The organism is Cellulomonas sp. CW35, from assembly GCF_052378485.1.
GTDB lineage: Bacteria > Actinomycetota > Actinomycetes > Actinomycetales > Cellulomonadaceae > Cellulomonas > Cellulomonas uda.
Map to the genome: position 1 here is coordinate 3,201,478 of NZ_CP199000.1, position 57,322 is coordinate 3,258,799.

The 57,322-nt window shown below is 73.8% G+C and carries 48 protein-coding genes and 1 pseudogene (2 of these 49 running past the window's edge); 21 read left to right on the forward strand and 28 right to left on the reverse strand.

Going from position 1 to position 57,322, the window contains the following annotated elements:
* A protein-coding gene (locus ACT17Q_RS14580) for a glycosyl hydrolase (RefSeq protein WP_444663308.1) crosses the window boundary here: on the forward strand, positions 1-3,648 show its 3' portion. It extends 93 nt beyond the left edge of the window; the window shows 3,648 of its 3,741 coding nt (coding positions 94-3,741); the start codon falls outside the window, past its left edge; the stop codon is at positions 3,646-3,648.
* A gap of 101 nt (positions 3,649-3,749) precedes the next feature.
* On the opposite strand, the gene ACT17Q_RS14585 is transcribed toward ACT17Q_RS14580, so the two are convergent.
* From ACT17Q_RS14585 to ACT17Q_RS14600, 4 genes are all read right to left on the reverse strand, one after another.
* A complete protein-coding gene (locus tag ACT17Q_RS14585) occupies positions 3,750-4,379 on the reverse strand; it encodes a hypothetical protein (protein ID WP_444663310.1) in 630 nt (209 codons plus the stop codon).
* The gene (locus ACT17Q_RS14590; protein WP_444663312.1) at positions 4,366-4,929 is read right to left on the reverse strand and encodes a M57 family metalloprotease; all 564 of its coding nucleotides are present in this window, start codon (positions 4,927-4,929) and stop codon (positions 4,366-4,368) included. Before ACT17Q_RS14590 ends, ACT17Q_RS14585 begins: the two co-directional genes overlap by 14 nt.
* 215 nt (positions 4,930-5,144) lie before the next feature.
* The gene (gene topA, locus ACT17Q_RS14595) at positions 5,145-7,847 is read right to left on the reverse strand and encodes a type I DNA topoisomerase (RefSeq protein WP_094181720.1); all 2,703 of its coding nucleotides are present in this window, start codon (positions 7,845-7,847) and stop codon (positions 5,145-5,147) included.
* Between the two features lie 81 nt (positions 7,848-7,928).
* On the reverse strand, positions 7,929-8,843 hold the full coding sequence (locus ACT17Q_RS14600; protein WP_444663315.1) for a phosphatase PAP2 family protein: 915 nt from the start codon (positions 8,841-8,843) through the stop codon (positions 7,929-7,931).
* Between the two features lie 102 nt (positions 8,844-8,945).
* Between ACT17Q_RS14600 and ACT17Q_RS14605 the strand changes: the two genes are divergently transcribed.
* Complete coding sequence (locus ACT17Q_RS14605; RefSeq protein ID WP_444663317.1) at positions 8,946-9,593, forward strand: TetR/AcrR family transcriptional regulator; 648 nt, start codon at positions 8,946-8,948, stop codon at positions 9,591-9,593.
* 213 nt (positions 9,594-9,806) lie between these two features.
* Positions 9,807-10,100: pseudogene (locus ACT17Q_RS14610) on the forward strand (winged helix-turn-helix domain-containing protein); the annotation flags it as partial.
* Positions 10,101-10,148: 48 nt separating this feature from the next.
* On the opposite strand, the gene ACT17Q_RS14615 reads toward ACT17Q_RS14610, so the two are convergent.
* On the reverse strand, positions 10,149-11,201 hold the full coding sequence (locus tag ACT17Q_RS14615) for a hypothetical protein (RefSeq protein WP_444663319.1): 1,053 nt from the start codon (positions 11,199-11,201) through the stop codon (positions 10,149-10,151).
* Between the two features lie 122 nt (positions 11,202-11,323).
* On the opposite strand from ACT17Q_RS14615, the gene radA reads away from it, so the two are divergent.
* Together radA and disA are read left to right on the forward strand one after the other, a co-directional pair.
* Positions 11,324-12,775, forward strand: coding sequence for a DNA repair protein RadA (radA, locus tag ACT17Q_RS14620; RefSeq protein WP_141320246.1), 1,452 nt, complete (start codon positions 11,324-11,326; stop codon positions 12,773-12,775).
* A 32-nt stretch (positions 12,776-12,807) separates the two neighbouring features.
* Complete coding sequence (disA, locus tag ACT17Q_RS14625; RefSeq protein WP_094181714.1) at positions 12,808-13,884, forward strand: DNA integrity scanning diadenylate cyclase DisA; 1,077 nt, start codon at positions 12,808-12,810, stop codon at positions 13,882-13,884.
* Positions 13,885-13,948: 64 nt separating this feature from the next.
* On the opposite strand, the gene ACT17Q_RS14630 is transcribed toward disA, so the two are convergent.
* Positions 13,949-14,293 carry a hypothetical protein gene (locus ACT17Q_RS14630; RefSeq protein ID WP_141320248.1) on the reverse strand — a complete coding sequence of 115 codons (345 nt, stop codon included), beginning with the start codon at positions 14,291-14,293 and terminating at the stop codon, positions 13,949-13,951.
* Between the two features lie 114 nt (positions 14,294-14,407).
* The gene (locus tag ACT17Q_RS14635; protein ID WP_444663322.1) at positions 14,408-15,013 is read right to left on the reverse strand and encodes a hypothetical protein; all 606 of its coding nucleotides are present in this window, start codon (positions 15,011-15,013) and stop codon (positions 14,408-14,410) included.
* A gap of 236 nt (positions 15,014-15,249) precedes the next feature.
* Here ACT17Q_RS14635 and ACT17Q_RS14640 point away from each other — a divergent pair, with 236 nt between their 5' ends.
* Entirely contained in the window at positions 15,250-16,194 is a 945-nt protein-coding gene (locus tag ACT17Q_RS14640; RefSeq protein WP_444663324.1) for an A/G-specific adenine glycosylase, read from the forward strand.
* Between the two features lie 10 nt (positions 16,195-16,204).
* On the opposite strand, the gene ACT17Q_RS14645 is transcribed toward ACT17Q_RS14640, so the two are convergent.
* On the reverse strand, positions 16,205-16,726 hold the full coding sequence (locus tag ACT17Q_RS14645) for an amino-acid N-acetyltransferase (protein WP_094181711.1): 522 nt from the start codon (positions 16,724-16,726) through the stop codon (positions 16,205-16,207).
* Between the two features lie 59 nt (positions 16,727-16,785).
* On the reverse strand, positions 16,786-17,775 hold the full coding sequence (locus tag ACT17Q_RS14650; RefSeq protein ID WP_444663326.1) for a sugar-binding transcriptional regulator: 990 nt from the start codon (positions 17,773-17,775) through the stop codon (positions 16,786-16,788).
* 150 nt (positions 17,776-17,925) lie between these two features.
* On the opposite strand from ACT17Q_RS14650, the gene ACT17Q_RS14655 reads away from it, so the two are divergent.
* The 5 genes from ACT17Q_RS14655 to ACT17Q_RS14675 all read left to right on the forward strand — a co-directional run bounded on the left by ACT17Q_RS14655 (position 17,926) and on the right by ACT17Q_RS14675 (position 22,880).
* Positions 17,926-19,671, forward strand: coding sequence for a glycerol-3-phosphate dehydrogenase/oxidase (locus tag ACT17Q_RS14655; protein WP_444663328.1), 1,746 nt, complete (start codon positions 17,926-17,928; stop codon positions 19,669-19,671).
* 78 nt (positions 19,672-19,749) lie between these two features.
* Complete coding sequence (locus tag ACT17Q_RS14660) at positions 19,750-20,496, forward strand: MIP/aquaporin family protein (RefSeq protein ID WP_141320257.1); 747 nt, start codon at positions 19,750-19,752, stop codon at positions 20,494-20,496.
* 47 nt (positions 20,497-20,543) lie between these two features.
* Positions 20,544-22,067, forward strand: coding sequence for a glycerol kinase GlpK (gene glpK, locus ACT17Q_RS14665; protein WP_444663331.1), 1,524 nt, complete (start codon positions 20,544-20,546; stop codon positions 22,065-22,067).
* Between the two features lie 94 nt (positions 22,068-22,161).
* Positions 22,162-22,356, forward strand: coding sequence for a hypothetical protein (locus tag ACT17Q_RS14670; RefSeq protein ID WP_141320261.1), 195 nt, complete (start codon positions 22,162-22,164; stop codon positions 22,354-22,356).
* A 146-nt stretch (positions 22,357-22,502) separates the two neighbouring features.
* Positions 22,503-22,880 (forward strand): hypothetical protein, encoded by a 378-nt coding sequence (locus ACT17Q_RS14675; protein WP_157732674.1) that lies wholly within the window; start codon positions 22,503-22,505, stop codon positions 22,878-22,880.
* Here ACT17Q_RS14675 and ACT17Q_RS14680 read toward each other — a convergent pair.
* Positions 22,877-23,899: a glycoside hydrolase family 43 protein gene (locus ACT17Q_RS14680; protein ID WP_141322289.1), complete on the reverse strand. Its 1,023-nt coding sequence runs from the start codon at positions 23,897-23,899 to the stop codon at positions 22,877-22,879. The two genes, ACT17Q_RS14675 and ACT17Q_RS14680, sit on opposite strands and share 4 nt — an antisense overlap.
* A 123-nt stretch (positions 23,900-24,022) precedes the next feature.
* On the opposite strand from ACT17Q_RS14680, the gene ACT17Q_RS14685 reads away from it, so the two are divergent.
* From ACT17Q_RS14685 to ACT17Q_RS14695, 3 genes are all read left to right on the forward strand, one after another.
* Positions 24,023-24,820 carry an exodeoxyribonuclease III gene (locus ACT17Q_RS14685; protein WP_141322291.1) on the forward strand — a complete coding sequence of 266 codons (798 nt, stop codon included), beginning with the start codon at positions 24,023-24,025 and terminating at the stop codon, positions 24,818-24,820.
* Positions 24,817-25,476 (forward strand): DUF4190 domain-containing protein, encoded by a 660-nt coding sequence (locus tag ACT17Q_RS14690; protein WP_444663334.1) that lies wholly within the window; start codon positions 24,817-24,819, stop codon positions 25,474-25,476. The genes ACT17Q_RS14685 and ACT17Q_RS14690 overlap by 4 nt, the downstream gene beginning before the upstream one ends.
* 78 nt (positions 25,477-25,554) lie before the next feature.
* The gene (locus ACT17Q_RS14695; RefSeq protein ID WP_444663336.1) at positions 25,555-25,740 is read left to right on the forward strand and encodes a hypothetical protein; all 186 of its coding nucleotides are present in this window, start codon (positions 25,555-25,557) and stop codon (positions 25,738-25,740) included.
* 9 nt (positions 25,741-25,749) lie between these two features.
* On the opposite strand, the gene ACT17Q_RS14700 is transcribed toward ACT17Q_RS14695, so the two are convergent.
* Complete coding sequence (locus ACT17Q_RS14700; protein ID WP_444663338.1) at positions 25,750-26,793, reverse strand: Gfo/Idh/MocA family protein; 1,044 nt, start codon at positions 26,791-26,793, stop codon at positions 25,750-25,752.
* 118 nt (positions 26,794-26,911) lie between these two features.
* Here ACT17Q_RS14700 and ACT17Q_RS14705 point away from each other — a divergent pair, with 118 nt between their 5' ends.
* Positions 26,912-27,538 carry a hypothetical protein gene (locus ACT17Q_RS14705; RefSeq protein ID WP_444663340.1) on the forward strand — a complete coding sequence of 209 codons (627 nt, stop codon included), beginning with the start codon at positions 26,912-26,914 and terminating at the stop codon, positions 27,536-27,538.
* Positions 27,539-27,565: 27 nt separating this feature from the next.
* On the opposite strand, the gene clpB is transcribed toward ACT17Q_RS14705, so the two are convergent.
* Together clpB and ACT17Q_RS14715 are read right to left on the reverse strand one after the other, a co-directional pair.
* Entirely contained in the window at positions 27,566-30,154 is a 2,589-nt protein-coding gene (gene clpB, locus ACT17Q_RS14710; protein ID WP_094181699.1) for an ATP-dependent chaperone ClpB, read from the reverse strand.
* 120 nt (positions 30,155-30,274) lie between these two features.
* Positions 30,275-30,859, reverse strand: a complete 585-nt coding sequence (locus ACT17Q_RS14715; protein ID WP_444663343.1) for a hypothetical protein — start codon at positions 30,857-30,859, stop codon at positions 30,275-30,277.
* 197 nt (positions 30,860-31,056) lie between these two features.
* Here ACT17Q_RS14715 and ACT17Q_RS14720 point away from each other — a divergent pair, with 197 nt between their 5' ends.
* Positions 31,057-31,728 carry a histidine phosphatase family protein gene (locus ACT17Q_RS14720; protein ID WP_094181697.1) on the forward strand — a complete coding sequence of 224 codons (672 nt, stop codon included), beginning with the start codon at positions 31,057-31,059 and terminating at the stop codon, positions 31,726-31,728.
* A 92-nt stretch (positions 31,729-31,820) separates the two neighbouring features.
* Entirely contained in the window at positions 31,821-32,789 is a 969-nt protein-coding gene (locus ACT17Q_RS14725) for an alpha/beta hydrolase (protein ID WP_444663345.1), read from the forward strand.
* A gap of 105 nt (positions 32,790-32,894) precedes the next feature.
* Here the strand turns inward: ACT17Q_RS14725 and ACT17Q_RS14730 are convergent, their stop codons facing one another.
* A complete protein-coding gene (locus ACT17Q_RS14730) occupies positions 32,895-35,150 on the reverse strand; it encodes a hypothetical protein (RefSeq protein WP_444663347.1) in 2,256 nt (751 codons plus the stop codon).
* Between the two features lie 59 nt (positions 35,151-35,209).
* Positions 35,210-37,489: a hypothetical protein gene (locus ACT17Q_RS14735; protein ID WP_444663349.1), complete on the reverse strand. Its 2,280-nt coding sequence runs from the start codon at positions 37,487-37,489 to the stop codon at positions 35,210-35,212.
* Positions 37,490-37,803: 314 nt separating this feature from the next.
* Here ACT17Q_RS14735 and ACT17Q_RS14740 point away from each other — a divergent pair, with 314 nt between their 5' ends.
* On the forward strand, positions 37,804-39,402 hold the full coding sequence (locus ACT17Q_RS14740) for a cellulose binding domain-containing protein (RefSeq protein WP_444663351.1): 1,599 nt from the start codon (positions 37,804-37,806) through the stop codon (positions 39,400-39,402).
* A gap of 45 nt (positions 39,403-39,447) precedes the next feature.
* Here ACT17Q_RS14740 and ACT17Q_RS14745 read toward each other — a convergent pair whose 3' ends face one another.
* Positions 39,448-40,509: a cation diffusion facilitator family transporter gene (locus ACT17Q_RS14745; protein ID WP_444663353.1), complete on the reverse strand. Its 1,062-nt coding sequence runs from the start codon at positions 40,507-40,509 to the stop codon at positions 39,448-39,450.
* Between the two features lie 56 nt (positions 40,510-40,565).
* On the opposite strand from ACT17Q_RS14745, the gene trmB reads away from it, so the two are divergent.
* Both trmB and ACT17Q_RS14755 read left to right on the forward strand, forming a co-directional pair.
* Positions 40,566-41,312, forward strand: coding sequence for a tRNA (guanosine(46)-N7)-methyltransferase TrmB (gene trmB / locus ACT17Q_RS14750; RefSeq protein WP_444663355.1), 747 nt, complete (start codon positions 40,566-40,568; stop codon positions 41,310-41,312).
* Positions 41,309-42,166, forward strand: a complete 858-nt coding sequence (locus ACT17Q_RS14755; RefSeq protein WP_444663357.1) for a LysR substrate-binding domain-containing protein — start codon at positions 41,309-41,311, stop codon at positions 42,164-42,166. The genes trmB and ACT17Q_RS14755 overlap by 4 nt, the downstream gene beginning before the upstream one ends.
* 12 nt (positions 42,167-42,178) lie before the next feature.
* On the opposite strand, the gene ACT17Q_RS14760 is transcribed toward ACT17Q_RS14755, so the two are convergent.
* The 6 genes from ACT17Q_RS14760 to ACT17Q_RS14785 all read right to left on the reverse strand — a co-directional run bounded on the left by ACT17Q_RS14760 (position 42,179) and on the right by ACT17Q_RS14785 (position 48,141).
* Entirely contained in the window at positions 42,179-42,559 is a 381-nt protein-coding gene (locus tag ACT17Q_RS14760; protein WP_094182434.1) for a DUF5997 family protein, read from the reverse strand.
* 147 nt (positions 42,560-42,706) lie between these two features.
* Positions 42,707-43,063 (reverse strand): MerR family transcriptional regulator, encoded by a 357-nt coding sequence (locus ACT17Q_RS14765; RefSeq protein ID WP_444663358.1) that lies wholly within the window; start codon positions 43,061-43,063, stop codon positions 42,707-42,709.
* A 22-nt stretch (positions 43,064-43,085) separates the two neighbouring features.
* On the reverse strand, positions 43,086-44,051 hold the full coding sequence (locus ACT17Q_RS14770) for an aldo/keto reductase (RefSeq protein WP_444663359.1): 966 nt from the start codon (positions 44,049-44,051) through the stop codon (positions 43,086-43,088).
* Between the two features lie 123 nt (positions 44,052-44,174).
* A complete protein-coding gene (locus ACT17Q_RS14775; protein WP_444663361.1) occupies positions 44,175-46,673 on the reverse strand; it encodes a glycogen/starch/alpha-glucan phosphorylase in 2,499 nt (832 codons plus the stop codon).
* 150 nt (positions 46,674-46,823) lie between these two features.
* A complete protein-coding gene (locus tag ACT17Q_RS14780; protein ID WP_094181691.1) occupies positions 46,824-47,825 on the reverse strand; it encodes a helix-turn-helix domain-containing protein in 1,002 nt (333 codons plus the stop codon).
* A 142-nt stretch (positions 47,826-47,967) separates the two neighbouring features.
* Positions 47,968-48,141: a thiazolylpeptide-type bacteriocin gene (locus tag ACT17Q_RS14785; protein WP_094181690.1), complete on the reverse strand. Its 174-nt coding sequence runs from the start codon at positions 48,139-48,141 to the stop codon at positions 47,968-47,970.
* A gap of 142 nt (positions 48,142-48,283) precedes the next feature.
* Here ACT17Q_RS14785 and ACT17Q_RS14790 point away from each other — a divergent pair, with 142 nt between their 5' ends.
* A complete protein-coding gene (locus ACT17Q_RS14790) occupies positions 48,284-49,516 on the forward strand; it encodes an amidohydrolase (RefSeq protein WP_094181689.1) in 1,233 nt (410 codons plus the stop codon).
* 78 nt (positions 49,517-49,594) lie between these two features.
* Here ACT17Q_RS14790 and ACT17Q_RS14795 read toward each other — a convergent pair whose 3' ends face one another.
* The 6 genes in view from ACT17Q_RS14795 to ACT17Q_RS14820 are tightly spaced (each overlapping or abutting the next) and all read right to left on the reverse strand, a layout consistent with a single transcriptional unit that may run on beyond the window.
* A complete protein-coding gene (locus ACT17Q_RS14795) occupies positions 49,595-51,517 on the reverse strand; it encodes a TOMM precursor leader peptide-binding protein (RefSeq protein ID WP_444663364.1) in 1,923 nt (640 codons plus the stop codon).
* The gene (locus ACT17Q_RS14800; RefSeq protein ID WP_094181687.1) at positions 51,514-52,269 is read right to left on the reverse strand and encodes an ABC transporter permease; all 756 of its coding nucleotides are present in this window, start codon (positions 52,267-52,269) and stop codon (positions 51,514-51,516) included. The genes ACT17Q_RS14795 and ACT17Q_RS14800 overlap by 4 nt, the downstream gene beginning before the upstream one ends.
* Entirely contained in the window at positions 52,266-53,165 is a 900-nt protein-coding gene (locus ACT17Q_RS14805; protein ID WP_444663367.1) for an ABC transporter ATP-binding protein, read from the reverse strand. Before ACT17Q_RS14805 ends, ACT17Q_RS14800 begins: the two co-directional genes overlap by 4 nt.
* Positions 53,162-54,298: a hypothetical protein gene (locus ACT17Q_RS14810; RefSeq protein ID WP_444663369.1), complete on the reverse strand. Its 1,137-nt coding sequence runs from the start codon at positions 54,296-54,298 to the stop codon at positions 53,162-53,164. The genes ACT17Q_RS14805 and ACT17Q_RS14810 overlap by 4 nt, the downstream gene beginning before the upstream one ends.
* On the reverse strand, positions 54,295-55,332 hold the full coding sequence (locus tag ACT17Q_RS14815) for a lantibiotic dehydratase C-terminal domain-containing protein (RefSeq protein ID WP_444663371.1): 1,038 nt from the start codon (positions 55,330-55,332) through the stop codon (positions 54,295-54,297). Before ACT17Q_RS14815 ends, ACT17Q_RS14810 begins: the two co-directional genes overlap by 4 nt.
* A protein-coding gene (locus ACT17Q_RS14820) for a lantibiotic dehydratase (protein WP_444663373.1) crosses the window boundary here: on the reverse strand, positions 55,329-57,322 show its 3' portion. The gene runs 721 nt beyond the window's last position; the window shows 1,994 of its 2,715 coding nt (coding positions 722-2,715); its start codon lies beyond the right edge, outside the window; it ends in the stop codon at positions 55,329-55,331. The genes ACT17Q_RS14815 and ACT17Q_RS14820 overlap by 4 nt, the downstream gene beginning before the upstream one ends.

Sequence of the window (57,322 nt, forward strand, 5' to 3'; positions counted from 1 at the left end):
GGCAGCGCGCACGCCGCCGACGACCCCGCGCCCGGCTCGGGCGGCACCGTCGCGATCGCGGACACCGACGCCACCGCGCAGACCCGCTCCCTGATGCGCTACCTGCGCGACCAGGAGTCCGGCGGCATCCTGTTCGGCCAGCAGCACGCGACCGACGAGGCCGTCTCGTCGTCGGTCACGGGTCCCGACGGCAAGCCGCTGAGGTCCGACGTGCACGACGTGACGGGCGACCTGCCGGGCATCTTCGGCTTCGACACGCTCGCGCTCAAGGGCGACGAGAAGCCCGGCTCGCACGACAGGACCGACGAGGAGAACGCGCTCGCGCTCGCCGCGGAGATGGTCCGCGCCGACGACCTGGGCGCACTCGTCACGCTCTCCGCGCACATGCCGAACTTCGTGACGGGCGGCTCGTTCTACGACACCGAGGGCCGCGTCGTCAGCCACATCCTCCCGGGCGGCGACACCAACGCCGAGTACCGCGACTACCTCGACCTGGTCGCGCTCGCGGCGCAGAGCGCGCAGCGGTCCGACGGGTCCCTCGTGCCGATCGTCTTCCGGCCGTTCCACGAGAACACCGGCTCGTGGTTCTGGTGGGGCGCCGCGCACGCGAGCGTCGGCGAGTACAAGGAGATCTTCCGGTACACGGTCGAGTACCTGCGCGACGTCAAGGGCGTGCACAACCTGCTCTACGCGTTCTCCCCCAACGGCACGTTCGACGGCGACGCCGCGCGCTACCTGGAGACGTACCCCGGCGACCAGTGGGTCGACGTGCTCGGGTACGACAACTACGAGAACTCCGACGCCGCCGACGACTCGACCGCGTGGGTCGCGGCCGTCGTCGACGACCTCGAGATGGTGGTCGACCTGGCCGCCGAGCGCGGCAAGGTCCCCGCGTTCACCGAGTTCGGCCGCAACGGCGACCGCACCATCAAGCCCAGCGGCAACAAGTCGCTGCACTACTTCACCGAGCTGCTCGACGGCCTGAGCGCCAGCCCCACCGCGAGCCGGGTCGCGTGGATGCTCACGTGGGCGAACTTCGGCTCGGGCCAGATCTACGTCCCGTACGCGGGCCACGAGATGGCGGCGGACTTCCAGGCGCTGTACGACGACGACGCGTCGGTGTTCGCGAGCCAGACGGGCGACCCGTACGCGCTCACGGCCACCGCGGGGGCGCAGGAGCCCGCGCTGCGGGTCGTCACCCCGGCCGACGGCACGCGCGTCACCACCGCGACGACGACCGTGCGCGCCAAGGTGACCGCCGCGCCCGGCGTCGACACCGTGACGTTCACGGCCGCGGGCTACGAGCCGCTCGAGCTCGCGCCCGACGACGACGGCTACTGGTCGGCCACCTGGGAGGTCGGCGAGGACGCCCTGACGAACCGCACCGTCCCGGCGGGGGTCACCGCGACGGGTGGCGGTCACGACCTGTCGGCCGACGTGTCGCTCATCCTCGGCTCGGCGCCCGTGCTGCCCGTCGGCACGGTCGACGACTTCGAGGGGTACGGCGACGACGTCGCGCTGCGCGCGGCGTACACGACCGCCAACGCGACCTCGTCGGCCATCGCGCTCGCCGACCACGGCGACGGCCAGGCGGTGCGCCTGTCGTACGACTTCCCCGCCTCGCGCACGGGCTACCTGGGCTTCGGGAAGTCGTACGCGCCCACGCAGAACTGGTCCGGCTTCGGGCAGCTCGACCTGTGGGTCGACCCGGACGCGTCCGGTCACAAGCTCGTCGTCCAGGTCCAGGCGGGCGGCGTCACGTTCGAGGCGTACCCGTCGCTCGCGGGCGACGAGCCGTACGTCGCCTCGATCCCGTGGACCGAGTTCACCGTCGCGCCGTGGGACACCGCGAACCTCGGGCAGACCCTCACCTGGGAGCGGCTCGCGAAGGTCTCCCAGTTCTTCGTCTACCTGAACGACGCCGGGGGCGACGCGCCGCTCACGGGCTCGGTCCTGCTCGACGACATCGCGGCGTCCGGCGAGGGCGAGTACGTCGACCCCGAGCCGTCGGCCGAGCCGATCCTCGTGGACGACTTCGAGTCCTACGCCGACGAGGCCGCGTTCGACGCCGCGTGGGGCAACCGCGCCAAGACCGACCTCGTCAGCCTGTCGACGGACGCCGGCGAGGGCGCGCAGGCGCTCGCGTTCACCTACGACCACGCGGACGGCGCGTGGCAGGACGTCGCGCGCTGGCTCGGCGGGCAGGACTGGTCCGGCCGGGACGCGCTGTCGCTGCGGGTCAAGGGCGACGGCACGGGCAACCAGCTCGCCGTCCAGCTCGGCCTGGGCGGCGGGACGTACTACCTCGCGCAGGTCCCGCTGACCGACACGTCGTGGCACGTCGTCGAGATCCCGTTCTCGTCGTTCGCACCGTCCTGGCCGCAGGACCTCACCACACCGATCTCCGACGAGGCGCTGGGCGTGGTGAACGAGCTCGTGCTCGCGTCGAGCTCGCAGAGCGGGTCCGGCGCGTTCGGGGTGGACGAGATCCGCGTCGTGGGCGGTGACGCCGAGCCGGAGGTGCCGGACGGCACGCCCGAGGTACTGGACCGGTTCGACCAGTACGGCGCCACCGCGGACCTGCGCGCCGCGTGGAACAACATCGCCGAGCAGGAGTGGGGCGACGGCTGGCAGCTCGCGCTGGCACCCGGCAAGGGCGCGGGCGGCTCGGCGGCCGCCGCGTTCGCCTACGACTTCTCGACGACCACGTACCTGCAGGAGTCGCGCTGGCTGGGCGGACACTCGTGGGCCGGGCTCGACGGCATCTCCGCGTGGGTCGACCCGAACGGCTCGGGCCAGTCGCTCTCGCTGCGGTTCCGCACGGTGTCCGCGTCGGGCACGGGCGACGACTGGTACTGGGACCTCCCGGTGCCGCTCACGGGCTCCGCGCGCACCGTGCGTGCGGCGTTCGCCGACGCGGTCGCGACGTGGCCGGCGGGGATCGACCCGGCGACGCGGCCGACGCGCGCACAGCTCGCGAAGGTCAACGAGGTCATCCTCATGGCCACGCAGGCCGACCCCGCGCTGCCCGCCACCGGCACGTTCTACCTCGACGACCTCGAGGTCGGCGACTTCCCCGCCCAGCCCACCGAGGTCGCACCCGCCGTGACGACGCAGCCCACGGCCGTGACGGGGAAGATCGGCACGACCGTCACGCTCACGGCCCAGGCGTCGGGCCTCCCGGCGCCGACCGTCCAGTGGCAGTTCCGCAGCAAGGGCGCCGCGTCGTGGCGGCCGATCACCGGCGCGACGTCGACGACCCTCACGCTGCGGCTCGCGAAGGCCCACGACGGCGGGCAGGTGCGCGCGGTGTTCACCAACGTGGCGGGCACGGCGGCCTCGGCCGGCGCCACCCTCACCGTGACAAGGACGAAGCCGCGCATCACGGCCCAGCCGCGGTCCCTCACCGTCGCCCGCTACCGCGCCGCGACGTTCCGCGTCACCGCCACCGGCTACCCCGCCCCCACCTACCAGTGGTTCCGCAAGGCGCCCGGCAGCGCGGCGTGGGTCAAGGTGACGGGCGCGACCTCGTCGAGCCTGACGGTCAAGCCCCGCACGACGAAGGACTCGGGGACCCGGTACCGGGTCGTGGTCTCCAACAGCCAGGGCTCGGTGATCTCCGCGGTCGCCACGCTGCGCGTGCGCTGACCCCACGGACGACGACGCCCCGCCGGATGGGCTGCCGGCGGGGCGTCGTCATGTCCGGGAGCGGCGCGTCACGACGACGACGTGGCGCGGGCGACACGCGGCTACGCCGTGTCGGACTGGTCCGCAGCGAGTGAACGCACCGAGCGGACATCCTTCAGATCGGATGCCCACAGCGGCTTCCCGTGAGGGTCGTCGGCGGCGAGCGGTGCGGTGAGCGCCGCGTCTGCGGTCTCCATCCAGAGCCCGTAGCTGTTCACGATCCGGTACACGCCCTCGTCGCCGGCGCTCTGCTTGGCGCGCAGGTAGAGGAACGCCTCCTGGCCGCTCATCACCTTGGAGAATGCCGCCTTCGCCGCATGCGCCTGCTCGGGGTCGGTCGCGCCGAGTGACAGCTCCACGTCGACCACAGACGGCCCTTCGCCGCTGGCGACGTCGCTCACCGTGAACTCGAACGGCAGCACGTAGGCCTCCGAGCCGCGCTCGCCCACGGACCGGACCGGACCGGGCTCCCCGACCACACCCGACGCCGCCAGATCCGCCGACTTCAGCATGTCGTCGAATCCCGCGTACGGCTCGACCTCGTCGCCCGAGATCCGAAGGGTGACGAAGTCAGCCGTGGACGGCAGAGCCGTGGCATCGCTCGTGCAACCCGCAAGTGTGCCGACGGCGAGGGACCCGACGGCAAAGGCGGCGACGGAGCCGAATCTCTGGAGCCGCTCAGTACGTGCCATTGATGTGGGCCTTGTCATGAGAGGTGAGCGTCTGCGAGGTACCGCCCTCGGCTGCGCTCTTCAGGCAGGACGAAGCCTCTGAGGAGTGACGCAAGCCGATGCTGTGGCCCATCTCGTGGCAGGCGATGCGGTTCGCGGGCGGTGAGTAGTAGCGGTTGATCCTCACGTACTGGGTGGAGCACACCATGGTGGGATGCCTTCCCGACGTCGTCCCGGCACACGCGTTCCAAGCGGCGAGGCCGTTGTCGCCGTACTCGGCATCGAAGACGCACAGGTCGTAGGAGCCGTACGAGCCGCCGCAGCCGGGTGGTGTGTAGACGGTGACAGTCAGGTCTGTGGGGTTGTACTGGTTCTTGACCGCTGCCGAGACGCCGTTCGAGTACGTGGCGGTCAAGTCGATCTTTGCCACGGACCACGCTCTGTCGCGGGTGAGGAACACGCCGTTCGTGGTCCCGGCAGCGCCCACCGATCCTTCGGATCCGAAGTTACTCGCGCTTGCTTGTGGCGACATCACCATCAGCACACCGGCCAAGCTGGCGATGATCGTCACACCCACGACCGCCGCACGGCTCGACTTGAGACCGCTTCGCAGCACCTACCGCTCCCCCCGCTCCGAGACGAGCCACGCTAGCACCGCGCGACCTCTCGCGTCCCGGAAACAGCGCATCCAGCTCCCCCGGACAGCCCGCACGCCGTGTGCACAGCCCGCCCACCATCGAGCCAGGCAGGTGGCGTGCGGCGAACCGGACGAGATCCGGCCGGGTGTCAGGACGAGGACTTGGCGCTCGCCCTCGGCTTGGCGCGGCGGGCCGGAGCCTTCTTCTTCGCGGGGGCGGACGCGCGCTTGTCGGCGAGCAGCTGGACCGCCTGCTCGGGCGTGATCGACTCCGCGGTCACGTCCTTGGGCAGCGTCCGGTTGGTCACGCCGTCGGTCACGTACAGCCCGAACCGGCCGTCCTTCACGACGATCGGCTTGCCCGACGTCGGGTCGTCGCCCAGCTCGCGCAGCGGCGGCGTCGCGGTCGCGCCGCGCCCGCGCTTGGGCTGCGCGTAGATCGCGAGCGCCTCCTCGAGCGTCGTCGTGAACAGCGCCTCCTCCGACGCGAGCGTGCGCGAGTCGGTGCCCTTCTTCAGGTACGGGCCGTAGCGGCCGTTCTGCGCGGTGATCTCCGCGCCCGACTCGGGGTCCACGCCGACGACGCGCGGGAGCGAGAGGAGCTTGAGCGCGTCGTCGATCGTCACGGTGTCGAGCGACATCGACTTGAACAGCGACGCGGTGCGCGGCTTCGGCGCGGCGGCCAGGGCCTTCTTGCGTGCCGCGGCGGACAGGCCCGGGTCGAGCTCGGGCTCGGGCAGCAGCTCGGTGACGTACGGGCCGTAGCGGCCGTTCTTCGCGACGATCGTCGTGCCCGTCGTCGGGTCGGTACCGAGCACCTGGTCCCCCTCGGGCTCGCTGTCGAGCAGCGCACGCGCCCGCTCGACCGTGAGCTCGTCGGGCGCGAGGTCCTCGGGCACCGACGCACGGCGGGGGTTGCCGTCCTCACCGAGCACCGACGGGTCCTCGAGGTACGGACCGTAGCGGCCCACGCGCAGCGTGATGCCCTCGCCGATGTCGATCGAGTTGACCTCGCGCGCGTCGATGTCGCCGAGGTTCGCGACGAGGTCGCGCAGGCCCTCACCCTCGTCGGAGTCGCCGAAGTAGAAGTGCGTGAGCCACGCGACGCGGTCCTTCTCGCCCGACGCGATCGCGTCGAGGTCCTCCTCCATCGAGGCGGTGAAGTCGTAGTCGACGAGCCGGTCGAAGTTCTCCTCGAGCAGGCGCGTCACCGCGAACGCCAGCCACGACGGCACGAGCGCCTGGCCGCGGCTCGTGACGTACCCGCGGTCGAGGATCGTCGAGATCGTCGCGGCGTACGTCGACGGGCGGCCGATCCCGCGCTCCTCGAGCGCCTTGACGAGCGACGCCTCGGTGAAGCGCGGCGGCGGTGACGTGCGGTGCCCGTCCGCGGTGAGGTCACGGCCCGTGAGCGGGTCGCCCTGCGCCATCTTCGGCAGGCGCGCGTCCTTCTCGTCGGCCGGCGCCGCGTCGTCGTCGTACCGCGAGACGTCGCGGCCCTCCTCGTACGCCGCGAGGAAGCCGCGGAACGTGATCACGGTGCCGGACGCGGAGAACACGGCGTCCCGCCCGTCGGCCGCGACGGCGCCGAGGCGCACGGACGCGGTCTGCCCGCGCGCGTCCGCCATCTGCGAGGCGACCGTGCGCTTCCAGATCAGCTCGTACAGCTTGAACTGGTCGCCCGAGAGCTCGCGCGCGACCTGCGCCGGCGTGCGGAAGTGGTCGCCCGCGGGGCGGATCGCCTCGTGCGCCTCCTGCGCGCCCTTCGCCTTGGAGGCGTACACGCGCGGCGCGTCGGGGACGTACTCCGCGCCGTACAGCTCGGCCGCCTGGCGCCGCGCGGCGGAGATCGCCTGCGTCGACAGCACGGGCGAGTCGGTACGCATGTACGTGATGTAGCCGTTCTCGTACAGCGTCTGCGCGGTGCGCATGGTCTGCCGCGAGGACATCCGCAGCTTGCGCGACGCCTCCTGCTGCAGCGTGGACGTGGTGAACGGCGCCGCCGGCCGGCGCGTGTACGGCTTCGTCTCGAGGCTGCGGACCTCGAACGCCGCACCGTCGAGCGCGGCGACGAGCGACGTCGCGGCGGCCTCGTCGAGCTGCACCGCGTCCGTCTTGAGCACGCCGCGGTCGGTGAAGTCACGGCCCGAGGCCACACGCGAGCCGTCGAGAGCCGTGAGCCGCGCCTGGAAGGCGGGCTCGTCGTCGTCGGCCACCGCGAACGTGCCCGTGAGGTCCCAGTAGTCCGCCGGGACGAACGCCATGCGCTCGCGCTCGCGCTCGACGACGAGCCGCGTCGCGACCGACTGCACGCGGCCCGCGGACAGGCCCTGACGGACCTTGCGCCACAGCACCGGGCTGACCTCGTAGCCGTACAGGCGGTCGAGGATGCGGCGGGTCTCCTGCGCGTCGACGAGGCGGTCGTCGAGCTCGCGCGTGTTCTCCAGCGCCCGCGTGATCGCCTCGCGCGTGATCTCGTGGAACACCATGCGCTTGACCGGCACCTTGGGCTTGAGCTCGGCCAGCAGGTGCCACGCGATGGCCTCGCCCTCGCGGTCCTCATCGGTCGCGAGGTAGAGCTCGTCGGACTCCTTGAGGAGCTTCTTCAGCTCCGCGACCTTCTTCTTCTTGTCGGAGTCGACCACGTAGTAGGGCTGGAAGCCGTTCTCGACGTCGACCGCGAACTTCCCGAAGGGGCCCTTCTTCATCTCGGCCGGCAGCTCCGAGGGCTGCGGCAGGTCACGGATGTGCCCGACGCTCGCCTCGACGTCGAAGTCGTCGCCCAGGTACCCCGCGATCGTGCGGGCCTTGGCGGGCGACTCGACGATGACGAGCTTGCGCCCTGCCGACATGCGTGCCTCTTCCTGTCTGACGGCCCGCACCGGCTGAGTGCCGCGCGTGGCTCGTACGTCTGGGGACTCTACGACGACCCGTCAAGCGCTTCGCAACCGGCGTCCCGCGGCATGGCGCAGCGCGAGCGCGGTCGCGAACGTCGCGGCGCACGCCGCGACCGTGCCGAGCACACCGCCGCCGTACGCCCACAGCAGCTCCGAGCGCGTGCCCGCACCCGGGACCGCCTGCCACGTCCGTGCGAGCGCGGCCACCGCACCCGCCCCGGCCAGGAGCGCCACGGTCCACAGCGCGCCGAGCGTGCCGCCCTGCAGCCGCGGGGTCGGCGGCGGGCCGTCGACGTCCGGCCCGGGCCGCGGCGGCCACGACGCCGTGAGCGCGCACGTCGCCGCCGTCCACGCGAGCACGACGAGCACCGCCGCCAGCACGTCCGACGGCCGGTGCCACTGCCCGACGAGCGTCGAGACCCCGGTCGCCGCGGCGTACGCCGCACCGACCGCCGCGACGAGCGGGCGCATCCGCGCCGGCACGACGAGCAGCAGGACGACCGCGATGCTCGTCGCGGCCGTGGTGTGCCCGCTGGGCAGGGTGTTCTCCGCGCTGCCCGTGTTCACGCCGTGGTCGGGGCGCGGCAGCACCAGGTACTTGAGCACCTGCGTCGTGAGGTTCGCACCGCCCATGACGAGCGCGACCTGCACCGCGAGCTCCCAGCGCCGCCGCACCACCGCGATCCCCACCGCCACGACCAGCACGACCGCGATCGCCGAGACGGACACGACGTCGAGCACCCGCTCGGCCATCCGCCACAGCTCCGTCTGCCCGTACACCGCGCCCTCGACCGCGGCGGCGTCGACCAGCTGCCCCTGCTCGGTGTCGACGAACACCGCCCACAGCCCCAGGACGCCCGCGAGGCTCGCGACGCTCACCGCGAGGCACGCCGCGACGACCGCGCCGCGGCGGGTGCGCGCAGGCGTCGTCGGGGTCGTCGTGGTCGTCACGCCGTCCACGCTAGGCCACCGCGCCGTGCGGGCGACGAGCCCTCCACGACGTGACCACCGCGTGCGCACGGACCGCGCACGTGACCGCCTAGGGTGGCCGCCATGGACGACGAGGCGGCGGCCCCGGCGCCGGGGGGCAGGCGACCGCGGCGCGCGGCGACCGAGGAGCGGCGTGCGCAGATCGTCCGCGCGGCCGCCCGGACGTTCGGCACCAAGGGGTACCGCACCGGCTCGCTCGCGGACGTCGCCGAGCAGGTGGGCATCACGCACGCGGGCGTGCTGCACCACTTCGGCACCAAGGAGCAGCTGCTCGTCGAGGTGCTGCAGCTGCGCGACGAGCAGGGCGTCGCCGACCTCGAGGGGCAGCACATCCCCGGCGGGATCGAGCTGTTCCACCACCTGGTGCGCACCGCGCGCGCCAACGCGGAGCGCCGCGGCATCGTGCAGGGCTACACCGTGCTGACCGGCGAGTCCGTGACCGAGGACCACCCCGCGCGCGCCTGGGTGACCGAGCGGTTCACCACGCTGCGCGGCGACGTCGCGGCCGCGGTGCGCGAGGTCGGCGGGCCGGACGTGTCCGACGACGACGCGCGGCGCGCCGCGAGCGCGGTCATCGCGCTGATGGACGGCCTGCAGGTGCAGTGGCTGCTCGACGAGGACGCGGTCGACCTCGCGGAGGCCACCCGCGTCGGCATCGAGGCGGTCCTGCGCGCCGCCTGCCCGTCGGCGGACATTCCCCACCTGGGCTGACGACGGCCGACCCGCGCCGCGAGGTCGAGCATCGCTCGCCGGGTCGTGCATCCCTCGCCAGGTCGTGCGTTCTTCCGCACGACTCACCGAGGAACGCACGACCTCGCGGGGGCGGGGGCCGTTTTCAGCGGTTTCACAGGGAGGGCTCAGGTGGGGTCCAGGGGCGGTCGGCACCGTGGGCGCATGACAGCGACCACGACGGACCAGCGCACCCTCGTCGTCGGCGACCTCGAGCTCGACGAGGTCAGCGGCGAGGTCACGCGCGCCGGCGACCCCATCCACCTCACGCCCACCGAGCGCGCCCTGCTCACCTACTTCATGCGCAACCCGCGCCGCGTGCTGTCCAAGCGGATGATCCTGGACCGCGTGTGGCGCGACGACCGCGGCGGTGCCGACGGGGTCGTCGAGCTGTACGTCAGCTACCTGCGGCGCAAGATCGACCGAGGGCGCGCGCCGATGCTGCACACGCAGCGCGGCATCGGCTACGTGCTGCGCCCGCCCCTGTGACCTGGCGCGGGTGACCGTCGCCGCGGCGAGGTCGACCCCCGCCGCGCGTCAGACCGGGAACGCCCGGTAGAAGTCGAGGACGTCGGCGACGGGACCCTCCGCACGGAACACCGCCGTGCGGTTGTACCAGACCACGACCCCCGTGCCGTCGCCGAGGTCGACCGCGGTGTAGGTGCCGACGATCGCGTCGTCCCCCACCCGGACCGCGTCCGACTGCGGAAGCGTGTCGTCGGACGACTGCGCGGGGGCGGGCTTGGCGGGCAGCGACGCGTCGTCACCGGACTGCGCGCCGTCGCTCTGCGCGCCGTCGCTCTGCTCGGTGCCGTTCTGCTCGGTGCCGCTCGGCACGGTGCGCGCCTGGTCGCCCTGCGCGGTGTCGGTCGGCAGCTCGGCGGTGAGCGACTCGGCGAACGCCTTGGCCTCCGCGTTGCTCGCCCACTGGCCGGACTGCACGGTGAACGTGCCGCTCGCGCCGTCGGTGAACTGCTCCGACCATGCCTCGAGCGCACCGGCGTCGGTCCACGTGTCGTCGACGCCCGACGACGCGAGCGCGTACTGCAGCACGGACGCGGGGAGCACCTGGGCGAACGGCGTGTCCGCCTCCCGCGCGACGGGGTCGACCGCGGGCGTCGGGGAGGGCAGGCGGATCGTCGTGGCCGCGACGGGGGTCGCGGAGTCGCCCGACCGGTTCGCCAGGACGATGCCCGCGACGACACCGCCGACGACGAGCACGCCCGCACCGATCGCGACGGGCAGCAGCCACCTCGGACGCCGACCGCCCGCGGCCGTGGCGTCGCCCGTGGGCGGCTCACCGGCCGAGGTCGCGGCGGGTGCCGGCTGGGACGCGTGCGCCGGGGTGCGGGGCGCGGCGTGCTGCGGGGGGTGCGACGCGGCGGACCCGGCCCCGGGGGTCGCGGCACCGCCCTGGCCGGTCGCGAACGCGGCGTGCCCGCCGCCGCCGACCCGCGGCGTGACCGTGGGCTCGGCGGGTGGGGGCGTGGTGCCGCGGGTGGGCAGAACGCGCGGCTGGTACGGCGTGCCGCCGGGCGTCGTCGGGCCCGCGGGGGTCGTCGGGTCCTGCGGTGCGCCGCTGTCGCTCATGGGTCCCCCTCGTTGGCTCCGTGCGGACCTGCGCAGCCTACCCAGCGTCGCGGGTGGGGGTCCGCGAGCCCGCGCGGCGCGGACACGCTCGTGTCGCACCGCTGCCGCACGGGGTGCGGGGGATGTCGGAGGCGGCGGCTAGCGTGCGCGCCGTGGCGACGAAGAGCGGACGGTCCTCGGCTTCCCGGACCCCGGGGTTCCGGTGCACCGAGTGCGGGTGGACGACGACGAAGTGGGTCGGCCGGTGCGGCGAGTGCCAGTCGTGGGGCTCGGTGGTCGAGGAGGCGGGCCCGGGCGGCGGTGCGCCGCGGACCGCGGCCGCTCCCCCGTCGCGTGGTCCCGCGCGGCCGATCGACGAGATCCCGGCCGAGACCGCGCAGGCGCGCCCGACGGGCGTCGACGAGCTGGACCGCGTGCTCGGCGGCGGGCTCGTGCCCGGTGCGGTGGTGCTGCTGGCGGGCGAGCCGGGGGTGGGCAAGTCGACGCTGCTGCTGGACGTCGCGGCGCGCGCCGCGCGGGGCGGCCGGCGCGTGCTGTACGTGACGGGCGAGGAGTCCACCGCGCAGGTGCGGCTGCGCGCGGGCCGGATCCGCGCGCTCGACCCGGCCCTGCTGCTGGCGGACGAGACGGACCTGGCGAGCGTGCTCGGTCACGTCGAGCAGTCCGACCCGGACCTGCTGGTCCTGGACTCGGTGCAGACCATCGCGTCGGCGCAGGTCGAGGGCTCGGCCGGCGGGGTCGCACAGGTGCGTGAGGTGAGCTCGGCGCTCATCCAGGCCGCGAAGTCGCGGGACATGCCGGTGGTGCTCGTCGGGCACGTGACCAAGGACGGGTCGGTGGCCGGGCCGCGCACGCTCGAGCACCTCGTCGACGTGGTGTGCCAGTTCGAGGGTGACCGGCACTCGCGGCTGCGCCTGCTGCGCGCCACGAAGAACCGCTACGGGCCGACGGACGAGGTCGGCTGCTTCGACCTGTCGGAGTCGGGCATCGTCGGGCTGCCGGACCCGTCGGGGCTGTTCGTGTCGCAGGCGCTGCACGCGGTGCCGGGCACGTGCCTGACCGTGACGCTCGAGGGCCGCCGCCCGCTCGCGGTCGAGGTGCAGGCGCTCGTCGCCCCCTCCGCCGCCCCGAACCCGCGGCGCACGACCAGCGGGGTCGACTCGGCGCGGCTCGCGATGGTGCTCGCGGTGCTGCAGCGCCGGCTCGGTGCGCGCCTCGCGGACCAGGACGTCTACGTCTCGACGGTCGGCGGCGCGCGGGTGGTCGAGCCCGCGGGCGACCTCGCGCTCGCGCTCGCCGCGATCGGCTCGCGGGAGGACGTGGCGCTTCCGCGCGGGCTCGTCGCGCTCGGCGAGGTCGGCCTCGCGGGCGAGATCCGGGCCGTCCCGGGGATCGGCCGACGCCTCGCCGAGGCGGCCCGGCTGGGCTTCCGGCGCGCGCTCGTGCCCGCGTCGTCGGTGGACGACCTGGTGCCGCCCGAGGGGGTGCACGTGCTCGGCGCGACGGACCTGGCGCACGCCGTCCAGCTCGTCATGACGGCCGCTTCACCCGCCCAGCCGGCGCCGGTTGCCTGAGCGTCCCGGGAGGCATCGTTACGATCAGTCGCGTGGCTGCCACGCACTCCCCCGACGACCTGCTGCGCTCGACCCTCGCAGCGGTCGCGCCGGGCAGCGCCCTGCGTGACGGTCTCGAGCGGATCCTGCGGGGCCGCACGGGCGCGCTGATCGTCTGCGGCTTCGACCGCACGGTCGAGAGCATCTGCTCGGGCGGGTTCGTGCTGGACGTGGAGTTCTCGGCGACCCGGCTGCGCGAGCTGTGCAAGATGGACGGCGCGGTGGTGGTCGACCGGGACATCAGCAAGATCCTGCGCGCCGCGGTCCAGCTGCTGCCGGACGTGACGATCGAGACGTCCGAGTCGGGCACCCGTCACCGCACTGCGGAGCGCGTCGCGAAGCAGACCGGCCTGCCCGTGATCTCGGTGTCCGCGTCGATGCGGATCATCGCGCTCTACGTGGGCAACCAGCGGTACGTGCTCGAGGACTCGACCACGATCCTGTCCCGCGCGAACCAGGCGCTCGCCACGCTCGAGCGGTACAAGACCCGCCTCGACGAGGTGTCGGGCACGCTCTCGGCGCTCGAGATCGAGGACCTGGTGACGGTCCGCGACGTCTCGGCGGTGGTGCAGCGCCTGGAGATGGTGCGCCGCATCTCCGACGAGATCGAGAGCTACGTGGTCGAGCTCGGCACCGACGGCCGGCTGCTCGCGCTGCAGCACGACGAGCTCGTCGGGACGATCGGCTCGGACCGCGAGCTCGTGATCCGCGACTACCTCGACGCGTCGCGCAACGACCTGGACACCGTGCTGCAGTCGCTCGCGGTGCTCGACTCGACGGAGCTGCTCGACATCGCGCGGATCGCCCGCGTGCTGGGCCTGCCCGGCGGCGGCGACGCTCTCGACGCGGCGGTCGGCCCGCGCGGGTACCGCCTGCTGTCGCGCGTCCCGCGGCTGCCGAACACGATCGTCGACCGGCTGGTGTCGCACTTCGGCGGCCTGCAGAAGCTGCTCGCGGCGGGCATCGACGACCTCATGGCCGTCGACGGCGTGGGCGAGCAGCGGGCTCGCGCGGTGCGCGAGGGCCTGTCCCGGCTCGCCGAGTCGAGCATCCTCGAACGCTACGTCTGACGCTCGCGCTCCGTCCGACCGCCCCGGCGAGCGACATCCTTCAGCGCAGACGTCTGCGGGACCGCTACGTCGCAGGACGCTCCTGCGCGGCGGCCTCGTCGTCGCGGCGCACGGCGGGTGCCGTCGGCTCGTCGTAGCCGAGCCGCCCACGCCGGACGACGAGCACGCCGAGGACGACGGACAGCACGATCACGACGAACGTCTGGCGGTCCTGGCGGGCGTCCTGGCACGCGGCGTCCCGGTCGGACACCGGGCTGCCGTCGACGTGCACGGTGTCGGCGAGCTCGAACCCGATCGACCGGCAGTCCACCCGCTCGCCGCCCTCCGTGCGGAAGCCGGGCGGCGTGAGCAGCAGGAACCCGAGCACGCCGAGGACCACGAGGGTCCAGCCCCACTGACGCCACGTCATGCGCACTCCCTGTCACGATCCGGTCCGTCGGACGCTTCGGACCCCTTGGCGATCCGGGCGAGCCGTACCGTACCGGACCCCGGGCACCCGACGCCGGGCTCGGACCCGACGGCATCACCGCAGGTCGAAGACCGCCTTGGCGACGACCTCGTCGTCGATCAGCAGGCGTGCGGTGTACGTGCCGGGGCGCGGGGCGGGCTGGCCCGCGGTGCAGCCCTTGACGGACCGCACGCGCGGCCAGCGGTAGGTCTCCTTGCTCGGCTCGTCGGGCCCGAGCAGCAGCGGACGGCTCTCGGCGTCGCGCCCGCAGTGCCAGGACGCCCACACCGTGTCGTCGCCCGAGACGACGCTCACGCGACGCATGCCGTCACCCGCGTCGACGAGGCACGCCTCGTCGCCGGTGTTGGTGTAGGTGATGCGGAACGAGGGCCGCTCCGTGCCCTCGTAGGCGGTCTTGGTGGCGTCGAACCCGACGTCGAGGTCGGCGACGCGGCAGACCGGCACGCCGGCGGCGCGCGCGGCGGCCTCGACGGGTGAGAGCGTGGGTGCGGCGTCGGGGGTGGTCGCGGCGGCCTTCGGGGTGCGCGAGGTCGGCGCGGCGGGCGTGCCGTCGTCGGGGCGCGTCACGGCCCGCACGACGAGCACGGCGGCGACGACGAGCGCGGCGACGACCGCGAGCGCGACCAGCCGCCGCACGACGTACACCCGGCGGGGCAGCACGGGCCGCGGCCCTCCGGCCCGTGGGCGTCCCGCTCTCGGCTCCGCCACGTGCGCCCCTCCCGTCGTCCTGCCCGTCGTCCTGCCCGTCCGAATGCCCGTCGACCCGCCCGTCGGGCCGCCCGTCGACATCCCCGTCGTCGGTGTCCGACGACGTCGGGGCCCACGGTACGAGCCGCGCCGGGGTGCACGCGCGCTGCGCGGTCGGGCGCGCCGCCGATCGTTGGCAGGATGCGGGGGTGAGCCTCGTCCCGCCCGCCTCCGGGCCCGCACCGGCACCCGCACCGGCGCCGGCACCGGTCGACCTCGTCGGGCCGGTCGTGGACTGGTTCGACGAGCACGCGCGGGACCTGCCGTGGCGCGCGCCGGACCGCACGCCGTGGGGTGTGCTGGTCAGCGAGGTCATGCTGCAGCAGACGCCCGTGGTGCGGGTGGAGCCGGCGTGGCGCGCGTGGCTGGGGCGGTGGCCGACGCCCGCGGACCTGGCGACGGCGCCGACGGCGGACGTGCTGCGTGCGTGGGACCGGCTCGGGTACCCGCGCCGGGCGCTGCGCCTGCAGGAGTGCGCGCGGGTGCTCGTGGAGCGGCACGGCGGGCGGGTCCCGGACGACGAGGACGCGCTGCTGGCGCTGCCCGGGGTCGGGGCGTACACGGCGGCGGCGGTGCGCGCGTTCGCGTTCGGGCGGCGCGCGGTGGTGCTCGACACGAACGTGCGACGGGTCCTGGCGCGGGCGGTGGACGGTGCGGCGCTGCCGGCGCCGACGCAGACGCGCGCGGAGGTGGAGCGGGCGCGGGTGCTGGTCCCGGCGCAGGACGCGCCCGCGGCGCGCTGGGCGGCGGCGAGCATGGAGCTCGGGGCGCTGGTGTGCACGGCGCGCTCGCCGCGCTGCGGGCAGTGCCCGCTCGTCTCGTCGTGCGCGTGGGTGGCGGCGGGGCGGCCGGGGGACGTGCACGCGCACCGGCGGCGCACGCAGGCGTGGCACGGCACGGACCGTCAGGTCCGCGGCCGGGTGATGGCGCTGCTGCGCGGGTCGCCCGTGCCGGTGCCGCGGCACGTGCTCGACGAGGCGTGGCCGGCGACGCCGCAGCGGGCCCGTGCGCTCGCGGGGCTGCTGGCGGACGGCCTCGTCGTGGAGGTGGCGGCGGGCGAGGACGAGCCGCCGGCGTACGCGCTGCCGGGCTGACGCGTGGGGGTCAGAGCTCGACGAGCATGCGCGTGTTCCCCAGGGTGTTGGGCTTGACCCGCGCGAGGTCGAGGAACTCGGCGACGCCGTCGTCGTGCGAGCGCAGCAGCTCGGCGTAGACCTCGGCGTCGACCGCCTGGCCCTCGATGGCGTGGAACCCGTGCTGGGTGAAGAACTCGACCTCGAACGTGAGGCAGAACAGGTGCCGCAGCCCGAGCGCGCGGGCGCGGTCCATGAGCGCGGTGAGCAGCGCGTGCCCGACGCGTCGGCCGCGGAAGGACCGGTCGACCGCGAGCGTGCGGACCTCGGCGAGGTGCTCCCACATGACGTGCAGCGCGCCGCACCCGACGACCTGCCCGGCGGTCGCGTCCTCGTCGGACTCCGCGACCAGGAACTCCTGCACGGACTCGTAGTAGCCGACCCACTCCTTGGCCAGCAGGATGCGCTCCTGCGCGTAGGGCTGGACGAGCCCTCGGATCGCGCGCACGTCGGCGGGCAGTGCTGGACGGACGTGCACGGGCGCTGCGGTCACGGGTCCAACCTAGGTGCCGCCCGTGCCGGTGCGGTGCGGGTGTCCGGTTCCGCGCGTCGTCAGCCGCGCGTGCGGATGCGGCGCACGGGGGCGGGCTCGGCGGCGTCGAGCAGGCCGACGGCGGTCGTCTCGTCGACGACGAGGTCGGTGACGACGCCCGCGCGCAGGGCTGCGAGCAGCGGCGCGACCTTGTTGTCGCCGGCGACGACGCACACGCGCCGCGGGAGGCGCTGGAGCTCGGTGGGGGTGGGTCCGGTGGCGCGGGCGTTGAGCGGGACGTCCTCCCAGGACCCGTCGGCGCGCAGGAAGACGGTGCACACGTCGCCGACGACGCCTTCGTCGTGCAGGACGCGCACGTCCGCGTCGTCGAGGTACCCGGCGGAGTACACGTGGGAGGGCACGGCGCCGGCGACGGCCCCGACGGAGAACACCGCGATGTCCGCACGTCGTTGCATGTCGAGCACGCGCCGCACGGAGCGTTCGCGCCACATGGCGGCCTTGGTGTCGGAGAAGTCGAAGAACGCGGGGACCGAGAAATGGTGCACGGCGGCCGCGAACGCGGTGCCGAACGACGAGATGAGGTCGCTCGCGTAGTCGACGCCGGACGTGCGCATGTTCGCGGCGCCGTTGAGCTGCACCACGGCGGACCCGCGGGTGGTTTTGGGCACGAGGTAGCGGGACACGGACGCGAGGGTGGTCCCCCAGGCGACGCCGAGGACCATGTCGGAGTCGAACCACGAGGTCAGGAGCTTGGCGGCGGTCATGGACACCTGGTCGAGCCGCTCGATGTGGGACGACGAGTCGGGGACCGGGACGACGTAGGCGTCGATGCCGAACGCGGCGGACAGCGACCGGCCGAGGCCGGGGGCGCGCGTGCTCGCCGGGCGCAGGGTGATCTCGACGAGGCCGGTCTCCCGCGCGCGCTTGATGAGCCGGGACACCGTGGACCGGGAGGTGCCCAGGTGCCGCGCGATGACCTCCATCTTCAGGTCCTGGAGGTAGTACATCGACGCGGCGCGCAGCACGTCCTGCTCGCGGTCCAACTCCATCGCTCCCCCTCACGACGGCGGGCGCGGCCGAGGGTGTGCACGTATGTGCACTCCGGTTGCGCATTCGTTCTGGTCGTGATGACCATAGCGAGCGCCGCCGGATCGGGCGACAGGGACGACGACGGACGAGCACCACCAGGAGGACGTGCGATGAGGACCGCTGCACTGACGGCCCAGGCACGGCAGGACGCACTGACGAGGTTGCGCGAGTCCGCGCGGCAGGGCGACGAGCTCGACGTCCTCGTCGTCGGCGGCGGCGTCACGGGCGCGGGCATCGCGCTCGACGCGGTGACCCGCGGGCTGTCCACCGCGATCGTCGAGGCGCAGGACTGGGCGAGCGGCACGTCGAGCCGCTCGAGCAAGCTGGTGCACGGCGGCCTGCGCTACCTGCAGATGCTCGACTTCCACCTGGTGCGCGAGGCGCTCACCGAGCGCGACCTGCTGATCCAGCGGATCGCGCCGCACCTGGTCAAGCCGGTCTCGTTCCTGTACCCGCTGGAGAACCGGGTGTGGGAGCGCGCGTACGTCGGTGCGGGCGTCGCGCTGTACGACACGCTCGCCACCGTCTCGGGCTCACGCCGCGCGATGCCGATCCACCGGCACCTGACGCGCAAGGGCATGGAGCGCCTGTTCCCCGACCTGCGCCACGACGCGGCGATCGGCGCGGTCCGGTACTGGGACGCGAGCGTGGACGACGCCCGCCTGGTCTCGACGCTGGTCCGCACGGCCGTGAGCTACGGCGCGCACGCCGCGAGCCGCACGCAGATCCTCGACCTGCAGACGACGACGGGCGGCGCGGTCACGGGCGCGGTCGTCGAGGACCTCGAGACGGGCGAGCGCATCGACGTGCGCGCCCGCCACGTCATCAACGCGACGGGCGTGTGGACCGAGCAGACGGAGTCGCTCGCCGGCTCCGAAGGCGGGCTGCGCGTGCTGGCGTCGAAGGGCATCCACATCGTCGTGCCGCGCTCGCGGATCGCGGGCGATACGGGACTGATCCTGCAGACCGAGAAGTCGGTCCTGTTCATCATCCCGTGGTCGCGGTACTGGGTGATCGGCACGACCGACACCCCGTGGGAGCAGGAGCTCACGCACCCGGTCGCGACGAGCGCCGACATCGACTACGTCATCGAGCACGCGAACGCGGTGCTCGCCCGGCCGCTCACGCGCGACGACGTGATCGGCACGTGGGCCGGCCTGCGGCCGCTGCTGCAGCCCGGTACCAAGGAGGGCACGTCGTCGGCCAAGGTGTCGCGCGAGCACACCGTGGCCTCCCCCACGCCGGGCCTGACGGTCATCGCGGGCGGCAAGCTCACGACGTACCGCGTCATGGCGAAGGACGCCGTGGACTTCGCGATCGGCTCGCGCGCGACGACGTTGCCGTCGCTCACGCACGACCTGCCGCTCGTGGGCGCGGAGGGCCTGCCGGTCGTCCAGCGCCAGTCGCGTGCGATCGCCCGGCGGTACGGCTGGGACCGCCCGCGCATGGACCACCTGCTGCACCGGTACGGCTCGCTGCTGGGCGAGCTGACGGACCTGTGCGACGAGCGCCCCGAGCTCGCCAAGCCGCTCACGCACGCACCCGCGTACATCGGCGCGGAGATCGTGTACGCCGCGAGCCACGAGGGCGCGCTGCACCTGGACGACGTGCTCATGCACCGCACGCGCCTCAACTACGAGCAGGCGGACAAGGGGGTGAGCGCGCTCGAGGAGATCGCCGCGCTCGTCGCGCCGGTGCTCGGCTGGGACGACGCGACGACGCGCCGCGAGGTCGAGGCGTACCGCGCGCGCGCCGAGGCCGAGGACGCCGCGGCGCAGGAGACCGACGACGCGTCGGCTCAGAAGGTGCGCCTGCGCGCGCTGGACCTGGCCCCGATGCGACCGCTGGAGTCCTGAGCCCCACCCCCGAACGCCCGCGCCCCCCGGCGCGGGAGCACGTGACAACGAAGTCCCGTCTCCGAGAAGTGAGGACCCATGGACGTCTCGCTCATGCAAGTGTTCGTCTCCGAGGTCGCCGGCACGACCCTGCTGCTCCTGCTCGGTGCGGGGGTCGTCGCCAACGTGATCCTCCCGGGCACCAAAGGCTTCGGTGGCGGCTGGCTGCTCATCAACTTCGGATGGGGCCTCGCCGTCTTCGCCGGTGTGTACGCGGCGTACCTGTCGGGCGCGCACCTGAACTTCGCGGTGACGATCGGCCTGCTGGCCAACGGCGCCGACGAGTACGCGCCCGGGGTCGCCGTCACGGCGGCGTCCACGTTCGTGTACCTCGCGGCGGAGATGCTCGGCGCGTTCCTCGGTGCCGTGCTCGCGTTCCTCGCGTACAAGAAGCACTTCGACGAGGAGGCGGACCCGGGCACCAAGCTCGCGGTGTTCTCCACGGGGCCGGCCGTGCGCAGCTACGGCTGGAACTTCGTGACCGAGGCGATCGGCACGTTCGTGCTCGTCTACGTCATCCTCATGTTCGCCAAGAACCCGGCGAACCTCGGCCCGCTCCCGGTCGCGCTGCTCGTCGTCGGGATCGGCGCGAGCCTCGGTGGCCCCACGGGCTACGCGATCAACCCGAACCGTGACCTCGGCCCGCGCATCGCGCACGCGCTGCTGCCCATCAAGGGCAAGGGCTCGAGCGACTGGGGGTACGCGTGGGTCCCGGTCCTCGGCCCGATCGTCGGCGGTGCGATCGCCGGCCTGCTCGCGCAGTGGACGCTCGACTACCTGGGCTGACCGCGCACGTCACCCATCCCCCACTCACGACGAGGTGAAGGAAGCTGATGTCTGACACGAAGTACGTCATGGCGATCGACCAGGGCACGACGAGCACGCGCGCGATCATCTTCGACCACAAGGCGCAGATCATCGCGACCGGGCAGAAGGAGCACGAGCAGATCTTCCCGAGGGCGGGCTGGGTCGAGCACGACGCGACCGAGATCTGGGTCAACACCCGCGAGGTCGTCGGGCAGGCGCTCGGCCGGGCGAGCCTGCAGAACTCCGACATCGAGGCCGTCGGCATCACCAACCAGCGCGAGACCGCGGTCGTCTGGGACAAGCGCACGGGTGAGCCCGTCTACCACGCGATCGTCTGGCAGGACACGCGCACGCAGAAGATCTGCGACGAGCTCGGCGCTGCGGGGGGCGGCGCGGAGCGGTACAAGGACCGGGTGGGGCTGCCGCTGGCGACCTACTTCTCGGGCCCGAAGATCCGCTGGATCCTCGACAACGTCGAGGGTGCGCGCGAGAAGGCCGAGGCGGGCCACCTGGCGTTCGGCAACACCGACTCGTGGGTGCTGTGGAACATGACGGGCGGGCCGGACGGCGGCGTGCACGTCACCGACGTGACGAACGCGTCGCGGACCATGCTCATGAACCTCGACTCGCTCACGTGGAACGAGGAGATCGCGGGCGAGATGGGCATCCCGATGTCCATGCTGCCCGAGATCCGCTCGTCGTCCGAGGTGTACGGCGAGGGCCGCGCGAAGGGCCTGCTCGCGGGCGTGCCGATCGCCGGCATCCTCGGTGACCAGCAGGCCGCGACGTTCGGGCAGGCGTGCTTCGAGGTCGGGCACGCGAAGAACACGTACGGCACCGGCAACTTCATGCTCATCAACACCGGGACCGAGATCGTGCCGAGCAAGAACGGCCTGCTCACCACGGTCTGCTACAAGATCGGCGACGCGGACGCGGTGTACGCGCTCGAGGGCTCGATCGCCGTCACCGGGTCCCTGGTCCAGTGGCTGCGCGACAACCTCGGGATCATCTCGTCGGCGCCCGAGATCGAGCAGCTCGCGGCGAGCGTCGAGGACAACGGCGGCGCGTACTTCGTGCCCGCGTTCTCGGGGCTGTTCGCGCCGTACTGGCGGTCCGACGCTCGCGGTGCGCTCGTCGGGCTCACGCGGTTCGTCAACAAGGGGCACATCGCGCGCGCGGCCCTCGAGGCCACGGCGTTCCAGACGCGCGAGGTCCTGGACGCCATGAACGCGGACTCGGGCGTGGACCTCACCGAGCTCAAGGTCGACGGCGGCATGATCGCCAACGAGGCGCTCATGCAGTTCCAGGCCGACATCCTCGGCGTGGACGTGGTGCGGCCGAAGATCGCCGAGACGACCGCGCTGGGCGCCGCGTACGCGGCGGGCATCGCCGTCGGCTACTGGAGCGGCGAGCAGGACGTCATCGACAACTGGGCCGAGGACAAGCGCTGGACCCCGCAGATGGACACCGCCGAGCGTGACCGGCAGTACCGGCTGTGGAAGAAGGCCGTCACGAAGACGTTCGACTGGGTCGACGACGACGTGCGGTAGTCCCGCTCGAGGGGCAGGCAGGAGGGCCGGGACGGGCGTCGTCCCGGCCCTCCGTCATGTCCCGCGCGTCCACTCTTCGAAATGAGACAGCCACGTGAGCGTCGCGGCGGGCGTGCTCGTGGCGCTCGAGGACGCAGCCGCCGCCCCCTCGCCGGTCCCGACCACCACCCCGACCCCGGCGCTCGCCGTCACGGGCACCTCGGCCGGACGGGTCCTGACGCTCGGCGCGGGCCTGCTCCTGGTGGGCGGCCTCGTCGTGGCGCTCGCCTCGCGGCGTCGGCGGGTCTGACCACGCGGACGAAGGCCGCCCCGGTTCCTCCCCGGGGCGGCCTTCGTCATCTCACCCGGTCGAGCCCGGGTTACGGGCCCACGAGGTTCCGCCGCGCACTACGGTCGGCGCAGGCGGACGTGCCGCCGGCGGTCACGGAGGTCATGATGAGGTCGAGCCAGTGGAAGCCGTCCGCGGGGACCGTCCTGTGGGGCGTCGTCATCCTGATCTTCGGGGTCGTCATCTACCTGGCCGGCCAGCAGCAGAACCTGCGGTCGATCGTGCTCGACGGCTACGACACCAGCGCGGGGGTGCCGACGATGGTGCTCGGCGCGATCATCGGGCTCATCGGCCTCGTCACGCTGCTCATCGGCGTGTGGCAGGCCGTGACGAACATCGACCTCGCGAGCATGATGGCCGCGCGCGTGCTCTTCGACCAGGAGCAGGCCAAGAAGGCGGCCGAGGCCGCGTCCGCCGAGACGCCCGCCGACGCCGACAGCAGCGCCGACGCGACGGACGAGCAGCCGGCCGACGCCGAGGTCTAGCGGCGGACCGTCGCGAAGGTGCCGTCGGGGCGCAGGTCCAGGCGGGCCATGCGGACCGTGCGCAGGTGGTCGCGGCCCGAGCGCTCGGCGTCGTGGTAGAGCAGGTACCACGCGTCGTGCCACTCGACGATCGAGCCGTGCGTGGTCCAGCCGATCACCGGCTCGAGCAGCACACCGCGGTACGTGAACGGCCCGTACGGCGAGTCCCCCGTGGCGTGGACGAGCTGGTGGGAGTCGCCGTTCGAGTACATGAAGACGTACGTGTCACCGACCTTGCTGATCCACGCACCCTCGAAGAACCGGTTCGGGTCGCGTGACGTGAGCGCACGGCCCTCGTCGTCCACGAGGACGAGCGGGCGCGTCGGCTCGGCGAGGGACAGCAGGTCGTCGGACAGCCGGGCGATGCGGGGGGCGAGCGCGGGCTCGTCGAGCCCGGGGTACGCGTCGACGCCGGTGTAGACGTCGTCGCGCCAGCGCTGCAGCTGCCCGCCGAGGATGCCGCCGGTGACCAGGTACGACGAGCCGTCGTCGTCGGTGAAGACCGCGGGGTCGATGCTGTACGCGCCGGGGATCGGCTCGGGCTGCGCGGTGAACGGGCCCGCGGGGTGCTCGGCCGTGGCGACGCCGATGCGGAACACGCCGTCGCGGTCCTTGGCGGGGAAGTACAGGTAGTACGTGTCGCCGCGGCGCGCGGCGTCGGGCGCCCACAGCTGGCGCGCGGCCCACGGGACCTGCTCGAGCGTCAGTGCGACACCGTGGTCGACGACCTCACCGTCGAGGGAGTCGAGGGACAGCACGTGGTAGTCGCGCATGTCGTAGTGGCTGCCGTGGTCGTCGGCGGTCGCACCCGTGTCCTCGTCGTGCGAGGGGTAGATCCACAGCGTGCCGTCCCACACGTGCCCCGACGGGTCGGCGGTCCAGATGCTGTCGATGAGCGGGCCCGGGGGCGCGTCCGGCACGACCTGCGCGAAGGCTCCTGCGGCGGCGTGCGCGACAGTGTCGGCGGCTCGAACGTGCATGGGGACCCGTCCTTTCGAGGATGCTGCCGAAACTCTACAGGCGGACTATCGGTCCGGCGCCAGGCCTTCGGTCCTCCGGACCACGCGGCACCCGCGGCGCACCCGCCCGGTAGCCTGCGCGGCATGCGCGTCGCCACCTGGAACATCAACTCGATCCGTGCCCGCACCGAGCGGGCGGTGGCGTTCCTCGAGCGGTCCGGCGTCGACGTCCTCGCGCTGCAGGAGACCAAGTGCAAGGACGAGCAGTTCCCGCACGAGGCGTTCGAGGCGCTCGGGTACGAGGTCGCGCACGTCGGGTACAGCCAGTGGAACGGCGTCGCCGTGGTCTCGCGGGTCGGGATCGATGACGTCGAGATCGGCTTCCCCGGCATGCCGACGTGGGGCGAGCCCGCCGCGGCCGAGGCGCGCGCGATCGGCGTGACGGCCGGCGGCGTGCGCGTGTGGAGCCTCTACGTCCCGAACGGGCGGGCGATCGACGACCCGCACTACGCCTACAAGCTCGACTGGCTCGCGCACCTGCGGGACGCCGCCGCGGGCTGGCTCGCGGCCGACCCCGGCGCGCAGGTCGCGCTCGTCGGCGACTGGAACATCGCGCCGCTCGACACGGACGTGTGGGACCCCGCCTGGTTCGCGGGCCGCACGCACGTCACGCCCGCCGAGCGCGACGCGTTCGCCGCGATCGCGCACGCGGGGTACACCGAGGTCTCGCGCGTGCACCTGCCCGCCGAGCACACCTACACGTACTGGGACTACCAGCAGCTGCGCTTCCCCAAGAACAAGGGCATGCGCATCGACCTCACCTACGCCTCCCCCGCGCTCGCGGCGCGTGTGACGGGCGTGACGATCGTGCGCGACGAGCGCAAGGGCAAGGGCGCCTCGGACCACGTCCCCGTGGTCCTCGACCTCGCGGAGGACGCATGAGCGAGCAGCCGCCGGCACCGCCGACGAGCCCCGACCCGTACCCGGCGACGCACTACGCGCCCACGTGGTCGGCCGCCGCGCGGCCGCCGCTCGAGGGGCTCGCCGTCGCGGCGCTCGTCGCGGCGCTGCTGTTCTGGCTGTGGCCCACGCTCGGGCTCGTCGGCCTCGGGCTGGGGGTCGCGGCGCTGCGTGCGACCCGCGCGAAGGGCACGCGCGGACGCGGCCTCGCGCGCGCAGCCGTCGTCGTGGGTGCGGTCGGTGCGCTCGTGGCGCTCGGCGCGACCGCCGCGGTCGTCGTCGCCGTGCAGCGCTCGCGCCCGATCGCGACCGACGTCAGCGGTCCCGTCACGACGACCGTGAACCGCCTGGACGCGGGGCACTGCGTGCGGGACCTGCCCTCCGACGGACCCGTGAGCGAGATCGTCGTCGTGCCGTGCGGCGACAAGCACGAGGCCGAGGTGCGCGCGCGAGTCACGGTGCGGTCCCAGCAGCCGTGGCCCGGCCAGACGCGCGTGGACGAGCTGGTGCGGCAGGCCTGCGAGCTCGACGAGCACTACGCCCGGACCGGTGAGCCGCTCGACGTCGTGTGGTCGCCCGACGAGAGCGGCTGGAACGGTGGCGACCGCCTGGGGCTGTGCGTGCAGCGCACCCGCTGACGCCCTCGCCCGGACCCCCAGCGCCGGGGCGCGCTAGCCCCCGCTGACGTCCTGGCGCACGGCGGGCCTCCAGCCCTCGTGGTGCAGTCGCTCGAACGCGTCCAGGAGCACGTCGAGCGCGAACGTCAGCTCGGCGGCCTGTGCGCCGTCCCGGTGTTCGCGTTCGAGATCTGGTGGGCCGTGCTGCTGCTCACGCGCGGTCTGCGCGCACCCGCCGCACCGGACGTCCCGGCCGACGTCCCGGACCGGGTCGCCGCGCGCTGACGCCGTGCGTCACTCGCCCGGGTAGCGGACCCCGAGCCGTCGGCGCACCTCGTCGGCCGTCTCCAGCACCGTGACGACCTCGTCGAGCGGGTGCAGCGGCGACTCGGTCAGCCCGGCCTCGACGTAGCGCGCGAGCGCCGCAGCCTGGAAGCACAGCCCGTCGAGCTCCTCGACACGGTTCTCGTCCCACGTCGCGCTCTCGTCGCCCACGTGGAGGGTCACGCTCGACGGCCCCCGGAACCGCGGACCCGTGGTGACCCAGCCGGCCTCGCCGTGCACGCGCGCCTCGTCGTCCGCGGGCGTGAGCATGGACGTGAACAGCTGCGCCTGCAGGCCCGGGTACGCGACCTGCAGCGCCACCTGCTCGTCGACGCCCGTGCGAGCGAGCGAGCCCATGACCTGCAGGTCCGTGGGCGTCGCCGGGAGTCCCACGGTGGTCGCGACGAACGACGCGAACGACAGCGGGTAGATGCCGATGTCGAGCAGCACACCGCCCGCGAGCGCCGGGTTCAGCAGACGATGGTCGTCGGGCACCTCGGCCCGCGTCGCGAACGAGCCCGTGACCCACCGCGGCCGGCCGATCAGACCGTCCTCGAGCACCTGGCGCAGCACGTCGACGTGCGGCAGGTACCGCGTCCACATGGCCTCCATCGCGAGGACGCCGGCCGCACGCGCCGCGTCGACGATCAGGCGCGCCTCGGCCGCGTTGCGGGCCAGCGGCTTCTCGACGAGCACGTGCTTGCCGGCCGCGATCGCCGCGAGCGCCTGGTCCGGATGGTGGCTGTGCGGGCTCGCGACGTACACGACGTCGACCTGCGGGTCGTCGACGAGCTCGTCGTACGACGACAGCGCCCGCTCGACCCCGTGCTCGTCGGCGAACGCCTGCCCGCGGGCGGCGTCCCGGCTCGCGACCGCCACCACGCGCTGGCCCGTGTGCCGGTGCAGCGAGGCGACGAAGTGCCCCGCGATCCACCCCGGGGCGACCACGCCCCAGCGCAGGCTCGGCGCGTCGGACGGGTCGGGGAACCGGGGCTCGGGCAGCAGCAGCGTCACGCGCACACTGTGGCACGCTCCCGACGAGGTCGGGTGCGGCCGCCACCGGCGTGCCGTGCGGTGCGCCCTGTGGAGAACTCTGAACGGCCCGGTCGTCACGTCGCTACGGTCCTGCGTCATGCTCACAGACCGGACCCCGTCGCCGAACGGCCCGACCACCGACCTCGCCGATCCGCAGGCGCGACGCCTCCGCCGCGTGCGCACCCGGCTGATCCTCGTCGTCGCCCTCGCGGTCGCCGGCCCAGTCCTGGTGGGCCTCGCGCTGCTCCCGACGCTCGGCAGGCTCGGGCAGCTCGACGACCAGCTGTCCGCGCTGCCCTCGCCGCCCGCCGGCACCGCCGAGGAGGCGTTCACGCTGCCTCTCGGGTTGTCGCCCGGGACCTGCTACGCGGAGCTTCCCGGCGCCGACGACATGTCCGACCTGCACGAGGTCGACTGCGCGCGGCCGCACCTCACGGAGCTGAGCGCCGCTGTCGCCCTGACCGAGCCGTTCGACGAGTCCGACTGGACCGAGCTCGCCGAGATCGAGGCGGCATGCATGCACGCGAACGACGCGTTCGGCACCGCACCCGGCGAGCAGGCGACCAGCCCCGAGAGCTACCGCCACTTCATCGCGTGGCCCCACAGCAGCCAGTGGGACGACGAGGGCGGACGCGTCGCCTACTGCTTCTACGTCTCCCGGCCCGGTCCGACGACGGGCTCGCTCGTCGCCGGCACCTCCGAGCTCCTCCCCGGCCGGGTGTGACGCCCACACCCGGCACGGGGGGACCGCTCAGGCGCCCGTGATGCTCAGGCCCGTGTCGGTGCGGTCGACGACGATCGTCTGGCCGTCGTGGATCTGGCCGGACAGCAGCGCGCGGGCCAGATTGTCGCCGATCTCGCGCTGGACCAGGCGGCGCAGCGGGCGCGCGCCGTACGCCGGGTCGTAGCCCTCGATCGCAAGCCAGTCGCGTGCGGCGGGCGTGACCTCGAGCGTGAGGCGGCGGTCCTGCAGGCGCCGGGCGAGCGACGCGACCTGCAGGTCCACGATCTGGCCGATCTCCTCAAGGCTCAGCGGGTCGAACAGCACCACGTCGTCGAGCCGGTTGAGGAACTCCGGCTTGAACGCGGCACGCACCGCCCCCATCACCGCGTCCCGCTTCTCCGAGTCCGACGTCAGCGGGTCCACCAGGAACTGCGAGCCCAGGTTCGAGGTGAGGATGAGGATGACGTTGCGGAAGTCGACCGTGCGGCCCTGGCCGTCGGTCAGGCGGCCGTCGTCGAGCACCTGCAGCAGCACGTCGAACACCTCGGGGTGCGCCTTCTCGACCTCGTCGAGCAGGACGACCGAGTACGGGCGCCGCCGCACGGCCTCGGTGAGCTGGCCGCCCTCCTCGTAGCCGACGTACCCGGGAGGTGCACCGACGAGCCGCGCCACGGAGTGCTTCTCGGCGTACTCGGACATGTCGATGCGGACCATCGCGCGCTCGTCGTCGAACAGGAAGTCCGCGAGCGCCTTCGCGAGCTCGGTCTTCCCGACGCCCGTGGGGCCGAGGAACAGGAACGAGCCCGTGGGGCGGTCGGGGTCGCTGATGCCCGCGCGGGCGCGGCGCACCGCGTCGGAGACCGCGGCGACGGCCTTCTTCTGCCCGATCAGGCGCTCGCCGAGCACCTCCTCCATGCGCAGCAGCTTGGCGGTCTCGCCCTCGAGCATGCGGCCCGCGGGGATGCCCGTCCACGCCGAGACGACCTCGGCGATCTCGTCGGGGCCGACCTTCTCCGCGATCATCGGCGGTGCGTCGACCGTGTCCTGCTCGGCCTCCGTCGCCTCAGCGTCGGCGATCTGCCGCTGGAGCGTGGGGATCTCGCCGTACAGGATGCGCGCGGCCTTCTCCAGGTCGCCCTCGCGCTGGAGCCGCTCGGCGTCCGAGCGCAGCGCGTCCAGGCGCGCCTTGAGTTCGCCGACGAGGTTGTGGCCCGCCTTCTCCTTCTCCCAGCGCGCGTTGAGCGCCGCGAGCTCCTCGCGACGGTCCGCGAGGTCGGCGCGCAGCCGCTCGAGCCGGTCCAGCGACGCGGGGTCGTCGGACTCGGAGAGGACGACCTCCTCCATCTCGAGGCGCGTCACGGCGCGCTGCAGCTCGTCGATCTCGATGGGCGACGAGTCGAGCTCCATGCGCAGGCGCGACGCGGCCTCGTCGACGAGGTCGATCGCCTTGTCGGGGAGCTGGCGGCCCGTGATGTACCGGTCGGACAGCGCAGCGGCGGCGACGAGCGCCGCGTCGGAGATCGTCACCTTGTGGTGCGCCTCGTAGCGCTCCTTGAGCCCGCGCAGGATCGCGACGGTGTCCTCCACGGACGGTTCGCCGACGAACACCTGCTGGAACCGCCGCTCGAGCGCGGGGTCCTTCTCGATGTGCTCGCGGTACTCGTCGAGCGTGGTCGCGCCGACGAGCCGCAGCTCGCCGCGCGCGAGCATGGGCTTGAGCATGTTGCCCGCGTCCATCGCGCCCTCGCCGCCGGCACCCGCGCCGACGACCGTGTGCAGCTCGTCGATGAACGTCACGACCTGCCCGTCGGAGCCCTTGATCTCCTCGAGCACGGCCTTGAGCCGCTCCTCGAACTCTCCGCGGTACTTGGCGCCCGCGACCATCGAGGCGAGGTCGAGCGCGACGAGCTTCTTGCCGCGCAGGGACTCCGGCACGTCGCCCTCGACGATGCGCTGCGCGAGCCCCTCGACGACGGCGGTCTTGCCCACTCCGGGCTCGCCGATCAGCACGGGGTTGTTCTTGGTGCGGCGGGACAGCACCTGCACGACGCGCCGGATCTCCGAGTCACGTCCGATCACCGGGTCGAGCTTGCCCTCGGCCGCGCGCTGCGTGAGGTCCACGCCGTACTTCTCGAGGGCCTTGTAGGTGCCCTCCGGGTCGGGGCTGGTGACGCGCGCGTTCCCGCGCACGGTCGGCAGCGCGGCGAGCAGGGCGTCGCGCGACGCCCCGGCCGCGCGCAGCGCGTCGGCCACGCCGGACTGCCCGGCCGCCAGGCCGATGAGCAGGTGCTCGGTCGAGACGTAGTCGTCGCCGAGCGTGCGCGCCTCCGCGTTGGCGGCCTCGATGGCGGCGGCGGTCGCGCGCGACGCGCTGGGCTGCGCGACCGTCGAGCCCGACGACGAGGGCAGGTTGACGAGGATGCCGCGCACCGCACGGCCGAGGGCCCCGCGGTCGGCACCGACCGCGTCGAGCAGACCGTTGGCGACGCCGCCCTCCTGCTGGAGCAGCGCGTCGAGGATGTGTGCCGGCTCCAGCTGCGGGTTGCCGGCGGCGCTCGCGGACTGGATGGCGCTGCCGAGCGCCTCCTGCGAGCGGGTTGTGAGCTTGGCGTCCACGTGACCTCCCTGCGCGAGTCTCGCGCGTCGTCGATGCGTCTGCACATCCCAACGCGACAAAGTTGAGTGTATTCCGCTCAACTTGAGATCCGCTGCCCGAGCGCGGGCGACGTGCGCGGGTCAGCCGCCCGGGCCGGGGTCGTTGTCGGGAGCGCCGTCGCCCCCAGGCAGGTCGCCGCGCTCCACCGGCTCGCCCTCCGGGGGCGTGGGGAGCTCGGAGAAGAGGGTGGCGAGCTCGCCGTCGCGCGCCGGACGCACCGCAGCGCCCGCCGCGCGCAGGGTCGCGGTGTCCACGCCGTCGCCCTCGAGCAGCACGTGCACGCCGTCGGCCACCACCTCGCACGAGGCTCCCTCGCCGTCGTCCTCGAGCTGTGCGCAGGCCGGAGCCTGTCCGCCGGCTGCGCGGGACGTGCGCAGCAGCACCGTGCCGGCCGGGCTGACGTAGGCCGCGGACATGCCCTCGTCGCCCGAGACCCCGACGGACTGCACAGCGAGGTCGAACCCGTCGACGTCGGTCACGTAGACAAGGTCCCGCGCGATCCCCGCGTACTGCATCCGGGCCGCGACGTCCGCGCCGCCGGTCCCGGTGGTCCCGCCGCCGCCGCACGCGCCGAGCGCCAGCACGACGAGCGCCCCGACGAGCCCACCGGCGGCGGCCGCCGCACCCCTGCGGTCACGGTCGCGGCAGCCCCGAGCGCGGTTCATGCCTCGCACCGTACCGGCCGCCGCCCGCGCGCGGGCCGCCCGGCGGACGACGAGGCCCCGGCCCGGTCGTCGAACCCGGGCCGGGGCGTGGCCGCCGGGCAGCGCGGGACGTGCATCGAGCCGACACCTCGTCGTCGCCGCCCGGCAACCTCGCCGCCCTAGCGTCGAGCGCGACCGATGACGACGGAAGGGCGACGATGACCCTCACACTCACGCTCGTACGGCACGGGCGCACCCACTTCAACGCACGCCGCGTCCTGCAGGGCCGCTGCGACTCCCCGCTGACGCGCGACGGACGCCAGGGCGTCCGGACCACCGCCCGGCACCTGGCCGGCACCCCGTTCACGGCCGCCTGGTCCTCACCGTCCGGACGCGCCGTCTCGACCGCGGTCGAGCTCCTGCGCCACCACGAGGACGTGCGCCTGCGCACGCACGTGGACCTGCGCGAGTACCACTTCGGCGTGTACGAGCGCCGGCCCGAGCACACGCTCGACGCCGTCCAGCCCTGGCCCACGCTCGTCGAGCAGGTGCTCGCGGGCACGCACCCCGGGCTGCCGGGCGGCGAGCACGCGGCCGACTTCATGGGCCGCACGACCCGCGTGTTCGCGCGGCTCGTCGAGCAGCACCTCGGCACCGACGAGCACGTGCTCGTCGTCGGCCACGGCCTCGCGCTCGGCGCGTACCTCGCGACGCTCGCGCCCGTCGGCCTCGTCGCGCTGCCCAACGCGTCGGTCAGCACGGTCGAGGTCGACGACGACGGCACGGCCCGCATCGCGCGGCTGGCCGAGGACGTCGCCGCCCAGGGCGCGCTCGCGGCGCGCCCCGCGACGCCCGGTGCCACCCGCCCCGCGCTCGCGCCGGTCGCCTGACCCGTAGCGGGTGGACCTGCGCTCGCCTGGTGAGCGCAAGTCCACCCGTCAGCGCGTCGCGGCGCGTGCGGCGCGTGGGGCACGATGCGCAGATGAGCGACGGGGCCGCATGGGGTGACGAGCAGCCGGACGTGCTGGGTGGCGCGTGGGTCGCGCGGACGCTCGAGCTGCCGCCCGACGACGAGAGTGCGCGCGAGGGCGTCGACCCCGTCGCCACCCTCGTGCACCGACCACCGCGCCACCGGCGCGCGGTGCTGTACCTGCACGGGTTCGTCGACTACTTCTTCCACCCGCACGTCGCGGACGCGCTCGACGCCGCGGGCTGGGACCTGTACGGGCTCGACCTGCACGACTACGGCCGGTCCATCCGCGAGGGCCGACGCCCCAACCACACGCGCGAGCTCGCGGGGTACGCACGCGAGATCGACGCGGCCGTCGCCCTCCTGCGCGCCGACCACGACCGCGTCGCGCTGCTGGGGCACTCCACGGGCGGTCTGGTCGCGGCGCTGTGGGCGGATGCGCGCCCCGGGCGCGTGGACGCCGTGGTGCTCAACTCGCCCTGGCTCGATCTGCGCAAGCCCTGGTTCGACCGCGTGGTGCTCACGCGCATCCTGCGCGTGCTCGGTCGCGTCACCCCCGAGCTCGTCGTCGGTCACATCCAGCCGCACTACGGGCGCGCGCTGCACGCCGGCTCGGGCGGCGAGTGGACGTACGAGCTGGCGTGGAAGCCGCACGAGGGCTTCCCGGTGCGCGCGTCGTTCATCCGCACCATCCGCGCCGGGCACGCGCGCGTCGCGCACGGGCTCGACATCCGTGAGCCCGTGCTGGTCCTGACGTCCGACGCCACGGGTCCCGACGACCGCGTCCACGACGGTCTGCTGACCACCGACTCGGTGCTCGACGTCGCCCAGATCGCCGCGCGCGCCCCCGGGCTCGGCCCGCACGTCACGCTGACCACGGTCCCCGGCGGCGCGCACGACCTCGCGCTGTCCCCCGCCCCCGCACGCGAGGAGTACCTGCGCGCGGTCGTGGCGTTCCTCGACGCGCACGCGCCCGCCTGACCGCGCTCGCCTGACCGCGCCCGTCTGACCGCGCCCGTCTGACCGCGCTCGCCTGGCCGCGAGCCCGGAGCGGACGCTCGCCGCGTGCGCCCCGGGCCCGCACCGTCAGGTGACCTTGACCGACACCGCCGACGAGCTCGCGCCGTTCAGGTAGGTCGTGGAGCTCGAGGTCGGCCTGTACACCGCTGTGACCTTGTACGACCCCCTCGCCTGGGCGGGCAGCGTGACGGTCGTCGTCCCGGCGTGCGTCGCGGTCATCGTGACCGTGACGGTCTTGGTGCCGATCGTCACCGCGACCGACCCGAGCGGCTTGGTCACCAGGCCACCCGAGTCGACCCGCACGGTCGCCTTGAGCGTCGAGCCCGCCGTGACCGACGGCACCGACAGCTTCACCGTCGGCGTCACGCGCGGCACCTTCGTCTGCACCGACGTCGAGCGCGCGACCGAGCCGTCCGCGCCCCGCGCGGTCACCCGCACCGACAGCTGCTTGCCCACGTCGGACTTGGCGACCTTGTACGACGACGCCGTGGCGCCGGCGATCGCGACGCCGTCGCGCAGCCACTGCACGCTCGTCGAGACCGGGCCGGGCGACCACTCACCACGCTTGGCCCACACCGTCCGGCCGTAGCCGACCGTGCCCGAGATCGTCACCCGGGTCACGTTCGTGATCGGCGGGACGACGGTGACGGGCGTCGACGTCACTGACGTCGGCAGCCAGCCCGCGCCGCCGCGCGCGGTCACGCGCGCCGACAGCCGCGTGCCGCCGTCGGCCGCGGTCACGGTGTACGTCGACGAGGTCGCGCCCGAGATCGCGGTGCCGTCCCGCAGCCACTGCACGCTCGTCGTCGCCGACGACGGGTTCCAGGTCCCGCTGCCGACCTGCAGGGTGGACCCGACCCACGGGTCGCCCGTGATCGCCGGCTGTGCCACGTTCTGCACGGCGAGCGGGATCACCACGTCGCGGGTCGTCGAGATCACCGCGCGACGCGCGTCCGCCGGGTCCGTCGACAGCGGCGTCGTGTTGCCCGTCCAGAAGCCGGCGACGAACGGCGCGTTGCGCGGGTTCGTCGCGGTGTCCGGCTCGAGCCACAGCGCGAACTCGGTGTCCGACGGGAGCCACAGCTTCCCCATGGAGAACGACCCGTCTGCGTACACGGTCTCCCGGGCGGCCCGCACCCACGCGCCCGTCCGCGGGTTGCGGTCGTACCGGTACACCGCGACCGCGCCGTCCTCCATCGGGTCGAACGTGAAGCCTTCGGGGGCCGTGACGCGCCCGCGGATCGCCGGCAGCATCGTCGGCCGCAGCACCACCGACGTCCCCGGGCTCACGAGACGTGCGCGCGACCACACCGCCGACAGGTCGGTGCCGTCCGCGGCGAGCACCGTGCCGTCGGACGCCATGACGCCCGTGCCGACGAGCCCGGACCCGTCGGTGACCACGAGACCGTAGGTCCGGCCGGTGTCGAGGCCGCTCAGGACGAACGAGCCGTCCCAGCGCGACAGCTCGCTGACCGCGCGGACCTTCCCGTTCGTGCCCGTCGCCGCCGCGATCCACAGCCTCGTCTCGTACCCGCTGAAGCTCGGCTCGTCGATGCGGCCCGAGATGCTGCCGCTGAGGTTGGGCCGCAGGACGAGCCCGCTCGCGGGCGCCGTGACCGCGGTCGCGTCGGAGCGCAGCGACACGAAGTACCCGTCCGCGGCGTTCCAGGTGCCCGTGTAGAGGGTGCGGGTGCTGTCCGCGAGCTGCAGGTGCACGGGGGTGCCGGACGGCACACCGCCCACGACGAACGTGCCGTCGGAGCGCACCGTGCCGCTCACGTACCGCATCGGGGAGGTCCCGACGACCCCCTGGACCGTGAGCCTCGAGTGGTCGCCCACGTACGTCGCCGGGAGCTGGACGCGCCCGCTGACCTGAGTCGCGAGCGACGCGGTGACGACGAGGTCGCTCGTACCGGGGGCGATCACCGCGGCGTCGGTGTGGAACATCGTCGTCGTCCCCGACGCGGTGACGTACCCGTTGAGCAGGCGGTGCTGGCCGTCGTGGAGCAGCAGCAGGTGGTCGCGGCCCTCGCGCAGGTCGCGGTCGACCGTGAACGTGCCGTCGGCCGCGACGGGCACGAACGTCGCGGGGAGGGTCGGCGACTGCGTGCCGGCGCCGACGCCCGTGAGCACGCGCAGCTCGACGCGCGGTGGTGCGGCGGCGGAGTACGTGTACCCCGTCGGGAAGACGACGCGTCCGGTGATGGGTGCGGGATCGGCCGCGCGTGCGGGGACCGCGAGCGCGGTGAGCACCATGAGGAGCGCGCACGCGAGCGCGAGCAGCGAGGTGCGCGCACGGGATGCCGTGGGCAGGGGTGCCATGGGGGCCTCTCGTCGAGGTCGGTGGTGCCGGGGAGCGGGTCGGGCAGGGTCGCGGACGGTCAGGTGACCTTGACCGTCAGGGCCGACGAGGTCGCGCCGTTGAGGTACGTCGTCGAGGTGGACGTCGGCGTGTACCTGGCTGTGACCTTGTGCGAGCCCTTGCTCTGCGCGGGCATGGTGACGGTGACCGTCCCGGCCCGGGCCGCGGTCAGGGTGACCGTGGTGGTCTTCGAGCCGAGCGTCACCGCGACGGTCCCGAGCGGCTTGGTCACGAGACCGCCGGAGTCGACCACGACGGTGACCTTGACCGCCGTCCCGGCCTTCACGGACGGCGCGGACACCCTGACGGTGGGCGTCACCTTCGGCACCTTCGTCTGCAGGGACGTCGACCGCGCCTGCGAGCCGTCCGCCGCGCGCGCGGTCACGCGCACCGACAGCCGCTTGCCCACGTCGGACTTGGCGACCTTGTACGACGAGCCGGTCGCGCCGCTGATCTCCACGCCGTCGCGCAACCACTGCACGCTCGTCGACGTCGGCGGCGTCGACCACGTGCCACGGTCGGCCCACACCGTCTTCCCGTACGCGACGGTGCCGGAGATCGACGCGCGCGTGACGTTGCTGATGGGCGCGGGCGCGACCGTCACGCCCGGCGACGTCGCGGTCGCGGCCAACCACCCGGTGCCGCCCTTCGCGGTGACGCGCACCGACAGCCGGGCGCCCTCGTCGGCGGCCGTCGGCGTGTACGTCGTGGACGTCGCGCCGCTGATCGCCGCGCCGTCACGCAGCCACTGCACGCTCGTCGTGACCGCGGCGGGGTCCCACGTGCCCGTCGTCGCGCGGACCGTGGAGCCCACCCGGACCGTGCCGGTGACCGCCGGGGCGGTCAGGTTGCGCACCGCGAGCGGGATCACGACGTCGATGCCGGTGGTGTGCCGCACGACCTTCGCCTTCGCGGGGTCGCTGGTCAGGGGCGTGCCGTTGCCCGTCCAGAAGCCGGCCGTGAACCGCGCGTTCTTCGGGTTCACGTCGGCGTGCGGGTCGAAGTACACGAGGTGGTCCTCCGTCCGCTTCGCCAGGTCGAAGGCCTGGAGCGAGAACCAGCCGGTCTCCGCGACGCGCTGCGAGTCGGTCTCGGCCCACGTGCCGTCCGTGCCGCGCCGCCACAGCTGGACCTCCGCGGCGTGCGTGTCCCAGTAGCCGAACAGGAAGTCGTCCGGGGCGGTCACGAAGCCGCGCACCCCGACAGTGGTCGGCGGGCTCAGGACGACGCCGGTCGTCGTCGGGCGGACCTTGCGCAGGCTCGACCACGTCGCGTCGAAGCCGGGCTCCCCCGGCCGGATCGGGGACCACGTGCCGTCGGCCCGCTGCGCGCCGGGCTCCAGGTCGTCGAAGCTGAACATCCCGATCGCATACGAGCGGCCGGTGTCGAGGTCCGGGATGGTGAACGTGCCGTCCGCGTCCGTGTACGTCGAGACGTTCTCCCGGAAGCCGGACGCGTCGCTGACCGCGTCGAGCGCGATCGTCGTGTTCGCCAGGATCGCGGCCGGTGCGTCGACGCGCCCCGAGATGCTGCCGGCGAGGTTCGGCCGCAGCGTCAGGCCGCTCGCGGGCGCGGTGACCGTGCCGACGTTCAGCCGGGAGCCCGAGAAGTACCCCGTCGCCGGGTTCCACGCGCCGTCGAACAGGACGTACTGGGGGTCGACGAGCTCGATCCGGACGGCCTGGCCCGACGGGAAGCCGCCCACGGTGAACCGACCGTCGGCCTCGATGCGCCCGTAGGCGAACCGCTCGGAGCCGTCGTACGGCTTGCCGACGGTCGCGACCACGCTGAGCGGGCGGTTCGGGTCGGGCGTGTACCCGGCGGGCAGGACGATGCTGCCGGTCACCTGCTGGCCGAGCGTGGCGGTGACGACGACGTCCGTCCGACCCGGCGCGACGAGCGCGCCGTCGGGGTGCTGCTGCGCGATCCCGCCGCTCGCGGTCACGTACCCGCCGACGAGCCGCTGCTGGCCGTCCTGGAGCACCAGGTAGTACTGACGGCCCGACTGCAGCCTGCTGCCCGGGACGGTGAACGTCCCGTCGGCCGCGACGGAGGCGTACAGGATCGGGTAGCGCACCGGCTCGGTGGTGGTGGCGCTGGCCGGGTAGCGCACCTCGAACCGCGGCGGCGTCGCGGCCGAGTACGTGTACCCGGCGGGGAGGACGACCCGCCCGGTGATGTCGAGCGGGTCGGCCGCGCGCGCGGGGACGGCGAGCGCGGACACGAGGAGCGAGAGCGCTCCCACGATGGCGAGGAGCGCGGTGCGGGCGCGCGGGACGGCTGTCGGGGCGGGGGTCATGCGTACGGCCTCTCGTCGACGACGGCTCGCGCCGACGCCGGCGCGAATGTCGGGACTGTACCGATTCGGCCCTTGCCGCGGACGATGGTCGCCACATGTCGGGACGCCCGATGACCTGCGGGTTCACGCGCCGAGGGGGCGCAAGCGCTTCGACAGGGCGCGCTGCACCCGCCCGGCCCGCCGCCGACCGGGTGACGGGGTGAAACGGTTCGCCGGTGCTGACCGGGCCGCCGGGAGCGGTAACCAGGACCCGGCCCGCCCGCACCCGGCGGCGGGCGGGGCTGCGGACGGGCCGTCCGCGGGGAGGAGCGCACGTGCGGTCGACGAGGACGGGCACGACGACACACCCGGGGACCACCCCGGACACCGCGGGGCGCACGCGCCTGCGGCGAGGCACCCTCGCGGCCACGCTGGCCGCCGTCCTGGCCGGCACGCTCGCGGGCGCGACCGCCGCCGCGGCCGCCGAGCTCGACCCCCAGCTCGCGGCGACCGCGCACACCGCGGGCCGCGTCGCCGCGGCGGCCGACGGCTCCGCGCAGCTGTCCTGGCCCGGCGTGTACTTCGAGGGCCGGTTCACGGGCACCGGCGTCGGGGTGCGGCTGTCGGACTCCGCGGCCGACTGGGAGATCCAGATCGACGGCGCCCGCGTCGCGACGCTCGTCATGCCCGGGACGACGACCCGCTGGGTCGAGGGGCTGGCCGCCGGGACGCACACCGTGCGCGTGGTCAAGCGCAACGAGTCGCCGTGGGCGACCAGCACGTTCCGCGGGTTCGTCGCCGCACCGGGCGGTCAGGTGCTCACCGCACCCGCGCCCCGCGACCTGCAGCTCGAGTTCCTCGGCGACTCGTTCACGGCCGGCTACGGCAACGAGTCCACGTCCCGCGACTGCTCGGGCGACCAGGTGAACCGCACGACGAACGCCGACCGGTCGTTCGGGGCGATCGCGGCCCGGACGCTGGGCGCGGACTACCAGCTCAACGCGTTCTCGGGCCGCGGGCTCGTGCGCAACTACGCGGGCGGTGAACCGGGCACGAGCTTCCGCACGTACGCGGACCGCGCGCTGCTCGCCGTCGCGGGCGACGTGTGGCAGCGGCCCGCGAGCTGGACGCCCGAGGCCGTGGTGATCGGCCTGGGCATCAACGACTTCTCGACGCCCGTCGGCTCGGGTGAGCAGTGGACGGCGGCGTCGCTGCGCACCGCGTGGGTGCAGGCGTACCGCGAGCTGCTGACGAGCCTGCGCGCGAAGAACGCGGGCGCCTACCTCGTCGTGAGCGTCGCGGCGTCGGGCGGGACCGACCAGCGCACGCTCGGACGGCAGGTCGTCGACGCGGCACGTGCGGCCGGGGACACGCGCGTCGTGCTGTGGGACTACAGCGACGCGCCGCTCGACCTGCAGGGCTGCCACTGGCACCCGTCGCTCGCGGACCACCGCGTGCTCGCCGACCGGCTCGTCGCGCTCCTCGACCCGCTGCTCGACGACCCGCAGCCCACGCCCACCCCCACACCGACCGCGACACCCACTCCGACGACGACTCCGACTCCGACTCCCACGGTGACGCCCACCGCGACGGCCACCCCCACCCCCACCCCCACGTCGTCGGCACGCGGGTGCACCGCGACGCTCACGGTCGCTGGCACGTGGCCGGGCGGGTACCAGGCGACGCTGAAGGTCACCGCGGGCAGCAGCCCGATCGCCGGCTGGCGCGCGACGTTCGCGCTGCCCGCGGGCGGCTCGGTGGCGCAGGGCTGGTCGGGCGTGTTCACGCAGTCCGGCGCGCAGGTCACCGTGGCGGGGGCCGGCTGGAACGCGTCCCTGACCGCGGGTCAGTCCACCGAGGCGGGGTTCATCGGGTCCGGCCCGGCGCCGACGTCGACGACGACGACCTGCGCGGCGGCCGTCCCGGCGGCCTGACCGGGCCGCGACCGCGGCCTCACCAGACAGCCGCGGCCCGTCCGTTCAGCGGCGGACGGGCCGCGGCGTGAGCGCGGGCTCCTCGGGCTCGGAGAGCGACAGGATCGCGCCGACGACGCCCGGAGCTGCACGGATGCGCCGCTCGAGCGCGGCGAGCTGGTGGGACGCGGCGGTCTCCCCCGGCTCGCCCGTCAGGTCGACCGCCCCGGACAGGAACACCTGGCGCGCGCCGACGAGCTCGAGGCGCAGGTCCGTCACCCGGGCGACCTCAGGCTGCGCGGCGACGAGCGCGAGCGCGGCGTTCCACACCCCGTCGTCCACGACCTGCCCGACGAGGAACCGCCGGTTGCGCTCGATGAGCACGACCGCGACCACCCCCAGCAGGACGCCGACGAGGATCGACCCGACCGCGTCCGGCACCGCCGAGCCGGTGACCTGGTGCGCCGCGATCCCGGCAGCCGCGATCACGATGCCGACGAGCGCGGCCGCGTCCTCGAAGAACACCGCGCGCACGGTCGGGTCGGAGGTGCCCAGCACGTGCTCGAGCACGCCGCTCGAGCGTCGTCGGGCCGCCGCACTGGCCTGCCGGTGGGCCTGCAGGAACGAGATGCCCTCGAGGACGAAGGCGACGGCCAGCACCGCGTACGCGACACCGAAGTCGCTCGCGGGCTCGCCGTGGCGCAGCTCGGAGATGCCGTGCGTGACGGACACGCCCGCCCCGACGGCGAACAGCCCGATCGCGGCGAACAGCGACCACACGTAGACCTCGCGGCCGTGGCCCAGAGGATGGGTGCGGTCGGGCGGCCGCGCGGCCTTGCGCTGCGCGATCAGCAGGAACACCTCGTTGCCGGCATCGGCCCAGGAGTGCGCGGCCTCGGCCAGCATGGAGGCCGCACCGGTGACCACGGCAGCGGCGGTCTTGGCCACCGCGATGAGCAGGTTCGCGGCGAACGCGATCGCGACGGTGAGCGTGCTCTCGCCGCCGGAGCCCTCGTCGTGCTCGGTCAGGCCGGGGAGCGCGGCGGCGCCCGGACCAGGGGCCGGCGCTCCGGCCGGCGCGCCCGTCCCTGCGGCCTCGTCGGACGAGCCCGACGCGAGGGTCCCCATGCGGGCGACAGTAGCGACGCGTCGGCACGCGCGCGCGGCGTCCGTAGGCTGGCCCCGTGCCCCCCGCCACCCCCGTCGACCGCGACCTGTTCCGGCAGGCCGCCGCGCGCCCGCACGAGCCGCTGCGCACCTACCACCCGCGCCGCGCGTCGCTCGGGCGGGACCGCGGGGACGCGCTGGACCGGCTGTTCGGCCGCCTCGGGTTCTCGGTGCACGACGAGGCCGCCCCGTTCCCGCGCACCGCGGACGGGATGCTCGACGCGGCGGCGCTGTTCGGCCGCACCGCGCCCGTCGTCCTGGAGATCGGCCCCGGCATGGGCGAGACGACGGCGGCCATGGCGCAGGCCGACCCGGACCGCGACTACCTGGCGGTCGAGGTGCACCTGCCCGGCCTGGCGAACCTGCTGCTCCTGGCGGAGCGTCTGGGCCTGACGAACCTGCGCGTCGCGCACGGGGACGCGCTCGAGCTCGCGCGCACCGCGCTCGCACCCGGGTCGCTCGACGCGGTGCACGCGTTCTTCCCGGACCCGTGGCCCAAGGCGCGCCACCACAAGCGCCGGCTGGTCCAGCCCGAGCACGTCGCGCTGCTGCGCTCGCGCCTGCGGGTCGGCGGGACGCTGCACGTCGCGACCGACTGGGTGCCCTACGCCGAGCAGATGGTCGAGGTGCTCGCGGGCGACCCGGGCCTCGACTCCGCGGGTCCCGTCCCCCGGCCGGAGCACCGCCCGGTCACCAAGTTCGAGGCGCGCGCGCTCGCCACCGGCCGCGCGTCGACCGACGTGATCGCGAGGCGCCGCTCATGACCGACCGTCCCGACGATCGTGCGACGACGACCGCACCCGGCTTCCGCCTGGGGATGGTGCCGGGCGTGAACCCCGGCCGCTGGGTGCGCGTGTGGTCCGAGCGCATCCGCGACGTCCCGCTCGAGCTCGTCCCCGTGCCCGCGGCGGACGCCGAGCGCGCGCTGCGTGCGGGCGAGGTCGCGGCGAGCCTGCTGCGCCTGCCGGTGGACCGCGACGGGGTGGACGTCATCACGATGTACACCGAGGCCACCGTCGTCGTCGTCGCGAAGGACCACCTGTTCACCGCCGCGGAGGAGATCGCCGCGGCGGACCTGGCCGACGAGACGCTCGTCGTGCCCGCCGACGACGTGCTCGGCTGGTCCGACGCGCCCGGCGAGCGGTTCGCGGGGGACGCCGCGACGACCGACGAGGCGCTCGACCTCGTCGCCGCGGGCCACGCGGTGCTGCTCGCGCCGCACTCGGTCGCGCGCCTGCACCTGCGCCGCGGTCTGACGACCCGACCCGTGACCGACGCCCCCGGCTCGGCGGTGGGCCTCGCGTGGCTCGTCGACGCGTACGACGACCTGACGGAGGAGCTCATCGGCATCGTCCGCGGGCGCACCGCCGCGTCGTCCCGCGGCCGCGCGGGCGCCCCGTCCGACGGCGCGCCCGAGAAGCCGGCCCGGTCCGGGACCGGCAAGGGTGCCGGCAAGGCGGGTGCCGGCAAGACGAGCGCCGGCAAGGGTGGCGGGTCGAGCAGCGGCCGCAAGCCCACGGGCCGGTCGGCCGCGAAGGGCGGCTCGTCGGGCTCGGGCCGGCGCGGCACGTCGGGCGGGCGCCCGTCGGGACGCTCCGGGGGCAAGGGCCGCCGCTGACGCCCGGCCGGGTCAGCCCTGCTCGCGGCGCGCCTGCTCCGCGCGGCGGTCGGCCTCGCGCGCCTCGAGGCGGCGCTCCTCGCGGCGCACCTCCTCGAACGTCTGACGCTCGCGCACCAGCCACTGCGGCGGGTCGGCGACGAGCGCGTTGATCTCGTCGGTCGTCAGCGGGTCGGTCACGCCCGCACGCGCGAGCCCCGACGTCGAGACCCGCAGGCGGGCCGCGACGACGTTGCGCGGGTGCGGCCCGTTGCGGCGCAGCTCCGTGAGCCAGGCGGGCGGGTTGCGCTGCAGCTCCGCGAGCTCGTCGCGCGTCACCGTGCCCGTGCGGAACTCCTCGGGCGTCGCCGGCAGGTACACGTCGAGCTTGGCCGCCGCGGTGGACGGCTTCATCTCCTGGGTCTTCTTGGGCACGCGCCAACCCTACGCGTCACGTCCCACCCCACCCGCCGAGCGCGGACGGTTCGGCCCGACTGCTGACGCCGTGCGGGTGCAGCCGCTCACGGCCGTCCGCGCTCGGCGGGGTGGGCGGTGCGGGGATCAGGTGTGGGTGGAGTAGTGGGCGATCTTGTCGTCGAGCACGCGGACCGCGGTGCGGATGCGATCGGCCTGGTCGACGAGCTCGGCGCGGCGGCGGCGCAGGAACGCGACGCGGTCGTCCTGCCCCGCCTCGGAACGCAGGAGCTCGGTGAACCGCCGCAGGTCGGCGATGCCCAGCCCCGCGTCGCGCAGGCACGTGACGATGCCGATCCAGGCGACGTCGTCCTCGTCGTACCGGCGCTGCCCGCCGACCGAGCGCTCGATGGGGCCGACGAGCCCCTCCCGCTCGTAGTAGCGCAGCGTGTCGAGCGTCAGGCCGGTGCGTCGCGCGACCTCACCCGGTGCGAACCCCGTCATGCCCGCCATGCTCGCACCGGCCTCAGACGGCCGCGTCGAGGCGCGCGCGCACGTCGTCGGGCAGCTCGAGGTCACGCGCGGCCATCGCCTCGGTCAGCTGCGCGGTCGAGCTCACGCCGAGGATCGGGCTGATGCCCCGGGCGAGCAGCCACGCGAGGACCACCTGGTTGCGCGTCGCGCCGAGCTCGTCGGCGACGGCCGCGAGCGCGGCGAGCCGCCGGTGCGTGCCGGGGTGGTCGTAGCCCTCGGACAGCGGGCGGTCGTCGCGCACGTACGCGCCCGTGAGCAGCGGCGAGTACGCCCACACGTCGAGGCCCTGCGTGCGCGCGTGGTCGAGCTGGTCGCGCTCGGCGTGCACGTGGCCGCCCTCGGGGAGGGTCACACCGGGCCGGGGCCACACGTAGGAGTACCGCAGCTGGACCGCGCTGTACGGCTCGACGCCGAGGTCACGCGCGATCGCGCGCGCCTGCTCGACGCGCCACGCCGCGTGGTTCGACGCGCCGACACGCGCGACGGAGCCGTCCGCGACGAGCGCGCCGAACGCCGCGACGGTCTCGGCCGGCGGCACGGACCGGTCCTCCGCGTGCGCCCACAGCAGGTCCACCGAGTCGAGGCCCAGCCGGTCGAGCGACTGCGCGAACCCGCGCGCGATCGCGTCGGCCGACAGCCCCTCCGCGGACGAGGGCCACTCGTGCGGGACCAGCGGCTGGTGCCGCACCTTCGTCGCGAGCAGGACGCGCTCGCGCGCGCCGGGACGCGACGCGAACCAGCGGCCGAGCACGCGCTCGCTCTGCCCGCCGACGCCCGACGGGTCCGCCCAGAACGAGTAGCAGTTCGCGGTGTCGACCCAGCGGCCGCCGAGGTCGACGTACGCGTCGAGCAGGTCGGTGGACAGCGCCTCGTCGGCGCGCGTGCCGAAGTACATGGCGCCGAGCACGGGCTCGGCGGTCGTCGTCGGGACGTCGGGGTGCGTGCGGTCCGTCTGCATGGGACGAGCCTGCGACCTGGAGCGCGCTCCAGGTCAAGCCCCCGGGTTCCGTCGGCACCGTCGGGACGACGACGGACGCCCCCGCCCCCGGACGGGAGGCGAGGGCGTCCGTGCAAGCGGCGGTCAGCTGCCCGGCGGGACCGGGTGGGTGTGCCAGATGCCGTCGATGTAGTCGCGCATCGACCGGTCGGACGAGAAGAACCCGCCGCGCGCCACGTTGAGCACCGCGCGCCGCGTCCAGTCCTCGGTGTCGGCGTACGCCTCGTCGACCCGCGCCTGCGCGTCGACGTACGCCTGGAAGTCCGCGAGCGCGAGGAACCGGTCCTCGTTGAGGAGGTTCGAGACGACCGGCTCGAACACGGCGCGGTCGCCGCCCGAGAACGCACCCGAGGCGATGAGGTCGAGCGCGTGGCGCAGGTCCTCGTTCGTCTCGTAGTACGCCGACGGGTGGTACCCGCGGTCCACGAGCTCCGCGACCTGCGGCTCCGTCAGCCCGAACAGGAAGAAGTTCTCGTCCCCGACGAGCCGGCGGATCTCGACGTTCGCGCCGTCGTCCGTGCCGATCGTCAGCGCACCGTTCAGCATGAACTTCATGTTCCCGGTGCCCGACGCCTCCTTGCCGGCGAGCGAGATCTGCTCGGACAGGTCGGCGGCCGGGATGAGCGTCTCGGCGAGCGTGACGTTGTAGTTCGCCGGGAAGGCGACCGTGAGCCGTCCCTCGAGGGCCGGGTCGGAGTTGATCGTCGAGCCCACCGCGTTGATGAGGTGGATGATCTGCTTCGCGAGCACGTAGCCCGGAGCGGCCTTCGCGCCGAACGCGAACGTGCGGGGCGTGACGTCCTCGAGCCGGAGCTTGCCCGTCGTGACCTTCTCGTACAGGGACACGATGTGCAGGAGCTTGAGCGTCTGGCGCTTGTACTCGTGCAGGCGCTTGACCATGACGTCGAACATCGTGTCCGGGTGGACCTCGATGCCGTCGCGCGCCGCGAGCACGTCGGTGATGCGCCGCTTGTTGGCCTGCTTGACCTCGCGGAACCGGCGGCGGAACTCCGCGTCGTCCGCGAGCGGCTCGAGGCCGGACAGCTGGTCGAGGTCGGTGACCCAGCCGTCACCGATCGCCTCGGTGACGAGGTCCGACAGCCCCGGGTTCGACAGCTTGACGAACCGGCGCGGTGTCACGCCGTTCGTGACGTTGGTGAACTTGTCCGGCCAGTACCCCGCGAAGTCGTCGAGCACCTTGTCGCGCAGGAGCTGGCTGTGCAGCTCGGCGACGCCGTTGACCTTGGTCGCGGCGACGGTGGCGAGGTACGCCATCCGGACCGCGCGCACGGGGTACTCCGCGATGATCGACATGCGGCGCACGCGCAGCTCGTCGTTCGGGTACGTCTCACGCAGCTCGGCGAGGAACTCGTCGTTGATGCGGTAGATGATCTCGAGGTGGCGCGGCAGCAGCCGGCCGAGCAGCTCGACGGGCCACACCTCGAGCGCCTCGGGCAGCAGCGTGTGGCACGTGTACGCGAAGCACTGCTTCGTGACCGCCCACGCCTCGTCCCACTCCCAGCCCTTCTCGTCGACGAGCACGCGCATGAGCTCCGGGACGGCGATCACCGGGTGCGTGTCGTTGAGCTGGAAGACGATGCGCTCGGGCAGCCGGTGCAGGTCGTAGCCCTCGGGCAGCACCTGGTCGACGAAGTCCTTGATGGAGCACGCGACGAAGAAGTACTGCTGCTGCAGGCGCAGCTCCTTGCCCTGGGGCGTCGAGTCCTCCGGGTACAGGACCTTGGAGATGTTCTCCGCGAACGTCTGCGCGCGCACGGCCTCGGCGTAGTCGCCCGAGTTGAAGATCTGCAGGTCGAACGCGTGCGTCGCGCGCGCGCTCCACAGCCGCAGGGTGTTGACCCGGCCCTTGGCGTAGCCCGGGACCATGTAGTTGTACGGCACGCCCAGCACGGACCAGCCCGGCACCCACCGGCGCCGGACCACGCCGTCGTCGGCCTGGTACTGCTCCACGTGACCGCCGAAGCCGACGGTCACGGCGGCCTCGGGGTGGGGGAACTCCCACGGCGAGCCGAGGCGCAGCCAGTCGTCGGGCTTCTCGACCTGACGCCCGTCGACGAACGTCTGCTGGAAGATCCCGTACTCGTAGCGGATGCCGTACCCGATCGACGGGACGTTCATGGTCGCGAGCGAGTCGATGAAGCACGCCGCGAGGCGCCCGAGGCCGCCGTTGCCGAGACCGGGCTCGACCTCGGCCTCCCGCAGCTCGTCGAGGTCGATGCCGAGGTTCGCGAGGCCCTCGCGGACGATGTCCTGCAGGTCGGACGCGAGCAGCGCGTTGTCGAGCTGGCGGCCGAGGAGGAACTCCGCGGACAGGTAGGCGACGGACTTCGCCTGCAGCTCGGCCTGGCGGCGCAGCGTCTCGATCCACCGCGTCATGAGGTAGTGGCGCACCGTGCGCGCCATCGCCAGGTACTTGTCGTTCACGGAGGCGCGGGTCAGGTCGACGCCCTGCCCGAAGTTCAGCTCGCGCAGGAACTCCCTCGTGAAGCCGTCGACCGTGTGCTCGCGCGTGGCGATAGGGGGTGTCGTGTCTGCCGTCACAAGAGCCACCGTAACCACCATGTGTGTCTGTGCAATGACGAAAGTCCTTGCAATTCTTGCGAACATCGATGAACGGGCATCCAGATTCACCCGTACGGGTGACGCCTCATCGCCACGATACGCCCGTCCCCGACGAGGTCCTCGGCGAGGGACGCCGCCGCTCCTGTGCCGTCAGGCGGAGCCGGACACGGGCGGGCGGACGCCGGTCGTGGGCTTCACCCACCCGCGCGCCACGGCGAGGACCCCCGCCTGGAACCGGCTCTCCGCACCGAGGAGCTCGAACAGCGCCGCGATGTGCCGCCGGCACGTGCGCACGCTGATGCCGAGCCGGCTCGCGAGCACCTCGTCGGTCAGGCCGCGGCTCAGGCCCACGAGGATCGCGCTCTGCAGCTCCCCGAGCCCGTCGCACGCGTCGTGCCGCTCCTGCGTCTGCTCCGGGTGGAACGGCAGCGCCACCTCCCAGGCGGCGTCGAACAGCGACGCGAACGTCGCGACGAGGTCCGGGTCCCGCAGGACGAGCGCCGCGCGGTCCGCGGCGTCCCGCTGCCGCGCGACGAGCGCGAGGCTGCGGTCGAACACCAGCAGCCGGAACGGGATGTCGGGCAGCGTGCGGAACTGCGCGCCCAACGGCTCGAGCTCCGCCACGGTGCGCAGCGTCGGCACGTGCTCGCGGCGCCGGTGGTCGTAGAGAGTGCGACGGGCCACCCCCGCCTCGAGCAGCACGCGGTCCTTCGCGTTGGACTCCTCCGCACGCTCCACGCTCGTGCTGGCGCCCGGCAGCGCGATGAGCACCTCGGTGGACACACGGCGGCCCATGTCCATGAGCAGGCTCAGCACCGTCTCGGGGTCCTCGACGACCTCGACCCGCTCGGTCGCGACCGCGCTCTCGCGGGCCAGCCGGTAGGCGGGCAGCAGCGCCATGAGGTCACGGCGCCGGCCGGCGACCGACGCGCGCAGCTCCTGGATGCGCCGCTCGTCCGGGTCGACGAGCCCCGCGAGCGCGACGTCCGGAGCGGCCGCGACGAGCGCCTCGCTCCCGGCGTGCTCCGGGGTCAGCAGACCGAGGTCCAGCAGGTCGTGCCGCGCGGTCTCGATGTCGACGACACGGACCCCCAGGTCGACCGATGCGGACTCGACCGTCCACCCCGGGTTCTTCGTGACGTAGAGGAACAACGACGCAGCAGTCCCGCTCAGCAACCTGGCCCCCCTCGTGTCACAGGTCACACCGGGCCGTACTCTATGCCACCCGGGTGCGGCCGTGTGCTGCGCGTGCGGGCCGCGAGACCGGGGCCCGCACGCGCCGGGGTGCCACGGGTCAGGCGGTGCAGCTCGTCGTCGACGTCGTGCTCGAGCAGGTCGAGGTGCTCGACGACGAGGAGCAGGACGCGAGGATCGCCTCGGCCGCGTCCGCGTAGTCCGAGATCTCGAAGTTCTCCGACTCGAGCGCCGTGATCTCGCCGGACAGGTTCGCGATGTCGTTCGTGGTCATGATGACTCCTTCGGTTCGCCAGGGGTCCGTCCCCTGCCGACAAGACAACCGGTGCCGCCTCGCGAGTCGCTGTGCGCGCCGCTCACACACCGCTGTCACGGCGTGCCATCGACGTGTGAGCGGGACGGCGTTGACTGCTGGCATGACCACGCCTGCGCCCGCAGCCGCGCTCACCCGTGCCCTCGCGCTGTACCGGGACGTGCACGCGCACCCCGAGCTGTCGGGCGAGGAGGTGCGCACCGCGCGCGCCTTCGCCCGCACCCTCGGCGAGAGCGGGCTGCGCGTCGTCGGGGGCGTGGGCGGGCACGGCGTCGTCGGCACGCTCGACAACGGGCCGGGGCCGACGGTCCTGGTGCGGGCCGAGCTCGACGCGCTCCCGCTCCAGGAGGACACCGGCCTGGACTACGCGAGCACGGCCACGTCGTCGGGCGGCCGGCCGGTGATGCACGCGTGCGGGCACGACCTGCACCTCGCGGCGCTCGCCGGCGCGGCCGACACGCTCGCGCGGGACCGGTCCGGCTGGCGGGGGCGGCTCGTCGTCGTCGGCCAGCCCGCCGAGGAGACGCTCGAGGGGGCCGCCGCCATGGTCGCGGACGGGCTGCTCGACGTCACGGGACCCGTCGACGCGGTCCTCGCGCAGCACTCCGTGCCGCTCCCCGCGGGGATGGTGGCGCACGGCGGCGGGCCGGTGCTCGCCGGCAGCGCCACGCTCGCGGTGACCGTCCGGGGTCGGGGCGGCCACGCCGCGTCACCGCACCTCACGGTGGACCCCGCGGTCGTCGCCGCGTCGATCGTGCTGCAGCTCCAGACGGTCGTGTCCCGCGCGGCGTCACCCAGCGAGCCCGTGATCGTCAACGTCGGCCGCCTCCACGTCGACAGCCCGCCCAACGTCGTCGCCGACGTGGCCACCCTCGAGGTGACCGTGCGCGCCGTCGCCGAGACGACCCTCGTGCGGCTGGTGGAGCGCGTCCGCGCGATCGTCCACGCGCAGTGCGCGAGCGCGGGGTGCCCGGCCGAGCCGCTCGTCGTCGAGGTCGCCCGCTCGCCCGTGACGCAGCCCGACGCCGGCGTCACCGCCACCGTCCGCGACGCCCACGTGCGGCACCTGGGGGCCCAGCGCGTCACGTGGTGGCCGCCCTCGCTCGCCACCGAGGACGTCGCCCACCTCACCGCGGGTGGCGCGCCGCTCGGCTACTGGATGCTCGGTGCCGTCGGACCGGCCGCGTGGGCCGCGGCGCCCGGCACGAGCGCGCTCGAGAAGCTCTCGTCGCTGCCGGCCAACCACTCCCCGCGGTACGCGCCCGACGCGCCCCGCGCACTCGCGGCGGGCGTCGACGCGCTCGTCGTCGCGGTCCGCGCGCTCGCCACCGCCTGACTCGTCACGGCTCGAGCGGCACTGCCCGACGCACGACGACGGCCGAGGCATGCTGCTCGCCCCGGCCGTCGTCGTCGCTCAGGGGAACGGGTGCGGGACCCGCCGCAGGTCGGCGGCCGACACCGCACCCGACGTGCCGAGCGCGTTCCACGTGCGCGGCATCGTGAGCGCGCGCTGCCGGGTCCACCCGAAGTCGAACGGCACCAGGCCGGGCACGATCACGCACACGGTCCGCAGCCCCATCGGCTCCTGCTCCGGCGCCGTCTGGTCGACGACGATCACGTCGTGCTCGGCCAGCTCGTCGAGGCACGCCCGCAGGTCGTCGCGCAGATCGAGCGACCTCGGCCGCACCGCCTGCCACTCGCGGTAGAGCTCGTCCAGGGACGCGGTGCGCGAGGGGTGCAGGTAGGAGTCCGCGAACCGCGCCATGGCGGGCAGCCCGAACAGCGCCGCGTGGTCCGGCAGGCCGTGCACCAGCGAGTAGTCGCGCGCCATCGCCTCGAGCTCCTGGCGGCGGTCGGCGACGGTCCTGGCCTGGTGCGGCAGGTACGTCAAGGCCTCCTCGATCGCGCCCTCGACCGCGCGGACGGGGTCGAAGTGCGCGGCCGCCGCGAACGACAACGTCCCCAGCCCGCCGTCGGACCGCACGGCGAGGGCCGTGACCGCCGGGATGCGCATGTCGATCCGGTTGTCGAACGCGTGGATCCGGTACCCCTGGAGCCGGGCGCGGTCGGCCATCGCCGCCACGAGCGGGCTGGGGACGGACGCCAGGTCGATCTCCGGCAGGTCCGCGTTGCCGTACCAGCCGACGAGGAACGCGTCCCGCTCGACGAGCTCGAGCAGCCCGTGGAGCACCGCCTCCTCGAGGGTGCTGCCCGTCGCGCAGCCGTTCGACGTGGTGAGCACGAAGTTGTCGTGCTCCGCCCCCGAGCTGTAGTGGCTGAGCCGGCGCGGCACCAGGACGGGACGCTCGTCGCGCAGCGACCAGCCCCACACCCACGGGATCACGGCCGACGCGGAGAACGGGGCGATCATCGGGTCGCACTCGTAGGCGGCCGCCGGGTAGAACCCGCACGTCGACGGGTCGAGCGCGAACCCCTCGAGGTCCGTGTACGCGGCCATGACCGGCTCCGCGTTGCGGCGCCGGTGCGTGCCCGCGTACCGCTCGAGGCCCTCGATGAGGGCGAGCCGGCGGCTCGTCGCGTAGGAGTTGGCCTGCCCGCTCCAGGACACGTCGAGCAGGCCGCCGTACCCCCGGATGAAGATGCTGCCGGAGACGGGTGCGGTCGTCGGCGACGTCACCGTCATGAGGGCCCCCGCGCCGAGCGCGCCGCAGACGGGGTTCGCGAGCGCCGCCTCCGGCAGCGGGTAGTCGTCCAGGGCGCGCTGCCGGTAGGAGCCGGGCGAGGACTTCACGCGCTCCTCGAGGCGCACGGTCGCCTGCCGAGGACCGTCGGGGACCCGCACGCCGCAGCTCGGGCACCTCGGGTCCGGCAGGAGCGCCGTGCTGCGCACGGCGAGCGTCGCGAGGTCGAGGCTCGCCACCAGCGGGAGCCGGCGGCTCGCGGCGTCAGCCGCCCCGAGCGCGGGCGGCTCGTCGGCCACCACCAGCGCCTCGTACAGGTGCCACACGGCGTCCACCACGTACGCGGGCAGGACCGGCCACTGCCCCACCGGGGTCAGGTCCGTGCCGGTCTCGAGCGCGTCGCGGTGCGTGCGCGCGCGCAGTCGCTGCCACCGCGTGCCGAGGCAGTGCCCGCACGCGCCCGCACCACGCGGCCCGACGAGCACCGCTCCCCCGGTCACGTGCACCGTCGCGTCCCGGCGCTCGAGGTCCGGCGCCGCGAGGACGTCCTGCGCGCCGAGCACCACGACCCGCGGCTCGACGACGCCCCGCTCGAGGGCCAGCAGCGTCAGCGCCTCCTGCAGCTGGTCACGCGTCGCCGCGAACGCCTCGTGCAGCGGGGCCGGGGCTCGCGCCCCGGCCGTCGCGACGCTCATGACTCACGCGTCCAGCGGAAGACCTTGGCACCGATCGCGAGGAACACGGCGCTGAACCCCAGCAGGACCGCGAGCGCGGTCAGGTAGTCGCCCGCGTCGCCCGCACCGACCAGCGAGTACGCCGTCGCGTCGTTGAGGTAGCGCAGCGGGAGGACCTTCGAGAAGCTCTGCAGCCAGTCCGGCATCATGTCGAGCGGCAGGAACGAGCCGGACAGGAACGCCATCGGCACGACCACGCAGTTGGAGATCGCCGCGACGGCCTCCGGGGTGTTCGCCACCGAGCCGATGATCACGCCGATCGCCATGAACGCCGTCACGCCGGCGACGACCGCGGGCACGACGAGCCACGGCTGCGGCCCGACCCGCATGCCGAAGAACGGCGAGACCGCGACGCCGATGAACAGCACGACCTGCGCGAGGCCGAGCGCGAGCGCGATGGTGTACCGCGCACCGATCACCGACCCGAAGCTCGCGGGCGAGAGGCGGATGAGCCGCAGCAGGTCGTCGTTGCGCCACTGCATGAGCGTGAACGCGACGCCGAACAGCGCGGCGCTCGCCATGCCCCACGCCAGGACGCCCGACGCGATGAAGTCGACGTACCCGTGGCCGGTGTCGCCGACCTCCTGGCCGCGGAAGATCGTGCCGAACACGACCAGGAACACGAGCGGGAACGCGAACGTGAAGAACACCGTGGCGACGTCGCGGACGTTCGCCTTGTAGGTCGCCTTCGTCAGTGCCGTGTAGGTGCTCATGGCTTCGGGGCTCCGATCAGGTCGAGGTAGACGTCCTCGAGGGACGCGGTGCGGGTGCGGACGCCGTCGAGCCCGACGGACGCGCTGAGCGCGGCGAGCAGCGGACCGGGGTCCTGGGTGGTGAGGACCACGTCCTCGCCGTGGACGGCGACGTCCGGCGAGCCGGGCAGCTCGTGCGCCGCCTGCGGGTCGAGCCGCCGGCGCGGCACGACGAGCTGGACCCGCGGGTCGGACTCGCCGATGAGGTCGCGCGGCGTGCCGAGCGCGACGACCCGGCCGGCCGAGACGATGGCGACCCGGTCGCACAGCACCTCCGCCTCCTCGAGGTGGTGCGTCGTGTAGACGATCGTCTTGCCGGCCTCCTTGAGGTCGAGGAGCAGACGCCACAGGTCCCGACGAGCCTGCGGGTCGAGCGCGGCCGTCGGCTCGTCGAGGAAGACGAGCTCGGGGTCGTGGACGAGCGCGGACGCGATGGCCAGGCGCTGGCGCTGGCCACCGGAGAGCTTGTTCACCCGCGCGTCGGCCTTGTCCTCGAGCGACACCCGCGCGAGCGCCGAGTCGGCCTCCCGGTCGCCGAGCCCGTACAGGGCGGCCATGGTGCGCAGGTGCTCGCGCGCCGTGAGCCGCGTGAAGAACGCGGCGGACTGCGTCTGGACGCCGATGCGCGGCAGCAGCGCGCGGTTGCGCGGGTGCGGGTCCTGGCCGAGCACGCGGACCGTGCCCGCGTCGGGCTCCCGCAGACCCTCGACGACCTCGATGAGGGTGGTCTTGCCCGCACCGTTCGGGCCGAGGATCCCCAGGAACTCCCCGGTGGTGACGCTCAGGGAGATCCCGTCGACGGCGCGCACGTCCCCGTAGGACTTGTGCAGGTCGACGACGTCGATGGCTGTACTCATGGCGTGCTCCTTCTGTGCTTCTCCAGTGCCGGCTGGGCGAGCCACCCGGCGACGACGAGGACGACCACCGCGATGACGACGCCGCGCCCCGCCGGCCCCATGACGGCGGCCAGGAGGTTGCCGGCGACGACGACGACGGCGGTGATGACCAGGGCGACGAGCGCGAACCAGACGAGGGCGTACGCGCCGAGCCGCACCGCGACGCCGCGCGGGTAGCGCAGCCGGGGCTCGCGGATCCGCGCCGCGAGCCCGTACACGTAGCGCTGGCTCTCGACCGCCAGACCGGCGGTGCCCATCGCGTGGCCGACGATCTTGTACCCGTCCCACGGCGGGAGCGGGACGAGGCTGAGCAGGGTCAGGGCCGCGCCGCCGACGAGGAACGCCGCGACGAACGCGCTGCCCGGCGCGACGAACCACACGACCGCGAACGGCACGAGGAACGCGGCGTTGGTGATGACGCCCGCGGCCGCGATCAGCACCTGGGCGCCGCGGGACGGCAGGTACAGGTAGTCCTCGACGACGCACCGCAGCGCCACGACGTTGACCTTGGTGACCGTGCAGCCGAAGTACCGTGCCGCGACGCCGTGCGCGAGCTCGTGCGTCGCCTCCGACGCCCACAGCAGGACGACGACGCCGACGACGAGCGCGGGCTCGTCGAACACCGTCCGTGCGGCGGGCAGCAGCCGGGGCAGGTCCACGAGCACCGCGACGAGCCCGGCGCCGAGCACGACGAGCGCGGCCGCGAGGACGCGGCGGCTCACGACCGCGCCGAGCACGCGGGCGAGCGTGTCGAGCAGCGCGACGGCTCGCGTGGGTGCGGGCGCCTCGACCGGCGCGCCCGACGACGACGTCTCGAGCAGCGACCGCGTCCCCAGGAGCCACAGCAGCCGCTCCCAGTGGGACTCGGCGAGCCGGCGACCGTAGGCGGCCGCGTACTCGTCGCCGATGTCCCCGAGCGTCCGCACGCCGTCGAGCCGGCTCAGCACGAAGTGCTCCTTCGCGGGCACCTCGTACGCCTTGCCGTTCGCGCGGTCCTTGACGACGTACACCGTCGCGGCGCCGCGGGTCAGCGGACGCGACACGAGCAGACCGCGCCGCAGGCGCGGGGTCGCCTCCAGCAGCTGCGTGGTCATCTCGCCGCCACCGCCAGCTCCTCGCGCAGCACCCGGAACATCAGGTACGACAGGTAGGCCTCGTCGCGCAGCGTGACGTGGAAGCGGTTGTTCGTCATGTGCAGGTACGGGGACAGCAGCGTCCGCAGCGCCTGCGCGGGATCGCTCTGGCGGATGTCCGTCGTGCCGTCCCAGCTCGAGAACACCAGCACTCCCGCCTCGGCGAGCTCGACCGCGCGGTCCCGCAGCTGCGCGGAGTGCTCGGCCCAGCCGCGCAGCGTGCGCGGCAGCGCCTCGAGGTCGCCCGACTCGAGCGCGTCGAGCACCGACGTCATGCGCGCCGCCACCTCGGGGGCCATCGGCTCGTACATGCGCTCGTACTCGGACGTGCCGACCAGGTCCGTCCCCGAGAACGCCCGGTGCCAGAAGTGGTGGTACTGCTCCAGGAAGTCGGCCAGGTCGCGCCGGTCCGGCAGGAACGTGGCCGCCATCACCAGCATGAGCTGGGCGGCCGTGCCGAGCAGGACCGTGCGCAGGTGCGCGTTCGTCGTGCCCAGGACGTCGAGCACCAGGTCGGTCGAGTGCATGAAGTGCCACTCGGCCAGCTCGACTCCCGCCGGGCCGCCGTACTTGCCGTACTCCGGCTCGTACGGGCGGTACTGGAACGAGTTGTTCGGCTGCAGGACCATCCGGCCGTCGTCGCCGATCAGCTCGGCGGGACGGCCCTGCGGGAACTCCAGCTCGAAGAGGATGTCGAACAGCTCCCCGAGGTAGCCGTGGCCCATCTGGTAGAGCGCGGGCCGCCGCTCGAGGTACGCCTGGACCGCACGCTCCGCGCGGGCGCGCACCTGCGGCTCGACGTCCGGCGTGGCCGGCCGCAGCCGCAGCCGCACGTGCGCGCCCTCGAGCCAGTAGTTGATGAAGAAGTGGCCGGCGGTCAGGCCGTCCGCCTCGAGCTCGGCGACCAGCGGCGCGATGCACTGGGTGAGCAGCGGCTGCGGGTTCGCCGCGTAGAAGATGTGCATGGCGAACCAGTCGCCAGCGGGTGCGGTCATCGTCCGGCTCCGTCCTGCGTCGGGGCGTCCGCGCGGAAGGTCTCCAGCGCGATCTCGGTCACGTGCCCCCGGCCGTCGGCCGACCGCAGGGTCAGGTCGTCGGGTCCGGGGAGCATCTCGGCCACCACGGCCTTGTCGGCCGGGTCGGTGACCATCGCCTCGAAGGCCTGCAGCGAGAGCACGCTCGCCAGGTCGAGGAACTGCGGCTTGGGCGACGCGGCGCCCGTGCGCTGCGCCGGGTACACCGTCACGAACGTCTGCAGCGGGATGCCGTGGGTGCGGCGCCACCGGTGCCAGCCCAGGAACCAGTCGGCGTCCGACTGGCCGGGGGCCCGCAGCGGCAGGTCCGCGCCGAGGACCGCCCAGCTGCGCCGGGACAGGACCACCGAGCCGAGCCGCACGCGAGGACGGGTCGACACCCCGCCGGTCGTCACGGTCTTCGGCACGCCGCCCCACACGTCGAACCGCACCATCAGGGTCGGCGAGAGCAGCAGCAGCGTGCGGGCGATCTTGGGCAGCGCCATCGGCACCAGGTAGCCGTTGTAGACGGGGACGACCTCGCGCTCCAGACGCCGCGAGCGCAGCACCAGCCGGTCCCGGTCCGCGTCGTGCAGCAGGTACAGGTCGTCGAGCGGGATCTGCTCGTCGGCGGGTGCGTCGCTCGACTCCCCCGGGCAGACGATCACGTGGTCCGTGAGCCGGCGGTGCAGGTTGAGGTTGGACGTCGCGGGACCGCCCGTGACCTCGGCGTACACCGCGTCGGACGGCAGGTGCGCGGCCGCGGCGGCGCGCAGCGTGTGCGCCAGCGGGCCACCCGCGACGTCGTCGAACGCGTGCGTGAACCGGCTGAACGGGAACGACGGACCACCGAACGACTGGTTGAGCACCAGCATCCGGTCGTCGGCGCCGACGACCTGCGCGAAGTGCCCCAGCGGCCGCGGGCCGCCCGTGACCCCGTCGAGCGCGTCACCGATCAGCCCGACGACGTCGGGGTCGAGGAACACCTCGGGCTCGCCACCGGCGACCGCGTCGCGCACGTGCGCCGACAGCCGCTGCCGAGCGTCGTCGAGCACGGCCAGCTCGGGCCGCCCGAGCCAGTCCTCCTCCGGGACGTACTGCTCGTCGTCCCACGTGCGGCGGTCCGCGGTGTACGACGAGTACTGGTCGTACAGGTCCTCGTGGAAGTCCTCGACGACCCGCAGCAGGTCCTCCGCGCGTCCACCCCGGCCGAACCGGGCGACGAAGAACCCGAGCAGCACCAGGCGGTGCGGGAACGACACGTCGAACGCCGGGATCAGGCGCTCGACCGCGGCCAGGTCCGCACCGAACGCGTCCCGCCACGGCCGCGCCGCGATCGCGACGAGCCCGTCGCCGAGCCGGACGTCCTCGTACAGGATCGTGCGGGGCAGGGACCGCTCGCCGCCGAGCCCGTCGAGCAGCTCGAGCAGCAGCTCCCGCAGCGCGGCGAGCACCGCACGCCGGCGGTCCAGGTCCGCGGTGGGCAGCTCGTCCACCAGGGCCACCGGGCCGTCCAGGTCGCTCGCGAGCTCGTCGGCCCACCGGGCACCCACGCGCTCCAGCGCCACCTGGAACCCGCGCAGCGGGTCGGGGGTGTGCACCAGCGTCTGGAAGCCCGGCAGCGCGAGCATGCCGAGGTCGAGCAGGATCGTCAGGTACTGCTCGCACTGCTCGGCCTGCGCGCCCGTGCGCTCGGCGAGCCAGCCGACCACCGCACGCGCGCTCGCCGACCCGCGGTCGTTGAGGTAGCCCGTCAGCGCGTCCAGCGTGCCGCTGCGGCGCAGGAAGTACAGGCCGTCGCGGATCGAGTCGAAGCTCACCGACGCGTCGTCGTCGCCCATCGTCGTCCAGTGCCGCACGTACCGCAGGCGGTCGCCGTCGCTGCGCCAGCCGGGGCTCAGCGTCACCTCGAGGTCCGCGCGGCGCGCGGGGTCCCCCAGGATCGCCTCGACCAGCCGGGCGATCACCGTCA

Bases quoted from the DNA above. Each gene is read 5' to 3' on its own strand.
- ACT17Q_RS14585 (WP_444663310.1), bottom strand. From the start codon at position 4,379: ATGGCACGTACTGAGCGGCTCCAGAGATTCGGCTCCGTCGCCGCCTTT.
- topA (WP_094181720.1), bottom strand. From the start codon at position 7,847: ATGTCGGCAGGGCGCAAGCTCGTCATCGTCGAGTCGCCCGCCAAGGCC.
- ACT17Q_RS14605 (WP_444663317.1), top strand. From the start codon at position 8,946: ATGGACGACGAGGCGGCGGCCCCGGCGCCGGGGGGCAGGCGACCGCGG.
- ACT17Q_RS14615 (WP_444663319.1), bottom strand. From the start codon at position 11,201: ATGAGCGACAGCGGCGCACCGCAGGACCCGACGACCCCCGCGGGCCCG.
- radA (WP_141320246.1), top strand. From the start codon at position 11,324: ATGTCGGAGGCGGCGGCTAGCGTGCGCGCCGTGGCGACGAAGAGCGGA.
- ACT17Q_RS14630 (WP_141320248.1), bottom strand. From the start codon at position 14,293: ATGACGTGGCGTCAGTGGGGCTGGACCCTCGTGGTCCTCGGCGTGCTC.
- ACT17Q_RS14650 (WP_444663326.1), bottom strand. From the start codon at position 17,775: ATGGAGTTGGACCGCGAGCAGGACGTGCTGCGCGCCGCGTCGATGTAC.
- ACT17Q_RS14655 (WP_444663328.1), top strand. From the start codon at position 17,926: ATGAGGACCGCTGCACTGACGGCCCAGGCACGGCAGGACGCACTGACG.
- ACT17Q_RS14660 (WP_141320257.1), top strand. From the start codon at position 19,750: ATGGACGTCTCGCTCATGCAAGTGTTCGTCTCCGAGGTCGCCGGCACG.
- glpK (WP_444663331.1), top strand. From the start codon at position 20,544: ATGTCTGACACGAAGTACGTCATGGCGATCGACCAGGGCACGACGAGC.
- ACT17Q_RS14675 (WP_157732674.1), top strand. From the start codon at position 22,503: ATGAGGTCGAGCCAGTGGAAGCCGTCCGCGGGGACCGTCCTGTGGGGC.
- ACT17Q_RS14680 (WP_141322289.1), bottom strand. From the start codon at position 23,899: ATGCACGTTCGAGCCGCCGACACTGTCGCGCACGCCGCCGCAGGAGCC.
- ACT17Q_RS14685 (WP_141322291.1), top strand. From the start codon at position 24,023: ATGCGCGTCGCCACCTGGAACATCAACTCGATCCGTGCCCGCACCGAG.
- ACT17Q_RS14690 (WP_444663334.1), top strand. From the start codon at position 24,817: ATGAGCGAGCAGCCGCCGGCACCGCCGACGAGCCCCGACCCGTACCCG.
- ACT17Q_RS14705 (WP_444663340.1), top strand. From the start codon at position 26,912: ATGCTCACAGACCGGACCCCGTCGCCGAACGGCCCGACCACCGACCTC.
- ACT17Q_RS14715 (WP_444663343.1), bottom strand. From the start codon at position 30,859: ATGAACCGCGCTCGGGGCTGCCGCGACCGTGACCGCAGGGGTGCGGCG.
- ACT17Q_RS14720 (WP_094181697.1), top strand. From the start codon at position 31,057: ATGACCCTCACACTCACGCTCGTACGGCACGGGCGCACCCACTTCAAC.
- ACT17Q_RS14725 (WP_444663345.1), top strand. From the start codon at position 31,821: ATGAGCGACGGGGCCGCATGGGGTGACGAGCAGCCGGACGTGCTGGGT.
- ACT17Q_RS14730 (WP_444663347.1), bottom strand. From the start codon at position 35,150: ATGGCACCCCTGCCCACGGCATCCCGTGCGCGCACCTCGCTGCTCGCG.
- ACT17Q_RS14735 (WP_444663349.1), bottom strand. From the start codon at position 37,489: ATGACCCCCGCCCCGACAGCCGTCCCGCGCGCCCGCACCGCGCTCCTC.
- ACT17Q_RS14745 (WP_444663353.1), bottom strand. From the start codon at position 40,509: ATGGGGACCCTCGCGTCGGGCTCGTCCGACGAGGCCGCAGGGACGGGC.
- ACT17Q_RS14755 (WP_444663357.1), top strand. From the start codon at position 41,309: ATGACCGACCGTCCCGACGATCGTGCGACGACGACCGCACCCGGCTTC.
- ACT17Q_RS14760 (WP_094182434.1), bottom strand. From the start codon at position 42,559: ATGAAGCCGTCCACCGCGGCGGCCAAGCTCGACGTGTACCTGCCGGCG.
- ACT17Q_RS14765 (WP_444663358.1), bottom strand. From the start codon at position 43,063: ATGACGGGGTTCGCACCGGGTGAGGTCGCGCGACGCACCGGCCTGACG.
- ACT17Q_RS14770 (WP_444663359.1), bottom strand. From the start codon at position 44,051: ATGCAGACGGACCGCACGCACCCCGACGTCCCGACGACGACCGCCGAG.
- ACT17Q_RS14775 (WP_444663361.1), bottom strand. From the start codon at position 46,673: ATGGTGGTTACGGTGGCTCTTGTGACGGCAGACACGACACCCCCTATC.
- ACT17Q_RS14785 (WP_094181690.1), bottom strand. From the start codon at position 48,141: ATGACCACGAACGACATCGCGAACCTGTCCGGCGAGATCACGGCGCTC.
- ACT17Q_RS14790 (WP_094181689.1), top strand. From the start codon at position 48,284: ATGACCACGCCTGCGCCCGCAGCCGCGCTCACCCGTGCCCTCGCGCTG.
- ACT17Q_RS14795 (WP_444663364.1), bottom strand. From the start codon at position 51,517: ATGAGCGTCGCGACGGCCGGGGCGCGAGCCCCGGCCCCGCTGCACGAG.
- ACT17Q_RS14800 (WP_094181687.1), bottom strand. From the start codon at position 52,269: ATGAGCACCTACACGGCACTGACGAAGGCGACCTACAAGGCGAACGTC.
- ACT17Q_RS14805 (WP_444663367.1), bottom strand. From the start codon at position 53,165: ATGAGTACAGCCATCGACGTCGTCGACCTGCACAAGTCCTACGGGGAC.
- ACT17Q_RS14810 (WP_444663369.1), bottom strand. From the start codon at position 54,298: ATGACCACGCAGCTGCTGGAGGCGACCCCGCGCCTGCGGCGCGGTCTG.
- ACT17Q_RS14815 (WP_444663371.1), bottom strand. From the start codon at position 55,332: ATGACCGCACCCGCTGGCGACTGGTTCGCCATGCACATCTTCTACGCG.